43 protein-coding genes (2 of these 43 cut by a window edge) are annotated in these 57,671 nt (G+C 73.3%); 16 read left to right on the top strand and 27 right to left on the bottom strand.

What is annotated here, in order from left to right; translation table 11 throughout:
* The 6 genes from ACFC1X_RS28215 to ACFC1X_RS28190 form a co-directional block, all read left to right on the top strand.
* Positions 1-531, top strand: partial view of an SCO5717 family growth-regulating ATPase gene (locus tag ACFC1X_RS28215; RefSeq protein ID WP_376358463.1) — the 3' portion only. It extends 2,733 nt beyond the left edge of the window; only the last 531 of its 3,264 coding nucleotides appear in the window; its start codon lies off the left edge, out of view; it ends in the stop codon at positions 529-531.
* Between the two features lie 305 nt (positions 532-836).
* Positions 837-2,696: an ABC transporter substrate-binding protein gene (locus ACFC1X_RS28210; protein ID WP_376358458.1), complete on the top strand. Its 1,860-nt coding sequence runs from the start codon at positions 837-839 to the stop codon at positions 2,694-2,696.
* Entirely contained in the window at positions 2,689-3,762 is a 1,074-nt protein-coding gene (locus ACFC1X_RS28205) for an ABC transporter permease (RefSeq protein ID WP_376358455.1), read from the top strand. The genes ACFC1X_RS28210 and ACFC1X_RS28205 overlap by 8 nt, the downstream gene beginning before the upstream one ends.
* A complete protein-coding gene (locus ACFC1X_RS28200) occupies positions 3,759-4,703 on the top strand; it encodes an ABC transporter permease (RefSeq protein WP_376358452.1) in 945 nt (314 codons plus the stop codon). Before ACFC1X_RS28205 ends, ACFC1X_RS28200 begins: the two co-directional genes overlap by 4 nt.
* Positions 4,700-5,740, top strand: coding sequence for an ABC transporter ATP-binding protein (locus ACFC1X_RS28195; protein WP_376358449.1), 1,041 nt, complete (start codon positions 4,700-4,702; stop codon positions 5,738-5,740). The genes ACFC1X_RS28200 and ACFC1X_RS28195 overlap by 4 nt, the downstream gene beginning before the upstream one ends.
* Positions 5,737-6,771, top strand: coding sequence for an ABC transporter ATP-binding protein (locus ACFC1X_RS28190; protein ID WP_376358447.1), 1,035 nt, complete (start codon positions 5,737-5,739; stop codon positions 6,769-6,771). The genes ACFC1X_RS28195 and ACFC1X_RS28190 overlap by 4 nt, the downstream gene beginning before the upstream one ends.
* Before the next feature lie 3 nt (positions 6,772-6,774).
* On the opposite strand, the gene ACFC1X_RS28185 is transcribed toward ACFC1X_RS28190, so the two are convergent.
* The 9 genes from ACFC1X_RS28185 to rimP all read right to left on the bottom strand — a co-directional run bounded on the left by ACFC1X_RS28185 (position 6,775) and on the right by rimP (position 19,481).
* On the bottom strand, positions 6,775-7,734 hold the full coding sequence (locus tag ACFC1X_RS28185; RefSeq protein ID WP_376358444.1) for a bifunctional riboflavin kinase/FAD synthetase: 960 nt from the start codon (positions 7,732-7,734) through the stop codon (positions 6,775-6,777).
* Positions 7,735-7,825: 91 nt separating this feature from the next.
* Positions 7,826-12,091: a trypsin-like peptidase domain-containing protein gene (locus ACFC1X_RS28180; RefSeq protein ID WP_376358441.1), complete on the bottom strand. Its 4,266-nt coding sequence runs from the start codon at positions 12,089-12,091 to the stop codon at positions 7,826-7,828.
* Positions 12,092-12,346: 255 nt separating this feature from the next.
* Positions 12,347-13,252, bottom strand: coding sequence for a tRNA pseudouridine(55) synthase TruB (gene truB / locus ACFC1X_RS28175; protein ID WP_376358438.1), 906 nt, complete (start codon positions 13,250-13,252; stop codon positions 12,347-12,349).
* Positions 13,249-13,716, bottom strand: coding sequence for a 30S ribosome-binding factor RbfA (gene rbfA / locus ACFC1X_RS28170; protein WP_376358435.1), 468 nt, complete (start codon positions 13,714-13,716; stop codon positions 13,249-13,251). The genes truB and rbfA overlap by 4 nt, the downstream gene beginning before the upstream one ends.
* Positions 13,717-13,785: 69 nt before the next feature.
* Complete coding sequence (locus ACFC1X_RS28165; RefSeq protein ID WP_064730112.1) at positions 13,786-14,079, bottom strand: DUF503 domain-containing protein; 294 nt, start codon at positions 14,077-14,079, stop codon at positions 13,786-13,788.
* Positions 14,080-14,233: 154 nt separating this feature from the next.
* Positions 14,234-17,347 (bottom strand): translation initiation factor IF-2, encoded by a 3,114-nt coding sequence (infB, locus tag ACFC1X_RS28160; protein WP_376358432.1) that lies wholly within the window; start codon positions 17,345-17,347, stop codon positions 14,234-14,236.
* 176 nt (positions 17,348-17,523) lie between these two features.
* The gene (locus ACFC1X_RS28155) at positions 17,524-17,805 is read right to left on the bottom strand and encodes a YlxR family protein (RefSeq protein WP_376358429.1); all 282 of its coding nucleotides are present in this window, start codon (positions 17,803-17,805) and stop codon (positions 17,524-17,526) included.
* A 102-nt stretch (positions 17,806-17,907) separates the two neighbouring features.
* Positions 17,908-18,930, bottom strand: a complete 1,023-nt coding sequence (gene nusA / locus ACFC1X_RS28150) for a transcription termination factor NusA (protein ID WP_365641960.1) — start codon at positions 18,928-18,930, stop codon at positions 17,908-17,910.
* A gap of 2 nt (positions 18,931-18,932) precedes the next feature.
* Positions 18,933-19,481, bottom strand: a complete 549-nt coding sequence (gene rimP / locus ACFC1X_RS28145; RefSeq protein ID WP_376358425.1) for a ribosome maturation factor RimP — start codon at positions 19,479-19,481, stop codon at positions 18,933-18,935.
* Between the two features lie 265 nt (positions 19,482-19,746).
* Between rimP and ACFC1X_RS28140 the strand changes: the two genes are divergently transcribed.
* From ACFC1X_RS28140 to ACFC1X_RS28130, 3 genes are read left to right on the top strand one after another with little or no spacing between them, the layout of a single operon-like run.
* A complete protein-coding gene (locus ACFC1X_RS28140; RefSeq protein ID WP_376358423.1) occupies positions 19,747-20,325 on the top strand; it encodes a hypothetical protein in 579 nt (192 codons plus the stop codon).
* Positions 20,326-20,327: 2 nt separating this feature from the next.
* Positions 20,328-20,834 carry a ferritin-like domain-containing protein gene (locus tag ACFC1X_RS28135; protein WP_376358420.1) on the top strand — a complete coding sequence of 169 codons (507 nt, stop codon included), beginning with the start codon at positions 20,328-20,330 and terminating at the stop codon, positions 20,832-20,834.
* A gap of 39 nt (positions 20,835-20,873) precedes the next feature.
* Positions 20,874-21,785, top strand: coding sequence for an aminoglycoside phosphotransferase family protein (locus ACFC1X_RS28130; RefSeq protein ID WP_376358418.1), 912 nt, complete (start codon positions 20,874-20,876; stop codon positions 21,783-21,785).
* 369 nt (positions 21,786-22,154) lie between these two features.
* On the opposite strand, the gene ACFC1X_RS28125 is transcribed toward ACFC1X_RS28130, so the two are convergent.
* From ACFC1X_RS28125 to ACFC1X_RS28095, 7 genes are all read right to left on the bottom strand, one after another.
* Entirely contained in the window at positions 22,155-23,858 is a 1,704-nt protein-coding gene (locus tag ACFC1X_RS28125; protein WP_376358415.1) for a proline--tRNA ligase, read from the bottom strand.
* Between the two features lie 73 nt (positions 23,859-23,931).
* The gene (locus ACFC1X_RS28120) at positions 23,932-24,462 is read right to left on the bottom strand and encodes a GNAT family N-acetyltransferase (protein WP_376358412.1); all 531 of its coding nucleotides are present in this window, start codon (positions 24,460-24,462) and stop codon (positions 23,932-23,934) included.
* Between the two features lie 30 nt (positions 24,463-24,492).
* The gene (locus ACFC1X_RS28115; RefSeq protein WP_376358409.1) at positions 24,493-25,341 is read right to left on the bottom strand and encodes a GNAT family N-acetyltransferase; all 849 of its coding nucleotides are present in this window, start codon (positions 25,339-25,341) and stop codon (positions 24,493-24,495) included.
* A gap of 98 nt (positions 25,342-25,439) precedes the next feature.
* Positions 25,440-26,597, bottom strand: coding sequence for a flavodoxin-dependent (E)-4-hydroxy-3-methylbut-2-enyl-diphosphate synthase (gene ispG / locus ACFC1X_RS28110; protein WP_376358406.1), 1,158 nt, complete (start codon positions 26,595-26,597; stop codon positions 25,440-25,442).
* Positions 26,598-26,814: 217 nt separating this feature from the next.
* Complete coding sequence (locus ACFC1X_RS28105; RefSeq protein WP_376358517.1) at positions 26,815-28,107, bottom strand: RIP metalloprotease; 1,293 nt, start codon at positions 28,105-28,107, stop codon at positions 26,815-26,817.
* Between the two features lie 8 nt (positions 28,108-28,115).
* Complete coding sequence (gene dxr / locus ACFC1X_RS28100) at positions 28,116-29,372, bottom strand: 1-deoxy-D-xylulose-5-phosphate reductoisomerase (protein ID WP_376358403.1); 1,257 nt, start codon at positions 29,370-29,372, stop codon at positions 28,116-28,118.
* A 119-nt stretch (positions 29,373-29,491) separates the two neighbouring features.
* Positions 29,492-31,438 carry an acyl-CoA dehydrogenase family protein gene (locus ACFC1X_RS28095; RefSeq protein ID WP_376358400.1) on the bottom strand — a complete coding sequence of 649 codons (1,947 nt, stop codon included), beginning with the start codon at positions 31,436-31,438 and terminating at the stop codon, positions 29,492-29,494.
* Between the two features lie 320 nt (positions 31,439-31,758).
* Between ACFC1X_RS28095 and ACFC1X_RS28090 the strand changes: the two genes are divergently transcribed.
* Positions 31,759-32,772: a LacI family DNA-binding transcriptional regulator gene (locus tag ACFC1X_RS28090; RefSeq protein WP_376358397.1), complete on the top strand. Its 1,014-nt coding sequence runs from the start codon at positions 31,759-31,761 to the stop codon at positions 32,770-32,772.
* Between the two features lie 36 nt (positions 32,773-32,808).
* Here the strand turns inward: ACFC1X_RS28090 and ACFC1X_RS28085 are convergent, their stop codons facing one another.
* The 6 genes from ACFC1X_RS28085 to ACFC1X_RS28060 form a co-directional block, all read right to left on the bottom strand.
* Positions 32,809-33,522 (bottom strand): hypothetical protein, encoded by a 714-nt coding sequence (locus ACFC1X_RS28085; protein WP_376358394.1) that lies wholly within the window; start codon positions 33,520-33,522, stop codon positions 32,809-32,811.
* Between the two features lie 35 nt (positions 33,523-33,557).
* Complete coding sequence (locus ACFC1X_RS28080; protein ID WP_376358391.1) at positions 33,558-35,765, bottom strand: glycoside hydrolase N-terminal domain-containing protein; 2,208 nt, start codon at positions 35,763-35,765, stop codon at positions 33,558-33,560.
* Entirely contained in the window at positions 35,762-37,738 is a 1,977-nt protein-coding gene (locus ACFC1X_RS28075; RefSeq protein WP_376358388.1) for a beta-galactosidase, read from the bottom strand. The genes ACFC1X_RS28080 and ACFC1X_RS28075 overlap by 4 nt, the downstream gene beginning before the upstream one ends.
* On the bottom strand, positions 37,738-38,610 hold the full coding sequence (locus ACFC1X_RS28070) for a carbohydrate ABC transporter permease (protein ID WP_376358514.1): 873 nt from the start codon (positions 38,608-38,610) through the stop codon (positions 37,738-37,740). The genes ACFC1X_RS28075 and ACFC1X_RS28070 overlap by 1 nt, the downstream gene beginning before the upstream one ends.
* 113 nt (positions 38,611-38,723) lie before the next feature.
* The gene (locus tag ACFC1X_RS28065) at positions 38,724-39,764 is read right to left on the bottom strand and encodes an ABC transporter permease (RefSeq protein ID WP_376358385.1); all 1,041 of its coding nucleotides are present in this window, start codon (positions 39,762-39,764) and stop codon (positions 38,724-38,726) included.
* Positions 39,765-39,790: 26 nt separating this feature from the next.
* Complete coding sequence (locus ACFC1X_RS28060; RefSeq protein ID WP_376358383.1) at positions 39,791-41,476, bottom strand: extracellular solute-binding protein; 1,686 nt, start codon at positions 41,474-41,476, stop codon at positions 39,791-39,793.
* 239 nt (positions 41,477-41,715) lie between these two features.
* On the opposite strand from ACFC1X_RS28060, the gene ACFC1X_RS28055 reads away from it, so the two are divergent.
* Positions 41,716-44,574 carry a glycoside hydrolase family 3 C-terminal domain-containing protein gene (locus ACFC1X_RS28055; RefSeq protein WP_376358381.1) on the top strand — a complete coding sequence of 953 codons (2,859 nt, stop codon included), beginning with the start codon at positions 41,716-41,718 and terminating at the stop codon, positions 44,572-44,574.
* Here ACFC1X_RS28055 and ACFC1X_RS28050 read toward each other — a convergent pair.
* Positions 44,539-45,234, bottom strand: a complete 696-nt coding sequence (locus tag ACFC1X_RS28050; protein WP_376358378.1) for a response regulator — start codon at positions 45,232-45,234, stop codon at positions 44,539-44,541. The genes ACFC1X_RS28055 and ACFC1X_RS28050 overlap by 36 nt on opposite strands.
* A 44-nt stretch (positions 45,235-45,278) precedes the next feature.
* Complete coding sequence (locus ACFC1X_RS28045) at positions 45,279-46,475, bottom strand: sensor histidine kinase (protein WP_376358376.1); 1,197 nt, start codon at positions 46,473-46,475, stop codon at positions 45,279-45,281.
* A gap of 143 nt (positions 46,476-46,618) precedes the next feature.
* On the opposite strand from ACFC1X_RS28045, the gene ACFC1X_RS28040 reads away from it, so the two are divergent.
* The 3 genes from ACFC1X_RS28040 (at position 46,619) to ACFC1X_RS28030 (ending at position 49,439) form a co-directional block, all read left to right on the top strand.
* Positions 46,619-47,761 (top strand): hypothetical protein, encoded by a 1,143-nt coding sequence (locus ACFC1X_RS28040; RefSeq protein ID WP_376358373.1) that lies wholly within the window; start codon positions 46,619-46,621, stop codon positions 47,759-47,761.
* Positions 47,758-48,939: a glycosyltransferase family 4 protein gene (locus tag ACFC1X_RS28035; RefSeq protein ID WP_376358371.1), complete on the top strand. Its 1,182-nt coding sequence runs from the start codon at positions 47,758-47,760 to the stop codon at positions 48,937-48,939. Before ACFC1X_RS28040 ends, ACFC1X_RS28035 begins: the two co-directional genes overlap by 4 nt.
* A gap of 86 nt (positions 48,940-49,025) precedes the next feature.
* Positions 49,026-49,439, top strand: coding sequence for a cytidine deaminase (locus tag ACFC1X_RS28030; RefSeq protein ID WP_376358369.1), 414 nt, complete (start codon positions 49,026-49,028; stop codon positions 49,437-49,439).
* Positions 49,440-49,512: 73 nt separating this feature from the next.
* On the opposite strand, the gene ACFC1X_RS28025 is transcribed toward ACFC1X_RS28030, so the two are convergent.
* The 3 genes from ACFC1X_RS28025 to ACFC1X_RS28015 form a co-directional block, all read right to left on the bottom strand.
* Positions 49,513-50,958: an aldehyde dehydrogenase family protein gene (locus ACFC1X_RS28025; protein WP_376358366.1), complete on the bottom strand. Its 1,446-nt coding sequence runs from the start codon at positions 50,956-50,958 to the stop codon at positions 49,513-49,515.
* Between the two features lie 162 nt (positions 50,959-51,120).
* Positions 51,121-52,755 (bottom strand): PucR family transcriptional regulator, encoded by a 1,635-nt coding sequence (locus tag ACFC1X_RS28020; protein WP_376358363.1) that lies wholly within the window; start codon positions 52,753-52,755, stop codon positions 51,121-51,123.
* 125 nt (positions 52,756-52,880) lie between these two features.
* Positions 52,881-55,025 (bottom strand): ATP-binding protein, encoded by a 2,145-nt coding sequence (locus ACFC1X_RS28015; RefSeq protein WP_376358360.1) that lies wholly within the window; start codon positions 55,023-55,025, stop codon positions 52,881-52,883.
* A gap of 269 nt (positions 55,026-55,294) precedes the next feature.
* On the opposite strand from ACFC1X_RS28015, the gene gabT reads away from it, so the two are divergent.
* Both gabT and ACFC1X_RS28005 read left to right on the top strand, forming a co-directional pair.
* On the top strand, positions 55,295-56,629 hold the full coding sequence (gene gabT / locus ACFC1X_RS28010; RefSeq protein WP_122615130.1) for a 4-aminobutyrate--2-oxoglutarate transaminase: 1,335 nt from the start codon (positions 55,295-55,297) through the stop codon (positions 56,627-56,629).
* A gap of 430 nt (positions 56,630-57,059) precedes the next feature.
* On the top strand, positions 57,060-57,671 hold the 5' portion of the coding sequence (locus tag ACFC1X_RS28005) for a phosphatase PAP2 family protein (protein ID WP_376358511.1). Its footprint extends 54 nt past the window's final position; only the first 612 of its 666 coding nucleotides appear in the window; it begins with the start codon at positions 57,060-57,062; its stop codon lies off the right edge, out of view.

Genomic DNA, 57,671 nt, shown 5'->3' with positions numbered 1-57,671 from the left:
GGCAAGATGATCAAGGTCGACGACATCGTGGGGCACTTCCAGACCCGGTGCCGGGGCGTCGTCGTGGTCCCCTTCGACGAGCACCTGTCCGCCGGTGCGGAGGTCGACCTCGACATGATGCGGCCGAAGGTGCGGGAGTCGTACTTCAACCTCGCGGCGATGGTCGCCGAGGACTTCGTCCGCCACCAGCAGTCGCACGGCCTGTGGACGTCCGACGGCAACCCGCCGCCGGTCGCCGCCCCGCCGATGCCGGGCCAGCAGCAGCCGATGCCGGGTCAGCCCCAGCCGGGTCACCCCCAGACCGGCCAGGCCTATCCGCAGCAGCCCGGCCAGCCCTACCCCCAGCACCCCGGCCAGCCGTACCCGCAGCAGCCGGGGCAGGTGCCCCCGCAGCAGCCCGGGCAGCTCCCGCAGCAGCAGCCGGGGCAGCCCTACCCCCAGCCCGGGCAGCCCCATGCGCAGCCCCATGCCCAGCCCGGGTACGGATATCCGCAGCAGGGGCAGACGCCTCCTCCCCCGCCGCAGCAGTAGCCCGCCGGAGCTCCCGAAGGCCCGCGTCGTCCCGGACGGCGCGGGCCTTCGCGTGTGCGCGGGCGGAACCGGTGAAACGCGGGCGTCAGGCTCTCACCAGGGAGGCGCCAGAGGTCTGTGCCAATGAGAGTGACGGGTTGGTCAACTCGCCGTTTCCGCAGGCCACATGGGGTTTGACGGACCGTTGACGCGCGCAGACTGCCGCTGGTAGACACACACTTCATTCCGCGTTCACCACTGTTCAAGCCCGCCTCACGCGGGGACGCCCGGCGTTCCCGCGTGCGATGACGCGAGGTCAGGTAGTCATGAGCACACACGATCAGCACGGCAGTGGACGTACCGCCCCCCGCAGGTGGAGAGCCCGGCTCGTCGCCGCGGCGGGCGCCTGCGCGCTGCTCCTCACGTCGGGGGCGGTCGCCCCCGCGGCCACGGCCGGGGAGGGCGACGGGGGCGGCGACAAGACGCTCACCGTCGCCGTGGCGCAGAGCGTCGACTCGCTCAGCCCCTTCCTGGCGGTACGCCTGCTCAGCACGAGCATCCACAAGCTGACGTACGAGTACCTGACCAACTACGACGCCAAGGACAACCACGTCATACCGGGTCTGGCGACCGAGTGGAAGGCGTCGTCCGACAAGCTGACCTGGACGTACACGATCCGCTCCGACTCCAAGTGGTCGGACGGGCAGCAGGCCACCGCCGAGGACGCGGCGTGGACGTTCAACAAGATGATGACCGACCCGGCCGCCGCCACCGCCAACGGCAGCTTCGTCGGCAACTTCGAGAAGGTCACCGCGCCCAGCCCGACCCAGCTGGTGATCCGGCTGAAGAAGCCGCAGGCCACGATGACCGCGCTGGACGTACCGATCGTGCCCAAGCACGTCTGGGAGAAGGTCGGGGACTTCTCGAAGTTCAACAACGACAAGGACTTCCCGATCGTCGGCAACGGGCCGTTCATCCTCACGGACTACAAGCCGGACAGCTATGTGCGGCTGAAGGCCAACAAGGACTTCTGGCGGGGCGCCCCCAAGTTCGACAACCTGGTCTTCCGCTACTACAAGGACCAGGACGCCGCCGTCGCCGCCCTGCGCAAGGGCGAGGTGTCGTTCGTGGCCGGGTCGCCGTCCCTGACGCCCGCCCAGGCCGACTCCCTCAAGGGCGAGGAGAACATCCGCGTCAACGACGCCCCCGGCCGCCGCTTCTACGCCCTCGCCACCAACCCGGGCGCCCGGGCGAAGGACGGCACGAAGTTCGGTGACGGCCATCCCTCGCTCCTCGACCAGCGGGTGCGGAACGCGCTGTTCATGGCGGTGGACCGCAAGGCGATCGTCGACAAGGTGTTCCAGGGGCACGCGGTCGAGGGCGCGGGCTACATCCCGCCGCGCTTCTCGCAGTACTTCTACGAGCCGACGGCCGAGCAGGAGCTGGCGTACGACCCGGCCGAGGCGGCCCGGCTGCTGGACGAGGCGGGCTACAAGAAGAACGCCGACGGCAAGCGCGTCGGCAAGGACGGCAAGCCGCTGAACTACCGCGTCCTGTGCCACGCCACCGACCCGAACGACAAGGCGGTCGGCAAGTACCTCCAGGAGTGGTGGGGCGAACTCGGCATCTCGATCACCCTCAACTGCCTCGACAACGTGACCGACCCCTGGCTGGCCGGCAAGTACGACCTCGCCTTCGACGGCTGGTCCGTCAACCCCGACCCGGACTTCGTGCTCTCCATCCACACCTGCGCGGCGCTCCCGGCGACGCCCAAGGACACCGGCGCCACCGACAACTTCATCTGCGACAAGAAGTACGACGACCTGTACGCACGCCAGTTGGGCGAGTACGACGCCGGCAAGCGCGCGGACCTCGTCAAGCAGATGCAGTCCCGGCTCTACGACACCGGCTACATGAACGTCATGGCGTATCCGAACGCGGTCGAGGCGTACCGCACGGACCAGATCAAGTCGATCACCACCATGCCGTCCGACGCGGGCAACATCTACGGCCAGGACGGGTACTGGAGCTGGTGGTCGGCCGTCCCCGCGGACTCCGGTGACTCCTCGGGGAGTTCGTCGTCGACGGGCATGGTGATCGGGATCGTCGCGGGTGTCGTCGTCCTCGCCGGCCTCGGGGTGCTCTTCGCCGTCCGCCGCCGGGCGACGGCGGACGACCGTGAGTAGCGCGACGGACTCCGCGCCCCCCGACTCGCCCCTCGCCGCGACCGGCGCCGCGCTCGGCAAGCGGCCGTCCGGGCCGTCGCGGCGCGGGGGCAGTGGGTATCCGCGGTACGTGGCGGGGAAGCTGGGCGGGGCGGTCGTCTCCCTGTTCGCCGTCCTGGTCACCAGTTTCTTCCTGTTCCGGCTGATCCCCGGCGATCCGGTGAAGTTCATGACCGGCGGGCGCCCGGTCTCGGCCGAGCAGCTCGCCGTCTACCGGGAGGAGTTCGGGCTCGACCTGCCGATGTGGCAGCAGTTCACGGACTACTGCCTCAAGGCGCTGAGCGGGGACCTCGGCACGTCGTACCAGTTCCACGCGCCGGTCGTCGACAAGATCGTCGAGGCGCTGCCGAACACGCTGCTGCTCACCGGCACGGCCTTCGTGATCTACACCGCGCTGGGTGCCTTCCTCGGCACCCGGTCGGCGTGGCGGCACGGCGGGCTGGGCGACCGGCTCAACACCGGTCTCGCGCTGACGCTCTACTCCATCCCGTCCTTCTGGCTGGGGCTGCTGCTCATCATCGTCCTGTCGGTCGGCGTGGACCCGATCCCGGGCCTGTTCCCGACCGGCGGCATGGAGTCGGGCGGCGAGGAGGGCTTCGCCTACGTGCTCGACGTCGCCCACCATCTCGTCCTCCCCGTGGTGACGCTGGTCGCCGTGGAGTACGGGCAGACGCTGCTGGTCACCCGGTCGGCGCTGCTGGACGAGATGGGCGGCGACTATCTGACGACCGCGCGGGCCAAGGGGCTCAGGGACGACCTCGTGCGGCGCCGGCACGCCGTGCCCAACGCGTTGCTGCCGACGGTGACGCTGGTCTTCGTCAACCTGGGCAGGACCGTGGCGGGTGTCATCCTCGTCGAGACCGTCTTCTCCTGGCCGGGGCTCGGCGGGCTGTTCTACCAGGCGCTCAGCGTGCCCGATCTGCCGTTGGTGCAGGGGCTGTTCTTCGTCTTCGCCGCGGCGGTGATCCTGATGAACACGCTGGCCGACCTCCTGTATCCGCTGCTCGACCCGAGGGTGGGCCGATGACCGCCGAGACCACCGAGACCCCTGCGGAACCCTCCGGGAAGGCGGGCGCGCCCAGTCCGCGCGCGCTCGCCCGGCGGCGGCGCCGTGCCTCCGTCTCGCGCTTCTGGAAGGAGTACCGCAGACACCGGGCAGGCCTTTTCGGGCTGGCGGCGCTGTCGCTGTTCGTGCTGGTCGCGTTGACCGCGCCGCTGACGGTCGGGTCGGACGTGGACAGCGTGACCGACGCGCCGGGGCAGCCGCTGGAGAGTCCGAGCGGCCAGTTCCCGCTGGGCACGGACCAGTTCGGGCGGAACCTGCTCGGCCTGCTGATCTGGGGCTCGCGCGTCTCCCTGCTCGTCGGGCTGCTCGCGGCCGCGCTGTCGGTGGCGATCGGCGCGGTCATCGGGATCACGGCCGGGCACTTCCGCGGGTGGTACGCCACGGTGATGATGCGGATCACGGACTGGTTCCTGGTGATGCCGACGCTGGTGCTGGCGATCGTGCTGGCGACGGTCATGTCCCGTTCCCTCGCCACGATCGTGCTGGCGATCGGTGTGACCACGTGGCCGACCACGGCGCGGCTGGTGCGGGCGCAGACGCTGGCGGTGGAGTCACGGCCGTACATCGAACGCGCGAAGGCGCTCGGGGGCGGGCACTGGCACATCATGACCCGGCACGTGCTGCCCAACGTGATGCCGCTGGTCCTCGCGCAGACCACCCTGATCATCTCCTCCGCGATCCTGGCCGAGGCGACGCTGGCCTTCCTCGGGCTCGGTGACCCGACGGTGGTGTCCTGGGGCGGGCTGCTCCAGGACGCGCGGGAGGCGGGGTCGGTGAGTTCCGGCGACTGGTGGTACCTGGTGCCGCCGGGCGTCGGGATCGCGGTCGTGGCGCTGGCGTTCACGCTGTGCGGGCGTGCCGTGGAGGCCGTTCTCAATCCCAGGCTGGGGGTGTCCCGTTGAGTCTCCTGGAGGTCCGGGACCTGAAGGTGACGTACGCCGGTGGCGCGGCCGCCGTGCGCGGGGTCGACCTGCGCCTCGACGCGGGCGAGAAGCTCGGCATCGCGGGCGAGTCCGGCTGCGGCAAGTCCACGCTGGCACTGGCGCTGCTGCGGCTGCTGCCGCCCGGCGCCCGGACCGGCGGGGAGATCCTGCTGGACGGCGAGGACGTGCTGACCATGAAGTGGGGCCGGCTGCGGGCGGTGCGCTGGGCGGGGGCGTCGATCGTCTTCCAGGGCGCGATGCACTCCCTGAACGCCGTGCACCGCATCGGTGACCAGATCGCCGAGCCCGTCCTGCTGCACCGCGGGGCCACGGCGGCCGGCGCGCGCAAGAAGACGGGCGAGCTGCTGGAGCAGGTGGGGCTGCCCGCGTCCCGGGCGAGCGCCTACCCGCACGAGCTGTCCGGCGGGCAGCGGCAGCGCGTGATGATCGCGATGGCGCTCGCCTGCGACCCGCGTCTGATCGTCGCCGACGAGCCGACCACGGCGCTCGACGTGATGATCCAGGCGCAGATCCTGCGACTGATCGAGGGCCTGGTGGGCGAGCAGAACGTCGGCCTGATCATGATCAGCCACGACCTCGCCGTGCTGGCCGACACCTGCGACCGCCTCGCGGTGATGTACGCGGGCCGGGTGGTCGAGGAGGGCCCGGCCCGGCAGGTCTACGAGGACGCCCGGCATCCGTACGGCCGGGCGCTGTCCGCGGCCTTCCCGACGATCGGCGACCCGGCCTCGCGGTTCGCGCCCCGCGGCCTGCCCGGCGACCCGCCCGACCCGGCGGCGGTGCCCTCCGGCTGCGCGTTCCACCCGAGGTGCCCGGTCGCCCTGGACCTCTGCGCCACCGAGGACCAGGCACTGCGCGAGGCGGGAACGCGGCGCCGGGCGGCCTGCGTCCACGTGGGCGCGGGGGACGGCGGAGCGCCCGGCAGCACCGAGGCAGCCGCCAGTCCCTCCGGCGGCGCCGTGACGAACGACGGAGTGAGGAGCAGCAGCCCATGACGAGCACCACACCCCCGTTGCTGAGCGTCCAGGGGCTGCACGTCACGTTTCCCGGCCGGCGCGGGGCCGCCGACGCGCGGGCCGTGGACGGGGTCGACCTCGACATCCGACGGGGTGAGATCGTCGCGCTGGTCGGCGAGTCGGGCTGCGGCAAGACGACCCTCGCGCGTTCCCTGCTCGGCCTGGTCCCGCCGACCGGGGGCCGGGTCACCTTCGACGGCGCCCCGCTCGCCCGCTCGGGCCGCGCGCTGAAGGCGTACCGCAAGCGGGCCCAGCTGGTCCTCCAGGACCCGAGCGGCTCGCTCAACCCGCGGCACACGGTGTACGACATCGTCGCCGAGGGCCTGCGCATCCACGGTCACGCGGGGGACGAGCGGACGGCGGTCGCCGAGGCCCTGTCCCGGGCCGGACTGCGGCCACCCGAGCGGTTCTTCCTGCGCTACCCGCACGAGCTGTCCGGCGGCCAGCGGCAGCGGGTGGTCATCGCGGGCGCGCTGGTCCTGGAGCCGGAACTCCTCGTCGCGGACGAGCCGGTGGCCTCCCTCGACGCGTCGGTACGCGGCGAGATCCTCGCGCTGCTGCTGCGGCTGCGCACCGAACTGGGCCTGTCGGCGCTGGTCGTGACCCACGACCTGGGCCTGGCCTGGAACATCGCCGACCGGGTGGCGGTGATGTACCTCGGCCGGATCGTCGAGACGGGCCCGGTGGAACAGGTGCTGACGGCACCGCGGCATCCGTACACGCAGGCGCTGCTGTCGGTCCTGCCGGAGGCGCCGGGCACGCCGGTCGTGCTCACCGGCGAGCCCCCGGACCCGTCGTTCATCCCCTCCGGCTGCCGCTTCCACGTCCGCTGCCAGGTGCTGGCCGGCGGTGAGGCGGAGCGGGCCGGGGTGGCCGACGCGTGCCGGCACGGGGAGCTGGAGATCCTGTCCGGCGGCGACGAGGCCCAGGTCGCCTGCCACTGGGCGCGGTCACGAGCGGAGCGGCCGACGGCCGGAGCGGGCGACGAGGCGACCGTCCGGCCTGGCTGAACCTCAGGGGCGGTGGACGTCCGACGCCGCGATGATCTCGCGGCACCTCTGGACGTCCTGGCCCATCTGCTCAAGGAGCGCGTCCAGCGTCTCGAACTTCGCCTGGCCGCGTACGAAGGCGAGGAAGTCGACGGCCACGTGCAGGCCGTACAGGTCGAGGTCCACGCGGTCGATGGCGTACGCCTCCACCGTGCGCTCGGTGCCCTCGAACTGCGGGTTGGTGCCGACCGAGATCGCGGCCGGCATCGCCTCGCCCTGGGCGTGCAGCCAGCCGGCGTAGACCCCGTCGGCCGGGATCGCGGTGTGCGGGAGGGTCTCGACGTTGGCCGTCGGGAAGCCCATCTCGCGCCCTCGCTGGGCGCCGCGCACGACCACGCCCTCCACGCGGTGCGGGCGGCCCAGGATCTCCGCGGCGCCCCCGACGTCGCCCTCGGCGACCAGGCGGCGGGTCAGGGTGGAGGAGAACGGCTCGCCGCCGCCCGCGTCACCGGTCACGTACAGGTCGACGACCTCGACCTCGAAGTCGTAGACCTTGCCCTGCTCGGTGAGGAAGTCCACGTTGCCCGCGGCCTTGTGGCCGAAGCGGAAGTTGGGGCCCTCGACGACCGCCTTGGCGCGCAGCCGGTCGACCAGGACCTTCACCACGAAGTCCGCCGCGGAGAGCTTCGAGAACTCCGTCGTGAACGGCAGGATCAGCACCGCGTCCACGCCCAGGTCCGCCATCAGTTCGGCACGGCGGTGGTGCGCGGCGAGCAGGGGCGGGTGGCTGCCGGGGCGGACGACCTCGCTGGGGTGCGGGTCGAAGGTGACGACGACGGCGGGGACGCCCAGCTCGCGGGCGCGGTCCACGGCGTGCTTGATGATCAGCTGGTGCCCGCGGTGGACGCCGTCGTAGGAGCCGATGGTGACGACGCTGCGTCCCCAGTCCTCGGGGATGTCCTCCAAGCCACGCCAGCGCTGCACTGTGTCTGCTCCTTGGTGGTTTCCGTGATCTCGGTGGGTCCGGTGGTGACCCTTACGCAGGTCTAAGGGTGCCATGCCGTCCGGGCCGGGGTCAGGCGGGGACCCGGGCTCCCGCGAGGTTCTCGATCGTGCGGCGCGCGCTGGGGCCGACCAGCGCGGCCCAGTCCGGCGGCGCGTCGGCCAGCCAGCCGGTCAGCCGGGTGGCGAAGCCCGGGAGGTGACGGGCCAGGTCGACCAGCCCGCGGTCGAAACGGGTGGCTCCGTCGGGTGTACGGACGAGGAGGAGACCGGTGCGGTGGACGAGGGCGCGCTGGTCCTCACCGGTGCACCGGGCGGCCGCGTACAGCAGCGCTTCCAGCACGGCGGGGGCCTGCTCGTGGGCGAGGAGGTGCTCGCGCAGTTCCCGGCGGAGCGGGCCGGTCGCGGCGGTGCCGTCGGCGGGGAGGACACCGGCGAGGGCGGCCCGCGCGGGCTCGGGGCCGTCGTCGAGGAGAGGGGTGACGAAGGGGAGGAGTACGGCGCGGTCGGCGGGGTCCCGGTCCAGGCGCCGGTCGACGTAGGCGGCCAGGTGTCCGGCGGTCTCGGGGCGGTCCGCGACGGCTCGCGCCACGAGGGCGGCGACCCGGCGGGCCAGCGCGGGTGTGGTGGCGTCGGCGAGCACGCGCAGCGCCTCCCCCGCGTCGGGGCCGCGCAGCCGGGCCCGGAAGGCCTCGAGGACGGCTTCCGGATGGGTGGGCAGGGCGGTGGCCACCGCGCTCGGCGGGAGGTGGGGGTCGCCGGCCGCGAAGTGGTCCAGTGCCCTCGGGAGGTGGCGTTCGCGGCTGTCCGGGTCGTGCACGAGCAGGGCGAGCGCGCCGCCGTGCAGCGGGCTGTCGGCGGGTCCGGCGAGCAGGACGAGGGCGGCGTGCCGGAGCAGGGTGCGGTCGGCGGCGGTGCGGGAGTGCGGGGCGGTGCGCAGGCCGTGGGTGACGGCGGCGCTCCGCCGCTCGGGGCGCTCGTCGCGCGCCCACCGCTCGACGGCCCGGCACAGGGCCGAGGGTTCCTCCTCGGCCAGGACGGCGAGCAGCTCGTCGGCGCGCCGGTGGGTGCTGTCGACGAGGACCTCGGTGAGTCCGTCCAGGCCGCGGTGGCGGTGGGTGTGCAGCAGCGCCTGCGCGGCCGTCGCGACGGTGGCGTGCGGGGTGGCGGGCAGCGGCCGGTCGTCGTCGAACCAGCGGACGAGCAGCGGCTGTACGGCCCCGGGGGCGGCGGTGAGCAGGGCCGCGACGGTGTCGAGGTGGCGGGGGCCCGGTTCGCTCGGGGGGCCGTCGGCGAGGACCAGGCGGCGCAGCAGGTCCAGCCGGGTGGCCTCGGGCAGCCGCAGGCCCGTCCAGAACGCGGGTCCGAACTCCGCCGGCGCCGGCCGTCCCTCTCCGCGCCGTTCCGCGAGGCCGTCGGCGAGGAGCCGCAGCACCTCCGTGTACGGCGTCGCGTCGGGCACGCGCGCGAGGACGCGGGTGAGCAGCCGGGGGGCCCACCAGGAGTGAGGGTCGGCGTCGAGGGCGTTCACCAGCTCCTCGAGGGTCAGGGCGAGTTGGAGGACGCCGTGCTGCCGGGCGAGGAGCAGGACGGCCTCGACGACGGGGCCGATGCGGTGGTGGGGCACGGGGAGGGTGTGCGGGTCGTGTGTGGCGTGCGGGCTGCCGCGGCGGTGGACGAGGGCGCGCAGGGCCTCGTCCAGGTCGAGGTGGACGCCCTGGATCCAGTCGGCCAGCTCCTCGTGCGCGAAGCGGTAGCCGGGGCCCGCGGGGACGAGGAGGCCCTCGGCGAGCACGGCCGACGCCCAGCCGGTGCCGCCGCCGAGCCTCGCCGGGGCGGGCCCCCACGGGAACAGCGTCTCGAAGGACTCCCGGTCCAGCGCGCCCTGTCCGGGGCCGAGACTGCGCCGGGCGGCCTCGTGGACCTGCCCGGAGACCTTCGCCGCGAGACGGCGTACGGCGGTGCCACGCAGGCCGTTCTCCCCGGCCAGGCGGGTCGCGACGCGCAGGCACGTGAGGTCCAGGTACGCCTGGAAGACCTCGTCCCGGTCGACGGGCGACCCAGGCACGTCGAGGCCGACGTGGACCTCACCGAGCAGGCGCAGGGTGAGGGGGTGCCGGTCGTCGGGGGCGACGAGGGCGCCGTCCGTGACACCGTGGCGGGCGCGCGCCTCCCGGGCCTCTTCGTCACCCAGGTCACCGAGCGGAACGCAGGGCGGCAGCAACGGCCCGGGGGCGGCCGACCCCACGCCGCCGAACCCCGACCGGGGTACGCCGACCGCCGTCCCGGCCCCGCGGCCTCCCAGGGGCGGCATCGACGACCGGGGACCGGTGGATGCCGGACTCGGCGCCCAGGGCCCGGCTCCGGCCCCCACCGCCCCGGCCGACGGGCGCGCCCCGGCAACCGCCCAGGACGGCACGGGTACGGCGGCCCCGGCCTGGACGACCACCGCCCCGGCCCCGGGATCCCCCATGGGCGCCGCCGGCGACCAAGGCGCCGCGGACGCCGGGACCGGCGGACACGATCCAGGTCCGGCCCCCGCCGACGGCACGGCACCGGCCGACACGCGTCCCTCGGCAGCCGCCCAGGACGGCACGGGTACGGCAGTCCCGCCCTGGACGACCGCCGTCCCGGCCCCGGGATCCCCCACGGGCGCCGCCGACGACCAAGGTGCCGCGGACGTAGAGACCGGCGGACACGGCCCCGGTCCGGCCCCCGCCGCCCCGGACGATGGCACGGCACCGGCCGACCCGCGTCCCCCGTCAGCCGCCCAGGACGGCACGGGTGCGGCAGCCCCGCCCTGGGCGACCGCTGGCCTGGACCCCGCCGCCCAGTACGGCACCGGTACGGCAGCCCCGCCCTGGCGTGCCGCCCCCGGCGTCGCCCACAGCGGCCTCCCGGCGTCGTCCGCCGCAATCGGTGCGGCGGGACGGTCCTCGGGTGCCGGGCCGTACAGCAGGTCCCGGGGGAACTCCGCTCCCGCGTGCTCCCAGTACTCCGCGCGGCAGGCGATGACCAGGCGGATGCCCGTCTCCCCCAGCCAGGCCGCGGTGCCCTCGGTCCACTCGGGGAGGCGGTGGGCGAGGACGGGCGGCATCTCCTCGGGGCCGTCGAGCAGGAGGAGGAGGGGCCGTCCGGCGGTGCGGGCCAGGTGGGCGAGGCGTTCCGGGGCGATGTCTCCGAGGTCGTCGGGGCGGGCGCGGTCCGAGGCGGCCACGATGCGGGCGGCCCGGTCCAGCGTCCGGCGCACGGCGTCCGCCAGCGACATGTCCTCGTCGCACAGGTCGGCGCCGCGCAGCCACAGCGTGGGTGCCGGTGCGGGGCCCCGGGAGCGGCGGGCGGCGAGGGCCGCCAGCTCGGTCGTACGGCCGCTGCCCGGCGCGCCGACCAGGCCCAGTACGCCGGCGCGGCTCGCGGCGAAGGCGGTGAACGCGCGGGTCACCGCGGGCCGTTCGACCGGCTTCACCACCGGTTCCACCGAGGGTGCGCCGCCGGACGGCCCGGAGCCCTCCACCGCGCGGGCGTCCCCGCACTCCCCCGACGCGCCCCGCGGACCGTCCTGCCCGACCGAGGTCGCCGTGAGGGCGAGGACACCCGCGAGGTTGAGATCGGCCCCGTAGGCCGGGACCGTCGCGGCGTTCTCGGCGAGGAGGGCGGCGAGCGGGCCCGTGTCCGTGTGGCGCAGCGGCACGGCGAAGCCGACGTCGCTGTGCCCGGAGCTGAGCGCGGTGCCGAGGACACCCAGGACGGCGCCGGTCTCGATGTCGAGGACGGGACCGCCGGCCGCCCCGCCGCCCAGCCGCAGCGCGTCCCGCCCGGAGGTGCCGCAGGCCAGTTCCAGCGCGTCGCCGAGGAGGTGGAAGCGGTCGGTGGCCGTGTAGGTCACGTCGGTGGTGCCCAGGACGCGGGCCTCGCGCCAGCCGCCGGCGGCGATGCGCACGTAGGTGCCGGCCTCGACGCGGTCCCGCGGGGTGACGGGCAGCGGGCGGACGCCCAGTCCCTCGGTGCGGACCAGGGCCAGGCCGAGGGCGGGCAGCGGGGTCACGTCGGCGGCGGCGACCACGCGGCGCCGGTCCCCGGCGGTGCGCAGGACCAGCCGGGAGAGGCCGTCGACCGCTTCGTGGCTGGTGAGCACGGTGCCGTGGTGGTCGGCGACGAATCCCGTGCCGCGGGGGCGTCCGGCGAGGTCGTGCACCTGGACCAGGGCGTCGTCGGGCGCGTGCCGGGCCGGATCGGCCACCCGGGCCGGGGGCCCTCCGCGCGCGTCCCGGGCTCCGTCCCGCGAACCCGGTCCCGCCCTGCCGCCCGCCGCCTCCCGGGACCGGTTCCTCGACGCCATCGCCGAACCTCCCCGCCGTACACCCGTGCCGTGTGTTCGACGGTAGGCGCGTGATGATCAGCGGGACAGATCCCCTGGCGAACGCGCCCCCTTCCACTCCCCCGGTTCACTCCGAGCGCCTGCCCGGACGGGTGAACAGGAGGGGACGGTTGGATACACCCTAGGAGGCGGGGGAACCGAGGGGGGACCGTGGAGCGGCGACAGTGAAGTCCCCGTGATCGCCGCTCCACGGGCGGACGCCGACGGCGCGTCGGCTCAGCCGAAGACGGCCAGGCTCTTCGCCTTGCCCTTGTGCTCCTCGACGAGCGCGAGCAGTCCGCCCTCGGGTCCGTAGACGGCGACGGCACCGGCGCCCGCGTAGACCTCGGGCATGTCCAGCCGGACCCCGTTGGTGAGCAGCTTGGCCCGCCTGGTGTCGACGTCCCAGCGCGGGAAGGCGGCGCCGGCCGCGTCCGCGACGGGCATGACGGTCAGCTCCTGCTGGAGCTGGTCCAGCGTCCGGGCGGTGTCGAGCTTGTAGGGCCCGACCCGGGTGCGGCGCAGCGCGGTGAGGTGACCACCGACGCCGAGACCGGCGCCCAGGTCGCGCGCGAGCGCCCGGATGTAGGTACCGGAGGAGCAGACCACCGAGACCACCAGGTCCAGCACCGGGGTGCCGTCCTCGGCGACGGCGTCGCGGACGTCGTACACGGAGAACGAGGAGACGGTGACGGGGCGGGCGGGGATCTCGAACTCCTCGCCCTCGCGCGCCCGTTTGTAGGAGCGCACGCCGTTGATCTTGATGGCGCTGACCTTGGACGGCACCTGCATGATCTCGCCGGTCAGTTCGGCGATGCCGGCGTCGATCGCCTCCCGGGTGACCTTCGAGGCGTCCACGGACCTCGTGATCTCGCCCTCGGCGTCGTCGGTCAGGGTGGTCTGCCCGAGCCGGATGGTGCCCAGGTACTCCTTCTCGGTGAGGGCGAGGTGCCCGAGGAGCTTGGTCGCCCGCTCCACACCGAGGACCAGGACGCCCGTCGCCATCGGGTCGAGCGTGCCGGCGTGCCCGACGCGCCGCGTCCGGGCGATGCCCCGCATCTTGGCGACGACGTCGTGCGAGGTGAAACCCGACGGCTTGTCGACGATGACAAGGCCGTCGGGCGTGGTGTGCTTCTCGGTCATTTAGCGCTGTCGTCCGTCTCGTCGCCCTCGGCGGCCTCGTCCTCTTCCGGCTTGCGGTAGGGATCGGCCTCGCCGGCGTACGCGGCGCCCGCGGACGCCTCGCGCACCTTGGCGTCGGACTGGCGCGCCTTGTCGAGGAGGTCCTCGATGTTGCGGGCGGTGTCCGGGAGGGCGTCCATGACGAAGGCCAGGGTCGGCGTGAACTTCACGCCCGCCGCCTTGCCGACCTCGGAGCGCAGGATGCCCTTGGCGCTCTCCAGGCCCGCCGCGGCGGCGTTGCGCTCCTCGTCGTCCCCGTACACCGTGTAGAAGACGGTCGCCTCCCGCAGGTCACCCGTGACCCGGGTGTCCGTGATGGTGACGTGCGAGCCGAGCCGCGGGTCCTTGATCCCGCGCTGCAGCTTCTGGGCCACCACCTCTCGGATGAGGTCCGCCAGCCTTTTCGCCCGCGCGTTGTCGGCCACTGGTCCGTCTCCCGTTCTTTCTTCTCTTGCGTGATCTTGCGTGGTCTGGCGTGATCTGGCGTGGTCTGGTCAGTCGTCGTCGCCGTGGAGGCGCCGTCGCACCGACAGCAGTTCCACCTCGGGCCGGCCGGCCACCAGCCGCTCGCACCGGTCGAGTACGTCGCTGAGGTGGCCCGCGTCGCCGGACACCACGGCCAGGCCGACGACCGCCCGGCGGTGGAGGTTCATGTGCTCCACCTCGGCCGCGCTCACCGCGTACTTCCGCTGGAGTTCGGCGACGATCGGGCGGACCACGGAGCGCTTCTCCTTCAGCGAATGTACGTCGCCGAGGAGGAGGTCGAAGGACAGCGTCCCCACATACATGTATGCAACCGGTTCACCCGCCGGTTCGGGATCGATGGCCCCGCCGTTCACCGGCGGGGACATCAGAACCGTACAACGAACGGCCGGGGCCGATCGACGGATATTGTGCTCCGCCGACCGGCCCCGGGCCGCACCGTCTCGGAAGTCGCGGTGGTTACACCCGCGGCTTCTCGCGCATCTCGTACGTCGCGATGACGTCGTCGACCTTGATGTCGTTGAAGTTTCCGAGGTTGATACCGCCCTCGAAGCCTTCGCGGATCTCGGTGACGTCGTCCTTGAAGCGACGCAGGCCCACGATGTTGAGGCTCTCCGCGATGACCTTGCCATCGCGCAGCAGGCGCGCCTTGGTGTTGCGCTTGACCTCGCCGGAGCGGATGAGAACACCCGCGATGTTGCCCAGCTTGGACGAGCGGAAGACCTCGCGGATCTCCGCCGTGCCCAGCTCGACCTCTTCGTACTCCGGCTTGAGCATGCCCTTGAGGGCCGCCTCGATCTCCTCGATCGCCTGGTAGATGACCGAGTAGTACCGGACGTCCACACCCTCGCGCTCGGCCATCTGCGCGGCACGCCCGGCGGCGCGCACGTTGAAGCCGATCACGATGGCGTCGGAGCCCATCGCCAGGTCGATGTCGGACTCCGTGACCGCACCGACGCCGCGGTGCAGGACGCGGATGTCGACCTCTTCGCCGACGTCCAGCTGGAGCAGGGAGGACTCCAGTGCCTCGACCGATCCGGAAGCGTCACCCTTGATGATCAGGTTCAGCTGCTGGACCTCGCCGGCCTTGAGCACCTTGTCCAGGTCCTCCAGCGACACGCGGCGCGTGCGCTTGGCGAACGCGGCGTTCCGCTCGCGGGCGGCGCGCTTCTCCGCGATCTGGCGGGCCGTACGGTCCTCCTCGACCACGATGAAGTTGTCGCCGGCGCCCGGGACGTTGGTCAGACCCAGCACCTGGACCGGGGTCGACGGACCCGCCTCGGCGACGTTGTTGCCGTTGTCGTCGAGCATGGCGCGCACGCGGCCGTAGGCGTCGCCCACCACCATCGTGTCGCCGACCCGCAGGGTGCCTCGCTGCACGAGGACCGTCGCCACGGCACCGCGGCCGCGGTCGAGACGGGACTCGATCGAGATGCCCTGCGCGTCCTGGACCGGGTTGGCCCGCAGGTCGAGCGAGGCGTCCGCGGTGAGGACCACGGCCTCCAGCAGGGAGTCGATGTGCAGACCCTGCTTGGCGGAGATGTCGACGAACATGGTGTCGCCGCCGTACTCCTCGGCCACCAGGCCGTACTCGGTCAGCTGACCGCGCACCTTGCTCGGGTCGGCGCCCTCGACGTCGATCTTGTTGACCGCGACGACGATCGGGACCTCGGCCGCCTTGGCGTGGTTGAGCGCCTCGACCGTCTGCGGCATGACGCCGTCGTTGGCCGCGACGACCAGGATCGCGATGTCGGTCGACCGGGCACCACGGGCACGCATGGCGGTGAACGCCTCGTGACCCGGGGTGTCGATGAAGGTGATCTTGCGCTCTTCTTCGTTGACCTCGGTCGCGACCTGGTAGGCACCGATGTGCTGGGTGATGCCGCCGGCCTCGCCCGCGATGACGTTCGTCTTGCGGATGGCGTCGAGGAGCCGGGTCTTACCGTGGTCGACGTGGCCCATGACGGTCACGACCGGCGGACGGACGACCAGGTCCTCCTCGGAGCCCTCGTCCTCGCCGAACTCCAGGTCGAAGGACTCGAGCAGCTCGCGGTCCTCCTCCTCCGGGCTGACGATCTGAACCGTGTAGTTCATCTCGCCGGCGAGGAGCTGGAGCGTCTCGTCGGAGACGGACTGGGTCGCGGTGACCATCTCGCCGAGGTTCATCATGACCGCGACGAGCGACGCCGGGTTGGCGTTGATCTTCTCCGCGAAGTCGGTGAGCGACGCACCGCGCGACAGGCGAATGGCTTCGCCGTTGCCGCGAGGCAGCATCACGCCGCCGACCGACGGGGCCTGCATGGCCTCGTACTCCTGGCGCCTCTGCCGCTTCGACTTGCGACCGCGACGCGCGGGACCGCCGGGACGGCCGAAGGCGCCCTGCGTGCCACCACGGCCACCGGGACCACCGGGACGACCGCCGAAGCCGGGACGGCCACCGCCGCCACCGAAGCCACCGCCGCCGGGACGACCGGCGAAACCGCCGCCGCCACCGGGACGACCGCCGCCGCCACCGCCGCCGGGACGACCGGCGAAGCCGCCGCCGCCACCGGGACGACCGCCGCCGCCGGGACGACCGGCACCGCCGGGACCGCGACCGCCGCCGCCACCGGGGCCCGGACGCGGGCCGGCAGCGGGACGCTGCGGCATCATGCCGGGGTTCGGACGCGGACCGCCGCCGGGACGGGGACCGCCCTGGCCGCCGCCCTGCGGACGCGGCATCGAGCCGGGGCTCGGACGGTTGCCGCCCGGAGCCTGGGGACGGGGACCGCCGCCCTGGCCGCCGGGGGCCTGCGGACGCGGGCCGGCGCCGGGGGCACCGGGGCCGCCGGGGCGCGGACCGCCCTGCGGACGGGGCGCCTGCGGGCGCGCCATGCCGGCGTTGCCGCCGGAGGTGAAGGGGTTGTTGCCCGGACGCGGACCGCCGGGGCGGCCGCCGGGACGCTGCGCCGGGGCGCCGGGACGCTGGCCACCGGGACGGCCCTGGCCGCCCTGCTGACCACGGTCCTGACCCGGACCGGACGGACGACCGCCGCCGGGCTTGGGGGCACCGGGACGCGCACCGCCGGGCTTCGGGCCGGCCGGAGCGGGCGTCGAGGCGGCGGGGGCGGCCGGAGCGGCCGGGGCAGTCGGCGGAGCGGTGAACTCCGGCGCTGCCGGGGCCGGACGCGGCGCGGGCTTCGGGCCCGGCGTCGGACGCGGACCCTGGGAGGGCGCCGGAGCGGGGGCCGCCGGGGCCTCGGGCTGCTGGGCAGCCGCGGGCTTCGGGGCCGCCGGACGCGGCGCGGCCGGACGGTCCCCCGCTGCCTGAGCGGCGCGGGAGGGGCCCCCAGCCTGCGCCGGAGACGGCGCGGCGGGCCTGGGGGCGGCCTTCTTCGGGGCGGCGGGGCGACCGGCTGCCCGGCCGTTGCCACCACCCTGCTGGAAGGCGTCTGTCAGCTTGCGTACTACGGGCGCTTCGATGGTCGAAGACGCCGAACGGACGAATTCACCGAGCTCCTGGAGCTTGGCCATGACGACCTTGCTCTCGACGCCGAACTCCTTGGCGAGTTCGTAGACCCGGACCTTAGCCACTTCGCTCCTCTGAGGTCCGGGTTGCGTCCGGACCGTCGCTAGTTCATGGGCGTACTCATCGCGTACTCATCGAGTGCTCATCGCAATCTCGACCTGCTTTCGACTCGCGAGGTACCGGGCCGCGCGGTGGGTTCCGCACGGCTCGTCTTCCTTACCACGTTGCTTACATGCTGCTTTCAGCAACCTTGTGTCTGCTCGACGTAGTGGCGCAACGCCTTTACGTCGAGCGGACCCGGGACGCGGAGCGCCCGCGGGAACGCCTTGCGGCGCACCGCCTGGTCGACACAGACCGGTACGGGGTGTACGTACGCACCCCGGCCGGGCAGCGTACCGCGTGGATCAGGGGTGCATTGACCCTCGACCGCCACGGTGCGCAGCAGCTCGCTCTTGACCGCTCGCTCCCGGCACCCCACGCAGGTGCGCTCAGGGCATGCTCGGGTACGTGTCCGGCCAGACACTCCTAAGTCTACCTCCCCGGGCCGACCTCACCCCTTCGGGGCAAGAATCGAACACGTGCCGCACGCAAAGCTGACGTGATCTCAGCGCCGTACGGCTTGGATCTATTCCCCGTGCTCGCCCGAGGGCTGCTCGGAGGGCTGTCCGGACGGCTGCTCGGTGTCCGGGCGGATGTCGATGCGCCAGCCGGTCAGCCGGGCCGCGAGGCGGGCGTTCTGGCCCTCCTTGCCGATGGCCAGCGACAGCTGGTAGTCCGGCACGATCACCCGCGCGGAGCGGGCGGCCAGGTCCACGACCTCCACCTTGGAGACGCGGGCCGGGGAGAGCGCGTTCGCCACCATCTCGGCCGGGTCGTCCGACCAGTCGACGATGTCGATCTTCTCGCCGTTCAGCTCGCCCATGACATTGCGCACCCGGCCGCCCATGGGGCCGATGCAGGCGCCCTTGGCGTTCAGGCCCGAGCGGGTGGAGCGGACGGCGATCTTGGTGCGGTGGCCGGCCTCGCGGGCGATCGCGGAGATCTCGACGGACCCGTCGGCGATCTCCGGCACCTCCAGGGCGAAGAGCTTCTTCACCAGGTTGGGGTGGGTGCGGGACAGCGTCACGGAGGGACCGCGCACGCCCTTGGCCACCCGGACCACGTAGGACCGCAGCCGCATGCCGTGCGGGTAGGTCTCGCCGGGCACCTGCTCCTGCACCGGCAGGATGGCCTCCAGCTTGCCGATGTCGACCAGCACGTTCTTCGGGTCGCGGCCCTGCTGGACCACGCCGGTGACGATGTCGCCCTCGCGGCCGGCGTACTCGCCGAGCGTCGCGTCGTCCTCGGCGTCGCGCAGCCGCTGCAGGATGACCTGCTTGGCGGTGGTGGCGGCGATGCGGCCGAAGTCGGACGGGGTGTCGTCGAACTCGCGGGCCGCCTGGCCCTCTTCGAGGTCGTCCGGGTCCTCCTTCGCCCACACGGTCACGTGTCCGGTGTCCCGCTTGAGTTCCACGCGCGCGTGCCGGCGGCTTCCCTCGGTGCGGTGATAGGCGATGAGGAGGGCCGACTCGATCGCTTCGACCAGCAGGTCGAAGGAGATCTCCTTCTCCCGTACCAAGCCCCGCAGGGCGCTCATGTCGATGTCCACGGCTACGCCTCCTCTTCCGTCGTGTCGCTGTTCTGGGTGTGCTCGGTGTGCTCGGTGTGCTCGGTGTGCTTGGCGTCCTTGCGGTTGAACTCGACCTGGACGCGTGCCTTGTCGATGTCACCGAAGGCGAGTCTGCGGGTGGTGGCCTTGCGGCCCTTGACGCCGGGCACCTCGAGGTCGAGTCCGTCCTCGTCCACGGCGAGGACGCGGGCGACCAGCTCGCCGCCCTCGTGCAGCTGGAAGCGGACCAGGCGGTCCGTGGCGCGCACGTAGTGGCGGTGCTCGGTCAGGGAGCGCTCCGCGCCCGGGGTGCCCACTTCGAGGGTGTACTCCGCGTCGCCCATCGCGTCGGTCTCGTCCAGCTTCGCCGAGAGCACGCGGCTCACATCGGCGATCCGGTCCAGGTCGGCGCCGGTGTCGGAGTCGACGACCACTCTCAGCACACGCTTGCGGCCGACCGAGTCCACCGCGATCTCTTCGAGGTCCAGTCCCTGGGAGGCGACGAGCGGCTCAAGCAGCTCTCGCAGCCTCTCGCTCTGGGTGGTGCTCATCCGGGTGACTCCTCGGCCGCGTGTGCTGTTGTGGGATGGGTCGCGTGTCTGGTCAAAGGGTATCGGGTCGCGGGGGGTGTTGCCGTCCACCCCGGCTCGGCGGTGCCGATGACCGGTGCCCGGCCGGGGCCCGGGTACCGTGATCACGGGCCGGCCGCACCGTGGGTCGCCGCCGCGTCGCCGGTCGCTCTGCCCGTCGCTGTGTCCGTCGCTGTGTCCGTCGCTTTGCCGCCGCTTCCGTACGAGCTTGTCGAGGACGTCTGCCGTGTCGTTTTCCGCATCGCCGCGCCCGCCGGGGCCGCGCAGAAGGAGCCTGCTCGTGTCGGCCGCCGGGGCCGCCGGGGCCGTCCTGCTCGTCGGGTGCTCCGGCTCCTCGGAGTCCGAGGAACGGGCGGCCGAACAGTCCGCGGCCGACGCGGCACGCGCGCGTGCGGGCCGGGACAGCGAGGCGCTGGCCGCGCGGTACGCGGCGGTGATCGCCGCTCATCCGGGGCTGGCGGAGCGGTTGCGTCCGCTGCGGGAGGAGGTCGTGCGGCACGTGGGGGCGTTCGGTGCGGGGCGGGCGGCCTCGCCGGGGGCTTCGTCCGGGGCGTCGTCGGAGGCGTCGGCGTCGTCGGAGGCCTCGCCTTCGGGGTCCGCGCGGGCTGCCGGGCCCGGGGACGACGTCGGGCCGGTGCCGGCGGACGAGAAGGACGCGGTGGCCCTGCTGGCCGGCGCCGAGCGGAAGCTGGCCGACCGGCGGGCGGAGGCGCTGCTGGAGGTGCCGGGTGAGCTGGCGCGGCTGCTGGCGTCGGTGGCGGCGGCCGGGGCGGCGCACGTGTATCTGCTGACGGACGGAGGGTGACGGTGGGCGAGGCGGAGGACCGGGAGCTGGACGCCCTGCAGGCGGCGCTTTCGGCTGAGCACGCGGCCGTGTACGGCTACGGGGTCGTCGGCGGGCGGATCGGTGAGGAACGGCGCGGCGAGGCGCGGACCGCGTATGACGCGCACCGGGCACGGCGGGACGCGCTGGTGCGCGACGTGCGGGGGCTGGGCGGGCGGCCGGTGGCCGCGTCCGCCGGGTACGCGCTGCCCTTCTCCGTGCCGGACGCGGCCGCCGCGGTGCGGCTGGCGGGCGAGCTGGAGGAGCGGCTCGCCGGTGTCTACTCCGACCTGGTGCGGGCGGCCGAGGGTGAGCGGCGGGCGGCTGCGGCCGGGGCGCTGCGGGAGGCGGCGGTCCGTGCGGCGCGGTGGCGGGGCGGGAGCGTAGCCTTCCCTGGGCTCGCGGAGCGGACCGGCACGTCGTCGGCGCACACCTCGGCTCCGGATGCCTCGGCTCCGGATGCCTCGGCTTCGGCCACACCGACTGGGTAACGCGTACGGCTGCACGTACGGGAAGGGAACGGCTCGCGCATGGCTTTCGAAGCGCCGCGGCGGCTGGTCAGGGCGCTCGGCGAGACGGCACCTGGCGACGACGACTGGCTGGCGGGGCTGCCGGAGGCGGCGGAGCGGGCGGTGGCGCTGCGCGGGCTGAGCGCCGAGCGGGTGCAGGTGCCCGGTGGGCGGAGCAGCCTCGTGGTCCTCGTGCGGGGTGCCGACGGGACGCCGGCGGTGCTGAAGCTGGCCCCGCGGCGGGCGCGTCCGGAGAGTGAGCGGGCCGCGCTGGCGCACTGGGGTGGGCTGGGGGCGGTTCAGCTGCGCGAGGAGGCCGCTGTTGGGGAGGGCGGCGAGGGGGTGCTGTTGCTGGAGCGGTTGCATCCGGATGTGTCGGTGCGGTCGTTGCCCGAGGCGAAGGCGTTGCTGGAGGCGGCAGGGACGCTGCGGCGGCTGTGGGTCGAGCCGCCGGACGGTCACTCCTTCGAGACGGTGGGCGAGCGGACCGGGCGGCAGGCGGAGGCGATGCGGGCGGGTGCGGCGGGTGACCCCGAGGTGGCGCCGCTGGTCGACGCGGCGCTGGCGGCTCGGGAGGAGTTGCTGGCGGGGCCGGCCCCGGCTCGGCTGCTGCACGGGACGTTTCGGCAGAGCAAGGTGCTTGCCGGGGACCGGATGCCGTGGCTGGCGGTGGGGCCGGATCCGGTGGTCGGGGAGACTGCCTTCGACCTGGCGCGGCTGGTGCGGGATCGGGTCGAGGATCTGATCGCGCAGCCCTCGGGGGCCTCGACGACGCGGCGTCGCGTGAAGCGGCTCGCGGAGTCGCTGGAGGTCGATCAGGAACGGTTGCGGGGGTGGACGCTGTTCCGTGCGGTCGAGTCGGGGGTGCGGGCTCGGCGGGTGGGTCGGGAGAAGGACGCGGAGCTGTTGTTGGAGTTCGCGGGCTGGCTGTGAGGTGGGGTGCCTGCGGCGGCCTGCGCGGGTTGGGTGGGGGTGCGCGTAGCGCGTTTGGTCCGGTGGGTGGGTCGGGGCCGCGCCGGGGGGTGTCCGTCCTCGGAACGGCGCGGAATCGGTCGGCCACAGAAGTGAACTCCGTTGACGCGCCAACCGCTGCGGGCGGACACCCCCCGACACGACCCCTTCTCGCCGTACGCGGCTATCCCTCTTAGCTGCGGGCAGTCGTGCCGCTGGGGCGGCACGGGTGGGCGCAGCGGCACCCGGCAAGCGCCGGGCCGCGTCACCCACCCCCGGCCCGCACCCACGCCGGGTGCCACGTAGCGCCGGGTCAGGTCACCCACCCGGCGCACACGCCCCGGGTAGGGGTCAGTTGGTGAGGCGGGTGATGGCCTCTTCGAGGGGGAGTTCCTCTCGGGTGCCGGTGCGGCGGTCCTTGAGTTCCAGGACGCCCTCTGCCGAGCGGCGGCCGGCGACCAGGATCTGGGGGACGCCGATGAGTTCGGCGTCGGTGAACTTCACGCCCGGGGAGACGCCCGCGCGGTCGTCGACCAGGACGCGCACGCCGGCCGCGGCCAGCTTGTCGGAGACTTCGAGGGCCAGTTCGGTCTGGAGGGCCTTGCCGGCGGCGACGACGTGGACGTCGGCCGGGGCGACCTCCTTGGACCAGACGAGGCCCTTGTCGTCGGCGTGCTGCTCGGCGAGGGCCGCGACGGCGCGGGAGACGCCGATGCCGTAGGAGCCCATGGTGACGCGGGCCGGCTTGCCGTTCTGGCCGAGGACGTCGAGCTTGAGCGCGTCGGCGTACTTGCGGCCCAGCTGGAAGATGTGGCCGATCTCGATGGCGCGGTCCAGCTTGAGGCCGGTGCCGCAGTTCGGGCAGGGGTCGCCCTCCCGGACGACCACGACGTCGACGTAGGTGTCGACCTCGAAGTCGCGGCCCGCCACGACGTTCTTGGCGTGGGTGTCGGCCTTGTTGGCGCCCGTGATCCAGGCGGTGCCGGGCGCGACGCGGGGGTCGGCGATGTACTTCACCTTGTCACCCAGGCCCTGCGGGCCTACGTAGCCGCGGACCAGGTCGGGGCGGCCGACGAAGTCCTCCGCGGTGACCAGTTCGACCGCGGCGGGGGCGAAGTGGGCCTCCACCTTGTCCATGTCGACCTCGCGGTCGCCGGGGACGCCCACGGCCACGATCTCGCCGTCCACCTTGACCAGGAGGTTCTTCAGGGTGGCGGAGGCCTCGACGCCGAGGGAGGCGGCCAGGGTCTCGATGGTGGGGGTGTCGGGGGTGGGGATGTCCTCCGCCGCGGGTACGGAGGCCGCGTCCACCGGCTTGAGGGTGTACGTGATCGCTTCCGTGTTGGCGGCGAAGTCGCAGTTCGGGCAGTCGGCGAAGGTGTCCTCGCCGGCCTCCGCGGGGGCCAGGAACTCCTCGGACTTCGAGCCGCCCATCGCGCCTGCGGTGGCCGCGCAGATGCGGTAGTCGAGACCGAGGCGCTCGAAGATGCGCTGGTAGGCGGCGCGGTGCAGGGCGTAGGACTCGGCCAGGCCCTCGTCGGCGACGTCGAAGGAGTAGGAGTCCTTCATCAGGAACTCGCGGCCGCGCAGGATGCCGGCCCGGGGGCGGGCCTCGTCGCGGTACTTGTTCTGGATCTGGTAGAGGATGACCGGCAGGTCCTTGTAGGACGATGCCTGGTCCTTCACCAGGAGGGTGAAGATCTCCTCGTGGGTGGGGCCCAGGAGGTAGTCGCCGCCCTTGCGGTCCTGGAGCCGGAAGAGTTCGGGGCCGTACTCCTGCCAGCGGCCGGTGGCCTCGTACGGCTCGCGCGGCAGCAGGGCGGGGAGCTGGACCTCCTGGGCGCCGATGGCGTCCATCTCCTCGCGGACGATGCGCTCGATGTTGCCGAGGACCTTCTTGCCGAGCGGCAGCCAGCTCCAGAGGCCGGCGGCGGTGCGGCGCACGTAGCCGGCGCGGACCAGCAGCTTGTGGCTGAGGACCTCGGCGTCCGCCGGGTCGTCGCGCAGCGTCTTCGCCATCAACTTCGACATGCGCTGGACCGGTGCGTTGGCCATGGATCTCGTGTCTCCTGCTGCGTAAGGGTGGTGCTAGGAGGTTAGCCGGGTGGTCCTGCCCGGTGGAAATCGGTTATCGCCGGTGCAGCGGGAGCGGGGCGCCCATCACCGCGTACGGCTTGGGCGCGCTCGGGAAGAGGACCTGGCGGGCCAGGTCCTGGTAGCCGAGGGAGCGGTAGAGGCCGCGGGCGGGGCTCTCGGTGTCGATGGCCGAGAGGATCGAGCGGGGTTCCGTGGCGCTGTCGGTGATCGTGGTGATCAGGGCGCGGCCCGCGCCGCGGTTCTGGTGGGCCGGGTGGACGTGGAGCTCGGTGATGACGAAGGAGTCGTCGAGCCAGGCGTCCGTGCCCTGGGCGCGGAGGTACGGCTCGACCACGGTGGACCACCAGTGGGTGCGGTCGTTGGGCATGCCGTAGACGAAGCCGACGAGGTCGCCGCCGACGGTGGCCCCGAGGGCCCGGGCGCCCGGGTGGGTCATGTGGCGCAGGACGATCTGGCGGCGGACGGCGACCTCGTCGGGGCCGAGTCCGAACGCCGCGGCTTGGACGGCCAGGGCCTCGTCCACGTGCGCGGAGAGGTCCAGTGGGCCGATCACGAGGTCCATGGCGGGGAGCCTACCGCCCTGCCGCGGGGCTCAGAACAGCACGCTCATGAAGGCGCCGACCTCTTGGAATCCCACCCGGCGGTACGTCCGTCGTGCCGCCGTGTTGAAGTCGTTGACGTACAGGCTCGCCACCGGGGCCACGTCCGCGAGGGCGTAGCGCAGGACCGCCGCCATGCCCGGTGCCGCCAGGCCCTTGCCCCGGTACTCGGGGGCCACCCACACGCCCTGGATCTGGCAGGCGCGGTCGGTGGCGGCGCCGATCTCGGCCTTGAAGACGACCTTGCCGTCCGCGTCGAAACGGGCGAACGAGCGCCCGGAGCCTACGAGTTCGGCGACCCTGGCCTGGTAGAGCAGGCCGCCGTCGCCGGCCAGCGGGGAGATGCCGACCTCCTCGGTGAACATCGCCACGCAGGCCGGCATGACCCGGTCCAGCTCGTCCTTGCGCACGCGGCGGACGTAGGGGTCGGGGACGATGTCGCCGGGCATGCGGTCGGTGACCATGAGGGGCTGGCGGGTGCGGACCTCGCGGGCGGGGCCCCAGCCGGGTTCGAGCAGGCGCCACAGCTGGGCGGTCGGGTCGGCGGGGCCGACGATCGAGGAGCAGCGGCGGCCGGCCCGGCGGGCGCGGTCGGCGAAGGCGCGGACGGCGCGTTCGTTGGCGCAGATGGGGACGAGGTTGGCGCCCGCGTAGCACAGGGACGTCAGCATGCCGTGCTCGTACCAGCCCCACATCTCCCCGCCGAGGCGCCACGGGTCGAGTCCGGCGATGCTCACCCGGGCGGCCACGAAGGCGTTCGCGACCGGCTCGCTGTCGAGGATGGCGAGCGCGGCGTCCAGGTCGCTCGGTTCGAGCACGCGGGAGGTGGTCTGCGTCAACACGTGCGGGGGCCTCACCCTGAGATCTGCTGGTCCCCGCACTGTACCTGCCACGCATATGCCGCGCCGCCCTCCGGGCGACGCGGCCGGAGCGGGGAGGGTCAGCCCGCGATCGAGACGGAGGGCTCGCCGGACGTCACGCCGTCGGCCTCCATCTGCTCGGCGATCTTCATGGCCTCCTCGATGAGGGTCTCCACGATCTTCGACTCGGGGACGGTCTTGATGACCTCGCCCTTGACGAAGATCTGGCCCTTGCCGTTGCCGGAGGCGACGCCGAGGTCGGCCTCGCGGGCCTCGCCGGGGCCGTTGACGACGCAGCCCATGACGGCGACGCGGAGGGGGACCTCCATGCCGGTGAGGCCGGCGGTGACTTCTTCGGCGAGCTTGTAGACGTCGACCTGGGCGCGGCCGCAGGACGGGCAGGAGACGATCTCCAGGCCGCGCTGGCGCAGGTTGAGCGACTCCAGGATCTGGATGCCGACCTTGATCTCCTCGACCGGCGGGGCGGAGAGGGAGACGCGGATGGTGTCGCCGATGCCCTGGGAGAGCAGCGCGCCGAAGGCGACGGCCGACTTGATGGTGCCCTGGAAGGCGGGGCCGGCCTCGGTCACGCCGAGGTGCAGCGGGTAGTCGCACTGGGCGGCGAGCTGCCGGTAGGCCTCGACCATCACGACCGGGTCGTTGTGCTTCACCGAGATCTTGATGTCCCGGAAGTCGTGCTCCTCGAAGAGCGATGCTTCCCAGAGGGCGGACTCCGCCAGTGCTTCGGGGGTCGCCTTGCCGTACTTCTGGAGCAGGCGGCGGTCCAGGGAGCCCGCGTTCACGCCGATGCGGATCGGGGTGCCGTGGTCCTTCGCCGCCTTGGCGATCTCCTTGACCTTGTCGTCGAACTGCTTGATGTTGCCCGGGTTGACGCGGACCGCCGCGCAGCCCGCCTCGATCGCGGCGAAGACGTACTTGGGCTGGAAGTGGATGTCGGCGATCACCGGGATCTGCGACTTCCGCGCGATCACCGAGAGGGCGTCCGCGTCGTCCTGGGTGGGGCAGGCCACCCGGACGATCTGGCAGCCGGACGCGGTCAGCTCGGCGATCTGCTGGAGCGTCGCGCCGATGTCCGACGTACGGGTCGTGGTCATGGACTGCACCGACACGGGGGCGTCGCCGCCCACCGCCACGGCGCCGACCTGGATCTGCCGGCTCTTGCGGCGCTCCGCGAGCCTGGTCGGAACGTCCGGCATGCCGAGAGAAATCGCAGTCATCTGCTGTGCAACCCCAAGTCGTGGATCAAGGTCCGGCCCCGTTCTGCGGCGGGCTCCGGCATTCGAGATTACGGCACGCACATGAACGCCGGGGACACGGTGCGCGCGAGATGCACCCTTTGGCGTCCATCTGCCGGACGAACGGAGTGAAGCCCGACCCGGAGGGACAGGCTCTCCGGATCGGGCTTCTCATCGGATCGGTCGGATTGTTCCGATATCAGGAGATTCGTACGGGATTGACGACGTCCGCCACCAGTACCAGCAGCGTGAAGCAGACGAAGATGCCCGCCACCACGTAGGCCACCGGCATCAGCTTGGCGACGTCGAAGGGGCCCGGGTCGGGCCTGCGCAGCACCTTGGCCGCGGCTCGGCGCAGCGACTCCCACAGAGCGCCCGCGATATGGCCGCCGTCGAGCGGCAGCAGCGGGAGCATGTTGAAGAGGAACAGGGAGAGGTTGAAGCCGGCCACCAGCATGACGAACATGGCGAGCTGCTGGGTGGGCGGGATGTCCAGGGTGGCGATCTCACCGCCGACCCGGGCGGCACCCACCACGCCCATCGGGGAGTCGGCCTCGCGGGGTCCGTCCCCGAAGGCGGCGTCCCACAGGGCGGGGATCTTGGCGGGCAGGGCCGCGAGGGAGTCGACGGCGTCGCCGATCCGGTCGCCCATCCAGGTCACGGACTGGCCGAAGTCCTGCTTCACCACGCCGGTGGCCGCGCTGAAGCCGAGGAAGCCGGCGGTGACGTACTCGCCCTCGACGATCTGTCCGTTCGCGTCCTTCTTCGCGACCTGGTTGGTGGCGATGGTCGCGTTCAGGGTGATCTCCTCACCCTTGCGCTCGACGACGACCGGCACCTGCTCGCCCGGGTTGGCGCGGATCAGGTTGGACAGCTTGTCCCAGTCGTCGGTCCGTACGCCGTCGAAGGCGAGGATCTTGTCGCCCGCGCGCAGACCGGCCGCCGCGGCCGGGGAGGCCGGGTCGGACTTGGTGCAGTCGTCGCGGTTCTCCGTCTGTGAGATGACGCACTGGGAGACGGAGCTGACGGTGGTGGTCTGCTGCGAGATGCCGAAGCCCATGAGGACGGTGAGGAACAGCACCACCGCCAGGATGAGGTTCATGAACGGGCCCGCGAACATCACGATGACCCGTTTCCACGGCTTGCGCGTGTAGAACAGGCGCTTCTCGTCGCCGGGCTGGAGTTCCTCGAAGGCGGCCGAGCGGGCGTCCTCGATCATCCCGCGCCAGGGCGAGGTGGAGCGGGCCTCCATCCGTCCGTCGGGGCCGGGCGGGAACATGCCGATCATGCGGATGTAGCCGCCGAACGGGATGGCCTTGACGCCGTACTCGGTCTCGCCCTTCTTCCGTGAGAAGAGCGTCGGTCCGAAGCCGACCATGTACTGGGGCACCCGGATGCCGAAGAGCTTGGCCGTGGAGAGGTGGCCCAGTTCGTGCCAGGCGATGGAGAACAGCAGTCCGACGGCGAAGAGGACTATGCCGAGGATGAACATCAGGGTCGTCATGCACGGGCCTCCGCCGTCTGTGCCGCCAGTTGCCGGGCCCGGGCGCGTGCCCAGGTCTCCGCTTCGAGGACGTCCGCGACGGTGAGCGAGGTTCCCGTACGGGGGGTGCCGTGCTCCTCGACCACCCGCGTGACGGTCTCCATGATCCCGAGGAACGGCAGCGCGCCGGAGCGGAACGCCTCGACGCACTCCTCGTTGGCGGCATTGAACACCGCCGGGGCCGTGCCCGCGAGCTGTCCGACGTGCCGGGCCAGGTTCACCGAGGGGAAGGCCTCGTTGTCGAGCGGGAAGAACTCCCAGGTGGAGGCCTTGCTCCAGTCGAAGCTGGGGGCGGCGTCGGGGACGCGTTCGGGCCAGCCGAGGCCGATGGCGATGGGCCCGCCCATGTCGGGGGGCGTCGCCTGGGCCAGGGTCGATCCGTCCGTGAACTCAACCATCGAGTGGACATACGACTGCGGGTGCACGACCACCTCAATGCGGTCGAAGGGAATGTCGTAGAGGAGATGGGCCTCGATCACCTCCAGGCCCTTGTTGACCAGGGTCGCGGAGTTGATCGTGATCACCGGGCCCATCGCCCAGGTGGGGTGGGCGAGGGCGTCGCCGACGGTGACGCGGGCCAGCTGGTCCCTGGTCCGGCCGCGGAAGGGGCCGCCGGACGCGGTGACGACGAGCTTGCGTACGTCGGCGCGGGTGCCGGCGGCCAGGGCCTGGAAGAGGGCGGCGTGCTCGGAGTCGACCGGGATGATCTGCCCCGGCTTGGCGAGGGCCTTGACCAGCGGGCCGCCGACGATGAGCGATTCCTTGTTGGCCAGCGCGAGGGTGTGGCCGGCCTCCAGGGCGGCGAGGGTCGGAGCGAGTCCGATGGAGCCGGTGATGCCGTTGAGGACGGTGTGGCAGTCGGAGGCGGCCAGCCGGGTCGCCGCGTCCGGTCCCGCGAGGATCTCCGGGAGCGGCTCCCGGCCGTCGTACCGGGCGCCCAGTGCCTCGCGCAGCGCGGGGACGACGTCCTCTCGGGCGACGGCGACGGTCCGCGGCCTCAGCCGGTGCGCCTGCTCGGCGAGGAGGTCGACCCGGCCGCCGTTGGCGGACAGGCCGGTGACCCGGAAGCGGTCCGGGTTGCGCAGCACGAGGTCGATGGCCTGGGTCCCGATCGACCCGGTGGACCCGAGGATCACCACGTCCTTCGGGCCGTCGCCCGCCACCGGGTCGTAGACGAGGTGGGGGTCGGCGAGTGGGGCTGGACTGTCGCTCATCCCTCCATTGTGGCCGCAACGGCCCTCCGGGAGGACAGCGCGTCCCTCGCACGGGTGTCGCGGGGGGGGCGTGCCGGGCGGCGGTCCCGGCCGGAGGGCCGGGACCGCGGCTGCTTCGCTCAGCGGATGGGGCGGTGGACGTTCTCCCGCTGGGAGGCTCCTGGGGTCGCGTCCGCGATCCAGGGGCCGTCGCCCGACGGGTCGACGATGCCCTGTTCGAGCCACTCGTAGGCGCCGCCCAGCACGCCCTTGACGACCTTGTGGTCCAGGTCGTCGGTGTTGGTCCAGAGGCGGCCGAAGAGTTCCTCGACGCGGATCCGGGACTGGCGGCAGAAGGCGTCGGCGAGCTGGTAGGCCTCGCGGCCGTGGTCGTCGGTGGCGCGCAGGTGTTCGGCGCGGACGCAGGCGGCGCTCATCGCGAACAGCTCCGCGCCGATGTCGACGATCCGGCCCAGGAAGCCCTGTTTGGTCTCCATCCGGCCCTGCCAGCGGGACATGGCGTAGAAGGTGGAGCGGGCCAGCTTGCGGGCGGTGCGTTCGACGTAGCGCAGGTGGGCGGCGAGGTCGGGATGGCCGGAGGGGTGGAAGTCGGCGTAGGAGCGCGGGAGTTGGCCCGGTCCAGCGACGAGCTTGGGCAGCCACTTGGCGTAGAAGGCGCCGGCCTGCGCGCCCGCCTTCGCCTTGTCGGCCAGGGTCTTGTCGGGGTCGATCAGGTCGCCGGCGACCGAGAGGTGGGCGTCGACGGCCTCCCGCGCGATCAGCAGGTGCATGATCTCGGTGGAGCCCTCGAAGATGCGGTTGATGCGCAGGTCGCGCAGGATCTGCTCGGCGGGTACGGCCCGCTCGCCCCGCGCCTCCAGGGAGGCCGCGGTCTCGAAGCCGCGGCCGCCGCGGATCTGGACCAGTTCGTCGGCCATCAGACAGGCCATCTCGGAGCCGTAGAGCTTGGCGAGGGCGGCCTCGATGCGGATGTCGTTGCGGTCCTCGTCGGCCATCTGGGAGGAGAGGTCGAGGACCGCCTCCAGGGCGAAGGTGGTGGTCGCGATGAAGGAGATCTTCGAGCCGACCGCCTCGTGCAGCGCGACCGGCTTGCCCCACTGCTCACGCACCGCCGACCACTCGCGGGCGATCTTCAGGCACCACTTGCCGGCGCCGACGCACATGGCGGGCAGCGAGAGGCGGCCGGTGTTGAGGGTGGTGAGGGCGATCTTGAGGCCGGCGCCCTCGGGGCCGATGCGGTTGGCGGCGGGGACGCGCACCTGGTGGAAGCGGGTGACGCCGTTCTCCAGGCCGCGCAGGCCCATGAAGGCGTTGCGGTTCTCGACCGTGACGCCCTCGGAGGCGGCCTCCACGACGAAGGCGGTGATGCCGCCCTTGTGGCCCTCGGACTTCGGGACGCGGGCCATCACGACGAGCAGGTCGGCGACGACGCCGTTGGTCGTCCACAGCTTCACACCGTCGAGGACGTAGTCGTCGCCGTCCGGCACCGCGGTGGTGGCGAGCCGGGCCGGGTCGGAGCCGACGTCCGGCTCGGTCAGCAGGAACGCCGAGATGTCGGTGCGGGCGCAGCGCGGCAGGAACGTGTCCTTCTGCTCCTGGGTGCCGAACATCTTCAGCGGCTGGGGCACGCCGATCGACTGGTGGGCGGAGAGCAGCGCGCCGATCGCCGGGTTCGCGGATCCGACCAGGGCGAGGGCCTTGTTGTAGTAGACCTGGGTCAGGCCGAGACCGCCGTACTTGGTGTCGATCTTCATGCCGAAGGCGCCCAGCTCCTTCAGCCCCGTGATCACCTCGTCCGGGATGCGCGCGTCGCGCTCGATCACGGATCCGTCGATCTTCGTCTCGCAGAAGTCGCGCAGCTTGGCGAGGAACTCCTCGCCGCGCTGGACGTCGTCGTCGGCCGGCAACGGGTGGGGGTGGATGAGGTCGAGGCGGAAGCGGCCGAGGAACAGCTCCTTGGCGAAGCTGGGCTTGCGCCAGTCCTGTTCGCGGGCCGCCTCGGCGACCTGGCGGGCCTCACGCTCGGTGACCGTGGGCCGGGAGGAGGGGGTGGTTGCTGCGGACATGAGGCTCACCTCAACGATTCGTCCTGTGCGAACTTGCGGACGTACGTTACTAGTCGGTGCTACCCGATCGTATGTACCCGATCCCGGGCGACCCCACCACCCTTCGTGCGGCCGTTCGGCCGATGCCGCGGCGGGACGCCCGGAGCGATGAAGCGGAGGAGTACGCTGTCGAAGCGCTTCGACTGACTATGGACACCCGTCCACCCCGAAGCTACTGTCGAACCATTGTCGAACCACCCTCGTTCACCCCCGTCCGCCCCCGTCCGCCCCACATCAACCCCGCGCGCTGTCGAAGCGCTTCACAACGCTTGGAGAGCTGGATGGTCACCCTCGCCGAGGTCGCCCAGCACGCCGGAGTCTCCGCGAGCACGGTGAGCTATGTCCTCAGCGGCAAGCGGTCCATCTCCACCACCACCCGGCAGCGGGTCGAGGAGAGCATCCGCACGCTCGGCTACCACCCGAACGCCGGCGCCCGCGCCCTGGCCAGCAGCAGGTCGAACATCATCGCGCTCATGATCCCACTGCGCAGGGACATGTACGTGCCGGTGATGATGGAGATCGCCATCGCCGTCGCGACGACGGCGCGCACCTACGGGTACGACGTCCTGCTGCTCACCGGCGAGGAGGGCCCCGACGCGGTGCGCCGTGTCACGGGCAGCGGGCTGGCCGACGCGATGATCGTGATGGACGTCGAGCTGGACGACGAACGGCTGCCCCTGCTGCGGGGCGCCGACCGGCCGTCGGTGCTGATCGGGCTGCCGGCCGACACCGAGGGGCTGACCTGCGTCGACCTCGACTTCCGGGCGACCGGCGCGCTGTGCGTGGAGCATCTGGCGCGGCTGGGCCACCGCGACCTCGCCGTCATCGGCGAGGCTCCTGCGGTCTACGAACGGCACACCGGCTTCGCCGAACGCACCCTCGACGGGCTGCGCGGCGGGGCCCGGGAGCTGGGCCTGCGGCTGCTGCACCGGCCCTGCGAGGACGGGTACGACGCGATGGCCGCGACGCTCGCCCGGGTCTTCGACGAGCGTCCGGACACCACGGGCTTCGTCGTCCAGAACGAGTCGGCCGTCGAGCCGCTGCTCTCCCTGCTGCGCCGGCAGGGCCGGGCCGTGCCCGAGGACGTGTCGGTGGTCGCGGTCTGCCCGGAGCAGGTCGCCACCCATGCCTCGGTGCGGCTCACCTCGGTCGCCCTGCCCGCGCAGGAGATGGGCCGGCAGGCCGTGGAGCAGCTGATCGCCAAGCTCGACGGACGCGGGAGCGACGAGGTCGTGCTGCTGGCGCCGGAGCTGACCGTCCGGGCCAGCTCGGGACCGGCGCCCGCGCGGTCGTGAGCGCGGGGGCCGGCCCCCGGGCCGGGGCGCGGTGGGTCAGCCGCCGCTGACCGTCAGGTTGTTGGTGGTGAAGTCGAGGCCGCCGGCGGACGAGGTGATCTCGTAGCCGAACTGCACGTCACCGATGGTCTCGTCGCCCATCCAGCCCTTGGTGTCCTTGATCCACTTCAGGATCGGCAGGATGTCGACCGTGCCGGAGCTGGAGTCCGAGGTGCGCAGGAACGAGAAGACCTCGTTGGCGCCGTTGCTGCCCTTGTAGACGTTCCAGGAGTGGCCGCCGAGGGTGACGGAACCCTGTGGGCTGCCGAGCGGGCCGACGGCTCCGTGGTGGTTGACCCAGAGCATGATCTCGTAGTCGTAGTCCGTGTCCCAGATGTCGTACGACGTGTTGTAGGCGCCGGACGCCGGGACCGTGACGTCGTAGCTGCTGCGGAGCGAGCCGAGGGAGGTGATCGGCTTGTTGATCACCTTCTTGGCGTTCGGGTAGGACTTGATGCCGCCCGTGGCGGGGTGGTCGGCCCAGGCGCCCCAGTTGGTGCCGGAGTTGGCCCAGACGCACTGGGCGCCGGCGCCGGAGCCCCAGATGTTGTTGTAGAGGATGTAGCCGTCCAGGGTGGTGTTGCCCCACTGGTCGCACGAGTTCCAGACGGCGGCCTGGGCGGGGGCGGAGGCCGGGCCGAGGGTGGCGCCCAGGGCGAGGGCGGGGGCGAGGAGGGCGGTCAGGGTGCGGCTGCGGGTGCGTGGTGCCATGGGGTTCCTTCCATGGGTGGGGGGAGGTGCGGGGGCTACCGCGCCGGGACACCGGTGACGGTGAGGACGCGGTTCTCTCCGGCGACCAGGTCGAGCGGTTCGGCGCCGGAGGGGGTCCGGAGTTCGACGCGCAGCGTGCGGCCGGGGCGCAGGACGGCTCGCGCCCCGTCGGGGGTCCAGGTGAGGTCGAGTTCCGCGCCGAAGCGGGTGCGCACGCCCCGGAGTTCGCCCCGCGGGCAGGCGGCGGGCAGGGCGGGCAGCAGGACCAGCCGGCCGGGCGTGGACTGCACCAGCGCCTCGATGAGCACGGCGGGGAGGGCGTGTGCGGCGTCCGCGTTGTAGACGTCGCGGTGGGGGTAGTGGGCGCTCATCAGGGACGGGTGGAAGTAGTCCCCGTCGAGCACCCGGCCGAGGGCGTGGCCGACCCGGTCGCGGTCGCGGAGGCGGGCGGCGATCAGGGCGTGGTGCAGGTGGCCGTGGGCGGAGTCGTTCTCGGCGCCGCGCAGGACGAGGGCCCGGTGGGCGGCCTCGGCCAGGGCGGGGGTGTCGTAGGGGTTGATCTCGTGCAGCGGCCAGACGCCGTAGAGGTGGCTGAGGTGGCGGTGGTCGTAGCTGTCCGCGAGGCCGGGCCGGGCCCATTCGGCGAGGGCGCCGTCGGCGTTGGTCCGGTGCGGTGGGAGGCGGTCGGCGAGGGCGCGCCAGCGGTCGGCGTGCGCCGGGTGGTAGGCGGCCGCGGTCAGCAGGGCGTGCCGGGCGGCCGAGAGGTCCATGGCCGCGTCGAGGGTGCCCCAGCTCGCGTCCGCGGGGCGGTTCTCGGGCGAGTAGGAGGGGACGACGACCAGGTGGCCGTCGTCGTCGGTGTGGTGGAGGAAGTCCTCGTAGAACAGGGCGACTTCGGCGAGGGCGGCGGCGGTGCGGGGGTCGTGGGGGCCGCGGGTCTCGTCGTGGTCGACCAGGGGCGCCAGCAGCCAGTCGGCGCCGGCCGTCCACAGGTGCAGCGGGTACTCGCGGCTGAAGTGGCAGGTGTGCCCGGACTCGCCGTCGGTGTGCGCGGGTGCGACGACACCCCGGGTGCCGAAGATCGCGCGGGCGTTGTCCCGCCAGTCCGGGAGCTGGCGGTGGACCAGCGCGGCCTGGGCCTCGGTGACCTCGGGGAGGGCGGCGGCCACGGCGGAGGCGGTCTGGAGGTTGAGGTTGGCGTCGGTGGTGAACGCGCCGGACCAGGCGGTGTCCCAGTCGCCGGTCCACAGGCCGGTGAGCCGGGGCGGGAGCAGGCCGCTCGCCGACAGCAGATGGTAGCGGCCGGCGGCGAAGAGGCGTTCCAGGAGGGCGGTGCTCCGGGGGCGGGCGAGCAGTTCCGAGCCCGGCAGGGCGCGTTCGGCGGGGTCGGCGGCGAGGTCGAGGGTGACGCGTCGGTAGGCGGTGCGGTGCTGGGCGAGGTGCCGGGCGAGCAGGCCGTCGTACGACGCCGCGTCCGGCAGGTCCCGCAGGGCGCGGCTCTCGGCGACCACGTCCAGCTCGCCGGGGTGTCTGCGCACCCGGGTCAGCAACAGGACCTCGGTGGCGTCCTCGACGAGGACGCCAGGCGGCACGAGCTTCGTACGGCCGCCGGTGACGGTGGCCAGGGTGACGCCGGTGCAGGCCAGGTCGCTGCCGGGGTAACGGGCGCGCAGGGTGAGCAGGGCGCCCTCGGGGGTGAGGGCTGCGCCGTGCCCGACGGCCAGGTCGGCGGGGGCGCCGGGGAGGCGGTGGTCGAGGGAGAGGCCGAGGGTGAGGTGCGGGGCGGTGACGCGCTGGACGATCACGTCGTCGGCGCGGGAGACGAAGACGCGGCTGGTCCAGGCGGCGCGGGTGGCGGTGGTCTCGCCGGTGGTGAAGTCGACGCGGCGGCGATGGGGGGCGTCGGCGTCGTCGCCGGAGGGTCTGTCCAGGCGCAGTTGGAAGGCGGGGTGGAAGGGGCGGACCCAGTGCAGGGGGCGGCCGTCGGTGAAGGTCTCGGCGGCGGTGGTGTCGCCGGCCAGCAGGCGGGCCTGGAGCGCGGGGAGTTGGCCGGCGAGGCGGGGCGGGCGGCGGTGCTCGTCGCCGTTCGGGCGGACGAGGGTGTGGTGGGTGACGATGACCCGGTCGGCGTCCGGATCGCCGAACACGAGGGCGCCGTGGTGGCCGTTGCCGCTGAGGAAGGCGTCCTCCCAGCGGGCGGCGGGCTCGGGCTCCCAGGTGCCGTGCACGGGCGTGGCGCTCATGGGGCGGGCTCCGTGAGGACAGCCGCGCCGTGGCGGCCGAGGGTGACGCGGTCGGTGACGGTGGCGTCGGTCAGCAGGTCGCGGTGGGTGCCGGGGACGGCGACGGTGACGGGGTCGCGGCCGTGGTGGAGGAGGAAGAGCAGGTCGCCGCGGCGCACCGCCTCGACGTCGGCCGGGAGTCCGTCGAGCGCCGGGCGGACCCCGGCGTCGGCGGCGATCCGGGCGAGCAGGTCGCGCAGGGCGTCCGGTTCGGGGAGGGTCGAGAGGTACCAGGCGCCGCCCTTGCGCAGGACGGCCGGACATCCGTCCAGCTCGCCGCCCTGATACGGGATCACCTCGTCGGCGGTGGGGTCCGGTTCGATCTCCTCCGACCACAGGACGCCCCGGAAGCCGTCGCAGTCGGCGCGCTCGTCCTCCTCCAGGGGCCACCACTCGTGCAGGGTGCGGATGCCGAACAGCTCGCGCAGCCGGGCGTCCATGCCGCCGGGCCTGATCCGGTCGTCCTGGTCGGCGACGCCGGTGAGGAAACCGCAGACGAGTACGCCGCCGCCGCGGACGTGGGCGAGGAGGTGGTCGATCGCGGTGTCGGTGAGCGCGTACAGCTGGGGGACGAGGACCACCTTGTACGGGGTCAGGTCGTGGTCGGGGTGGGCGAAGTCGGCGGTGAGGTGGGCCCGCCACAGCGCGCGGTGCCAGGCGCGCAGGACGTCGGCGTGGTCGACGCGGGCGGAGGGGCGGGCCTCCTGGTCGGCGGCCCACCAGGAGTGCCAGTCGTGCAGGACGGCGATGTCGGCGGTGACGCGGGTGCCGGCGGCGTGCGGGCCGAGCTGCGCGAGGTCGGCGCCGAGCTGCACGACCTCCTCGTATGTGCGGCCCCGCGGGCCCGCGTGGGAGACCATCCCGGAGTGGAACTTCTCGGCGCCCTGCCTCGACTGGCGCCACTGGAAGTAGCAGACGGCGTCGGCGCCCCGGGCCACGGCCTGCAAGGACCACAGGCGGTTCAGACCGCGGGGCTTGGGGTGGTTCACACCACGCCAGTTGACGGGTCCGGCCGCCTGTTCCATGAGCATCCACGGGCCGCGTGCCTGGGAGCGGGTCAGGTCCTGGACGAGGGCGCCCTCCTGCGCGCCGTACGGGTCGCGCGGGTCGGGGTAGAGGTCGACGGAGACGACGTCCTCCTCCTCGGCCCAGCGCCAGGCGTCCTGGCCGGACCAGAGCGGCATGAAGTTGGTGGTGACCGGGAGGTGCGGGGTGTGGCGGCGGACGATGTCGCGCTCGGCGGCGAAGCACTCCAGGAGCATGTCGGAGGTGAACCGCCGGAAGTCCAGCACCTGCGCGGGGTTCCTCAGGTAGTGGGCGCGGCGGGGCGGCATGACCTCGGCCCAGTCGCCGTAGCCCTGGCTCCAGAAGGCGGTGCCCCAGGCGGTGTTGAGGGCGTCGAGGGTGGTGTACCGGTCCTGGAGCCAGCGGCGGAACCGGGTGGCGGCGCGGTCGCCGTGGTCGTAGGTGCAGTACTCGTTGTTGATGTGCCACATGGTGAGGGCGGGATGGCTCGCGTAGCGCGCGGCCAGGGCCTCGGTGATGGCGGCGGCGTGCCGTCGGTAGGTGGCGCTGGAGTGCGAGAAGTGCTGCCGGCCGCCCCACCACTCGGTGCGGCCGTCGGCGTCGCGGGGCAGGGTGTCGGGGTGCAGGTGGCCGAGCCAGGGCGGGGGTGAGGCGGTGGGGGTGGCGAGGACGACGCCGATGCCGCCCTCGTGCAGCAGGTCCATGACCCGGTCCAGCCAGGCGAAGTCGTGCACGCCGGGCCGGGGTTCGAGCCGCGCCCAGGAGAAGACGCCGACGGTGACGGTGTTGACGCCGGCGGCCCTCATCAGGCGGACGTCCTCGGGCCAGGTCTCCTCCGGCCACTGCTCGGGGTTGTAGTCGCCGCCGTAGAGGATGCGGTGCCGGGTCACGGCCGCGAGGTCCGGCATCAGCCCTTCACCGCCCCCGTGAGCATGCCCTTCCTGAAGTGGCGCTGGACGAACGGGGACAAGACGGCGACCGGCAGCAGGGCCATGACCATCACGGCCATCTGTACCGCGAGGCCGGAGAGTTCACCGGTCTTGATGGCCTGGCCGAGGCCGACCGGCGCCTCCTGCTTCTGGACCAGCTGGATCATGACGTTCTGGAGGGGCAGCATGTCCTGGTCGTTCAGGTACAGGGAGGCGTTGAACCAGGCGCTCCAGTAGCCGACCGCGTAGAACAGCGTGATCACCGCGACGACCGCGCGGGACAGCGGCAGCACGATCCGCCACAGGATGCGCAGGTCGCCCGCGCCGTCGATGCGGGCGCTGTCGATCAGCTCCGGGGAGATACCCATGAAGAAGCCGCGCAGCACCAGGATGTTGAAGACGCTGATCGCGCTGGGCAGGATCAGGGCGAGGTAGCTGTCCATCAGGCCGAGGGACTGCACCAGCAGGTAGGTGGGGATGAGGCCGGCGCTGAAGAACATCGTGGCCAGCAGCAGCATGAGGATCCAGCGGTGGCCGAGGGAGCCACTGCGGGAGAGTCCGTAGGCGCACAGCACGGACACCGCCATGGAGAACAGCGTGCCGACGAGCGTGACGCCGACGCTGACGATCGCCGCGCGGGTGACCTGGCCGCCGCTGAGCAGTTCCTGGTAGGCGACGAAGGTGACGTCCTTGGGGATCATCACCAGGCCGCCGGCCTCGTCGATGGTCCTGCGGGTGGACAGGCTGGTGACGACGACGATCCACAGCGGGAACAGGATCCCCAGGCAGGCCAGGAGCAGCACCAGCCCCTTGCCGGCGAGTCCGGCGCGGCTGGGCTCCTCCTCCCACACCGGGCGGGGCGGGGCCGCCCACCGGCCGGGCGGGCGCGCGGGCTCCGCGGCCTTCGCAGACCTCGCGGACTTCGGGGGCTTCGGGGACTTCGCGGACCTGTCGATGAAGGCGGTCACTTCTTGTACACCCCCTGCTCGCCCATCACATGGGCCACCTTGTTCGCGGCCAGGACCAGGCCGAGGCTGATGACGCCCTTGACGAGGCCGGCGGCGGCCGCGTAGCCGAAGTCCTGGTTGCGTACGCCGTTCCACCACACGAAGGTGTCCAGGACCTCGGCGGCGCCCGGCCCCACGGCGCCGCGCTGCAGGAGGATCTGTTCGAAGCCGACCGTCAGGGCGTCACCGACGCGGAGCACCAGCAGCAGGGCGATGACCGGCCGCAGGGCGGGCAGGGTGACGTGCCACATGCGGCGCCAGCGGCCCGCGCCGTCCATCGCCGCCGCCTCGTACAGGTCGGGACTGACCGAGGCGAGGGCGGCGAGGAAGACGATGATCCCCCAGCCGGCGTCCTTCCACACGCTCTGCGCGGTGATCAGGAACTTGAAGGTCTCCGGGTCGGTCATGATGTCGAGCCCGTCGTACCCGTGCGCCCGCAGCAGCTGGGAGAGGAGCCCCGCGCCGCCGAGCAGCTGCTGGAAGACGGCGACGACCAGCACCCACGAGAAGAAGTGCGGCAGGTAGAGGATGGCCTGCGAGATCGCGCGCACCCGGGGCCGGACCACGCTGTTGATGAGCAGCGCGAGCAGGATGGGGATCGGGAAGTAGAGCAGGAGCTGGAGGACGAAGAGGACGAGCGTGTTGCGCACCGCGTTCCAGAAGGCGGAGTCCTGGAAGATCCGCTGGAAGTTCTCCAGCCCCACCCACGGGCTGTGCAGGATGGAGACGACGCCGTTGTCGCTGAGGTAGGGGTCGTACTCCTGGAAGGCGACGACGTTGCCGAGGATCGGTACGTAGTTGAAGAGCAGCACCAGCAGGACGGCCGGCAGGGTCATCAGCAGCAGGACGCGGTCGCGGCGCAGCCTGAGCCGCAGGCCGGGCTTCCCGCCGGACGGTTTCCCCGGGGACCCGGGGCCGGCGCCGTGCGCCGCCGGGGGGTTCTCCTTCACTTCTGCTTCGGCCTCGGTGTCGGTCCGAGGCACCGTGCTGTGCGACACGGCGGTTCTCCTTGCCTCGGTACCTGTCAGCCGGCCGCGGAACCGTTCTCGTCGAGGATCTTCCGGTACCAGTCGCGGAGCTTGTCGCCGCCCTTGCTCTTCCAGTCGGCGACGGCCTGCTGCATGTCGCCGATCTTCTTGCGGCCGCGGACGACGTCGTCCTCCAACTGCTCGAAGTCGTTGGCGAGGTTGGTGTAGCGGGCGGGTTCGGTGATCTGCATGCCGTAGAACGCGGGCTTCGTCGTGACGGCGCCCATCCGCTGCTGCCACTCGACCTGCCCCCGGGCGACCTCGGGGAAGTCGGGGTGGGCGATGGTCGCGGCGGGGCTCGCCACCATCACGAAGGCGTTCATCACGTCGATGTTGCCCTGGTCGGTCTTGGTGGGCAAGCCGTCCTTCACGGTGTAGTGGGTGCCCTCCACGCCGTAGTTGGTCGCCATGTACTCCTTGGTGCCGTACGGCGCCGCGGTGACGTTGGCGACGGCCAGCACGTCGCGGATCACGGACTCGGGGGCCTTCTTGCTGACGAAGGCGAAGATGCTCGCCGGGTTCTGCGCCCACAGCGTGGGGGCGCCGCCGTCGTGCCCGAAGATGTCCATGCCCCAGATCTCGAACTCCGGGTTCTGCGTGGCCTGTTCGGCGGTGCGGCTCCACCACTGCGAGGAGTCCTGGTTGTAGACCAGGAACTCGCCGGCGGCGAACTTGGGGCCGGGGTCGGCGGCGTTGCTCTTGCCCAGCCTGGCGTCGGGGTGCACGACACCGGCGGCGAAGAGCTTGCGGGTCCACTCCAGCGCTTCGAGGTACTCGTCGGTCTCGATGCGGTACACGAGCTTGCCGTCGACCTCGTTCCAGCCGAGGGACTTCTCGTTGCCGGAGAGCACCCCGAAGGCGTTGAAGGCGGTCCACTTCATGTCCAGGCAGGCCCAGCGCTTGGCCTTCGCGCTGGTGGCGTCCTTGGCCAGCGCCATGAACTCGTCGCAGGAGCGCGGGACTTCGTAGCCCTGCTTCTCGAAGATGTCCCGCCGGTACAGCGGCACGATGCCGGTCACGTAGGAGGAGGGCATCGGCAGGCCGCGGAGCTTGTCGCCGAAGATGGAGCGCCGCCAGGCGTCGGTCGGGATCGCGGCGAGGTTCGGGTACTCCTTGACCGCGTCGCCGGAGAGGTGGGGGCCGAGGTCGGCGAACTTGCCGATGATGGCGCTGGGTATCCTGCCGGTCATGTTCCAGCCGGGCACGACCACCACGTCGGGCACCTCGCTGGAGGCGAGGACCGCGCCGAGCTTCTGGTCGTAGGTGTTGCCGTCCTGGTTCTGCCAGGCCACGTCGACGCCGATGAGGTCGTTCATCGCCCGGTAGTAGGCGTTGCCCTCCTTGGGCGGTGACCCCCAGAACGGGGACATGACGGTGACCCGGCCGCCCTTGCCGAGCTTCTCGGGCACCGAGGTCTTCAGGTCCGCGAGATCGAGCTTGCCGGTGAAGCCGACCGCGGAGCCGTTCTTGCTGGGGATGTCGGGGGTGACCACACCGGCCGCCACGTACGCCGGCAGCAGCTTCTCGGCGTCCTTGCCCGACGTGGTGCCGTCGCGCGAGCCTCCGTCGGATCCGCCGCAGGCGGAGAGCAGCGGCATTCCTCCGGCCACCGCCGCGGTGGCGACCGCGGTGGAGGCGAGGAAACTTCTCCGGCTGGGACCGGAGGCGGCGTTCGGCGTCATTTGCGTCAACCCTTCGTGGCGCACCGGGACACGCGGTGGTGGCCGTCGGCTGCGATGTGGGGAGGCTTAGTCGAAGCGCTTCGATGTTGCTGCGAGGTTAAGTGAACCCCTGGGGGTGCACAAGAGCCGATTCCAGATTGCACGCGGCGTGCTCAAGGACCTTGACACCCGCCTCTGCCGCGAACCAGCATCGAAGCGCTTCGAATGCGCTGGCCGATCCATCCCAAGGGGAACCCCACGTGACCGCATCCACGCCACCCGCGCCGTCCTTCCGTGATCCGCGCCTGCCGTTCGCGAAGCGCGTCGACGACCTGATGTCGCGGCTCACGCTCGACGAGAAGACCGGGTTCCTGCACCAGTTCGCGCCCGCCGTCGAACGGCTCGGCATCGCCGCCTTCCGCACCGGGCAGGAGGCGCTGCACGGCGTGGCCTGGATGGGCCCGGCGACCGTGTTCCCCCAGGCCGTGGGGCTCGGCGCGACCTGGAACGAGGACCTGGTGCGCCGGGTCGGCGAGGCGGTGTCCAAGGAGGCCCGGGCGATGCGCGCCCGCGACGACCGGGTCGGCCTCAACGTCTGGTCGCCGACCGTGAACCTGCTCCGCCACCCCCTGTGGGGCCGCAACGAGGAGGGCTACTCCGAGGACCCGGGGCTCACCTCCGCCCTCGCCACCGCCTACACCCGGGGCCTGCGCGGCGGACATCCGGTGTACTGGCGTACGGCGCCGGTCCTCAAGCACTGGCTCGCGCACAACAACGAGCGGGACCGGGACACCTCCTCGTCGTCCGTGCGCCCGCGCGTCCTGCACGAGTACGACCTGCGCGCCTTCCGCGCGACCGTCGAGGCAGGCGCGGTCGCCGGGGTGATGCCGGCCTACAACCTGGTCAACGGCCGCCCCAACCACGTCTCCCCCCACCTCGCCGGGCACCTGCGCACCTGGACCGAGGACGACCTGCTGGTCTGCTCGGACGCGGGCGCGCCCTCCAACCTGGTCGACTCCGAGCACTACTTCGCCACCCACGAGGAGGCGACGGCCGCCGCGCTCCGGGCCGGCGTGGACAGCTTCACCGACCACGGCACGGACTCCTCGACGACCCTCGCGCGCGTCCGGGGCGCCCTCGCCCGGGGCCTGCTGACCGAGGCCGACGTGGACGCGGCCGTGCGCCGCCAGCTGTCGGTCCGCTTCCGGCTCGGCGAGTTCGACCCCGAGCACGACCCGTACGCCGTCACGGCGGACACCGACGCGGACTTCGACACGCCCGAGCACCGGGCGCTGGCGCTGGAGGCGGCCGAGCAGGCGGTGGTCCTGCTGCGGAACGACGGCGTCCTGCCGCTGGCCCCCGACACCCGTGTCGCCGTCGTCGGGCTGCTCGCCGACGAGTGCAAGCTCGACTGGTACAGCGGCACGCTCATCCACCGCTCCACTCCGCTGGAGGGCCTGTACGAGCGGTTCGGCGCCGACCGGGTGAGCTTCGCGGAGGGCGTGGACCGGGTCCGGCTGCGCACCGCCGACGGGGCCCACCTGCACGTACTCCCTGCCGACGGCTCCGCCGACGAGGCGCACGGCGGCGAGGGCGCCCTCGACCCGGCCCTGCTGGCCGGCCGCACCGACCTGCCGCCGCTCACCACGGACGCCGTCGGCACCGAGTTCGCGCTGACCGACTGGGGCGAGGGGGTCATCACCCTGCGCGCCCCCGACGGCCGCTACCTGTCGGTCGCCGGGGACGGCCGCCTCCGTGCCTCCGCCGACCAGCCCGGCGGCTGGGTCGTGCAGGAGACGTTCCGTCTCGAACCGCATGGGAACGGTCACCTCCTGAGGCACCTGGGCACGGGTCGTCACGTCCGGGTCGCCGCCGACGGCGTGAAGGTTGCCGCCCCGGACGAGGACGCCGCCGAGGTCTTCGGCCTGGTCGTCACCGAGCGCGGCGAGGACGCGGTGGCGCGGGCGGCGGCCGAGGCGGACGTGGTCGTGGTGGTCGCGGGCAACGACCCGCACATCAACGGCCGGGAGACCGAGGACCGTACGACGCTGCGGCTGCCCGCCCACCAGGAGCGGCTGCTGCGCGCGGCCCGCACCGCCGGTCCGGCCACCGTGCTGACGCTGGTGTCCGCCTACCCGTACGCGGTGGACACGGAAGGGCTCGGGGCGGCGCTGTGGACCGCTCACGGCGGCCAGGCGGCCGGCACCGCGCTGGCCAGGGTCCTCGCCGGGGACGTCTCACCGGCCGGCCGGCTCCCGCAGACCTGGTACGCGGACGACGCCGACCTGCCCGATCCGCTCGACTACGACGTGATCGGCGGCCGTCAGACCTACCTCTACTTCGAGGGGACACCGCTGTTCCCGTTCGGGCACGGCCTGTCCTACGCGTCCTTCGGCTACGGCGACCCGGCGGCGCGGGTGGCGGACGGGCAGGTGTCGGTGTCCTTCTCCGTCACCAACACCGGGGACGTCACCGCCGACGAGGTGGCCCAGCTCTACGTCCGGGCCGGGTGCGGGTCGGTCCCGCGTCCGCGCCGGGAGCTGCTGGCACACCGACGGCTGGGCCTCGCTCCAGGCGAGACGGCCCGGGTGTCCTTCGACGTACCGCTGTCCGCCTTCGCGTTCTGGGACGTCGCGCACGGCCGGTGGCGGCTGGAGCCGGGGCCGTACGCGCTGCTGGTGGGCGCCTCCAGCGAGGACGTGCGCCTGGAGACGGCCGTCGTCCTGGACGGAGAGCCCGCCACGCCCCGCCCGGTGCGCGAACGCGGCCTGGCGGCGGCCGACTTCGACGAGCAGAGCGGCACGGAGATCGTCGACCGGACGAGGGTGGCGGGCGACGCGGTGACGCCGGTGGCGGACCGGACGGGTGAACTGCTCTACCGCGACTGCGACTTCGGGTCCGGCGTCACCGGGGTGACGGTGTCGGTGGCGGGCGGGGGCACAGTCGAGATCGCCCTCGACGGGGGGCCGCCGGTGGCGGTGCTGTCGCCGGAAGCGCCCACGCCGGGGCCGTACGCCTACGTGGACCTCGACGGCGCGTTCACCGCCGGGGGCGTCCACGACGTCCGTGTCAGGCTGCGCGGCTCACTGCGGCTCGCGCGCGTCGGCTTCTCCGGCTGAGGGTCCGCCGCCGGCCCGGACCAGGCCCAGTTCGTAGGCCACGATCACGGCCTGGGCCCGGTCCCGCAGTTCCAGCTTCGCGAACACCCGGTTGATGTGGGTCTTCACGGTGTGGTCGGTGATGGTGAGGCGGACGGCGATCTCCGCGTTGGACAGGCCCCGCGCGATCAGGGTCAGCACCTCCGTCTCCCGGACGGTGAGGTCGCCGGCCGCATGGACCGGCAGCCTGGACCCGCGCGCGTGGACGAACTCGGCGATCAGCCGCTTGGTGATGCCGGGCGAGAGCAGGGCGTCGCCGGCCGCCACCACCCGGACCGCGTGCAGCAGTTCGGGGAAGGTGGCGTCCTTGAGCAGGAAGCCGCCCGCCCCGGCGGCGAGGGCGTCGTACACGTACTCGTCGAGACCGAAGGTCGTCAGCATCAGGACCTTCGTCGTGCCGCCGGAGGCGGCCAGGATCTCGCGGGCCGCCTCGATGCCGTTGCGGTGCGGCATGCGGATGTCGAGGAGGGCGAGGTCGGGCCGGGTCTCGGCGGCCACCCGGACCGCCTGCACCCCGTCCGCCGCCTCGCCGACGACCTCGATGTCGTCCTGGGTGCCCAGGAGGTTCACGAAGCCGGTGCGGACGACCGCCTGGTCGTCGGCGACCAGTGCCCTGATCACACCCGTACCCCTCTCTGCCGCCGACGGCTCTCCCGCCACCGGGTTCACCCGCTCCCCCACGGAAGCTCCGCCTCCACCAGGAACCCGCCGTCCGGACCCGCCCCGGCGCTGAGCCGCCCGCCGACCAGGGCCGCCCGCTCCCGCATCCCGGTCAGGCCGTGCCCCGCGCCGGGACCGGAGCCGGCGCCGCGGCCGGGGCCGTCGTCGCGGACGCGGAGGGTGAGGAGCCGGTCGGCGCCGTAGTCGACCTCGACCACGGTACGGGCACCGGGCGCGTGCTTGCGCGCGTTGGTCAGCGCCTCCTGGGTGATCCGGTAGGCGGACAGCTCCCACGCGGCGGGCAGCGTCACCCGCTCCCCCGTGATCCGCAGCTCGGCCACGCCGCCCACCGCCCGGTGCTGCTCGACCAGTTCGGCGAGGTGGTCGAGGGTCGGCTGCGGTGCGGTGAGGGCCGCGTCGCCCTGGGGGGTGCGCAACACGCCGAGCAGGCGGCGCAGTTCGGCCATCGAGGAGCGGGCGGTGGCCGCGATGTGCTGGAAGCCGTCGCGGGCCTCGGGGGTGAGTCCGGGGGTGGTGTAGGTGGCGCTCTCGGCCTGGACGGCGATCATCGACACCGAGTGCGAGACGATGTCGTGCAGTTCACGGGCGATGGCGGCCCGTTCGGCCTCGGCGGCCTGCTGCCGCTCCATCGCGATCATGCGGGCCTGGGCCAGGTGCCGTTCGGTGCGGGTCTCCTCGCGGGAGCGCACCGCGTCACCCATCATGACGGCGCCGAAGACGACCACGGTCAGCAGGAACGACTCGGCGAACAGGCTGAGCGAGCCCTTCTCCCACAGCGCGGGCACCGGCAGCTCCATCCGCGACCAGGTGTTGATGTGCACCAGGTTCACGCAGAGGGCGCCGAGCGCGCCGCCCGCGACGGTCAGCGCCGGGTGCAGCACCCGGCGCCGGCCGAGGCAGTAGCAGCCGGTCAGCCCGCTCACCATGATCGAGACGTACAGGTTGATGTCGCCGGCGAAGCCGAGGAGTCCCGCGGCGACGGTGAGCACGGCGATCGGCGGGAAGGAGCGCCGCCACATCAGCGAGGCGGCCGAGACGAGCACCCCGATCGTGGTCGTCACGCCCGCGGGGATGACGATCAGCTCGACGGCCGCTCCGGCGGTCACGGCGCCACCGGTGACCCAGGGGTAGGCGGGTGCGGCGATCCAGTCGCGGACCCGCCGCTGCAGCGGCGAACTCATGCGACCCATGATCCCGGCCGGGGCGGGGCCGCGCGTCACCGCTCGGGTGGAGTCCGGCGGCGGATGTCGTACCACGGGTTGAGTCCCGGGTGCGGAGCCTCGGTTGACGCCGTGCGACCTGCGCGTTCGTAGCGTCGACGGACATGGGGAAGAGACTTGGACAGCGGGCGGCGGCGTACTCGCCGGCGCGACTGGAGCACGGGCTCTGGGCCGGGTGCGCGGTGGCCGCGCCGGGCTTCGCGCTCGCCTCGGACGTGGGAACGCACCGGGTGTGGGGGTGGACGGCGGGGGCCGGGTACGCGCTCGCGGCGCTGCTGTCGTCCGGTTCCCGGCCGCGCCGCACGGCCCGTGCCGTGGCCGTGCTGGGGGCCGTCCTGGTGCCGCTCGCCGGTCTGGTGGCGGCGGGGCTCGCGCAGTCGGAGGTCACCGTCGTCGAACGGTCGGGGCGGCTGCTGCTGACCACCGGGAGCCCGTACGTCTCCGCCCCCGTGGCCGTCGGCGACTTCAACCCCTATCTGCCGGGGATGGCGCTCTTCGGTGTGCTGCCCGGCGACCCCCGCTGGTGGCTGGGCGGCGCGTTCGTCGCCTGCCTCGCCGCCGTCGGCCTGGGCCGCGCCCGGCTGCTGGCCTGCCCGTTGGTGGCGCTGCCCTGCGCGGTGGGCGGTGTCGACCTGCCGGTGGCCGGGCTGATGTGCCTCGGTGTCGCGCTGGCCGGGCGGGGGCGGGCGGGCCGGGCCGGTCTGGCGCTGGGGGCCGCCGCCGCGCTCAAGTGGACGGCCTGGCCCGCGCTGCCGGTGGCGCTCGCGCTCGTCGCCGTGAGCCGGGGCGGACGGTCCGCGCTGCGGTGCGCTGCCGTGGGCCTGGGCACCGCGACGGCGGCGGTACTGCCCTTCGCGCTCGCCGACCCCGCCGGCTTCCACCGCAACGTCGTCGCCTTCCCGCTCGGCCTCACCGCCGTCGCCTCGCCCGCGGAGAGCCCGCTGCCCGGACACCTGCTCGCGTCGTACGTCCCCGGCGGCACGGTGATCGCCCTCGCGTTCCTCGCGGCGGGGGCGCTGCTGATAGGCCTCTCGCTCGCGCTGCGGCCGCCGGGGACGGTGCGGGCGGCGGCCGCGCGGCTCGCGCTCGGTCTGGGCCTGGCGACGGCCCTGATGCCGGCGACCCGTTTCGGCTACCTGGTGTACCCGCTGGTCCTCGGGGCGCTGGCGCTGCGCACCCGGCACCCCGCCGCGCCGCCCGTCCCCGCCGGGGAGCCCGCCCGCGCCGGAGCGGAGGTCCTCGCATGACGAGCCGCGCGCCCCGCCCCCGCACGCTGATCGTCACCAACGACTTCCCGCCCCGGCAGGGCGGCATCGAGACCTTCGTCCGCGAACTGGCCGACCGCTTCCCGCCCGACGAGGTGGTCGTCCTCACCTCGGCGGCGGACCCGGCGCGGGACGGCGACCCCTTCCCGTACCCGGTGGTCCGCCACCCGGCCCGCACCCTGCTGCCCACGCCGCGCGCCACCGCGCACGCCGCGTCCGTGGCCCGGCACTACGGCTGCGACCGGGTGTGGTTCGGCGCGGCGGCGCCCCTCGGGCTGATGGCGGACCGGCTCAGGCGCACGGCGGGGATCCGTACCGCCGTCGCCACCACCCACGGCCACGAGGTGTGGTGGGCCCGCACTCCCGGCACCCGGGGCCTGCTGCGCCGCATCGGCACGCGGGTCGACACGGTGACCTGGCTGGGCGCGAGCACCCGCGGGCCCGTCGAGGCGGCCCTCGCGCCCGGGACCCGCACGGCCCGCCTGGCCCCCGGCGTGGACACCGCCGCCTTCCATCCGGCGGGGGACGGCGGCCCGGTCAGGACCCGGTACGGCCTGGGGCACCGTCCGGTGATCCTGTGCACGGCCAGGATGGTCCCGCGCAAGGGGCAGGACACGCTGATCAGGGCACTGCCCTGGGTCCGCAGGGCGGTCCCGGACGCCGTACTGCTCCTGGTGGGCGACGGCCCGTACGCGCCGGAACTGCGCCGACTGGCCCTGCGCGAGGGCGTGATGGACTCCGTCGTCCTGGCCGGCGGGCACCCCCACCACGCGCTCCCGCCGTTCTACGCCGCCGCCGACGTGTTCGCGATGCCGTGCCGTACCCGCAGGGGCGGCCTGGAGGTGGAGGGCCTGGGCATCGTGTACCTGGAGGCCGCCGCGTCCGGACTCCCGGTCGTGGCGGGCGACTCGGGCGGCGCGCCGGACGCCGTGCGCGAGGGCCGGACGGGGCATGTCGTCGACGGGCGCTCGGTGGCCGCGACGGCGGACCGGCTGGTCAGGCTGTTGCGCAACCCCGCCGAGGCCCGCGCGATGGGCGGCAGGGGCCGCGCGTGGGTGCGTGCCGAATGGACCTGGGACCACGCCCACGGGACGCTGCGCGGCCTGCTGGGACTAGACGCCGCCCCGGCCCTGCCGGGCGCGGGGCGGCGGCGGGGCTGACGCGGCCGCCGGGCGTCGGCATATCCGCTTGCGCCCGCGGCGGGGTCCGGGGCACCGTCGGCGGACACTCGAGGAGGGCGAAGAGGATGAGCGCGCAGACCCAGCCCGTCGACCACGAACTCGTGGCGGCCGCGGCGGAGGTGGCCCGCACCCGGTGCCGGGGCGACAACCACACGATGGCCGCGGCCGCCCGCGCCCGGGACGGGCGGATCGTCACCGCGGTCAACGCCTACCACTTCACCGGCGGCCCCTGCGCCGAGCTGGTCGTCGTCGGTGCTGCGGCGGCCCAGGGCGCCTACGAGCTGGACACGATCGTCGCCGTGGGCGACCGGGAGCGGGGCGTCGTCCCGCCGTGCGGGCGGTGCCGCCAGGTGCTGCTCGACTACTTCCCCGCGCTCAGGGTGATCGTCGGCGGCGGCGACCGTCTGCGGGCCGTCCCCGTCGCCGAGTTGCTGCCCGAGACCTACGTGTGGGCCGACCACCAGCTCGACGCCGGATAGGCCGGGGCCCACACGCACCGGCGGCCCGAACCCCCGCACAGTGGGTTCGGGCCGCCGGTCTTCCCGGGGTGCCTCAGAGAGCGAGGTCCGTCAGGACCAGCACGCGCTCGTAGGTGTAGTCGTCCATCGCGAACCGGACGCCCTCGCGGCCCACGCCGGACTGCTTGGCGCCGCCGTACGGCATCTGGTCGGCCCGGTAGGAGGGGACGTCGCCGATGACGACGCCGCCGACCTCCAGGGCGCGGTGGGCGCGGAAGGCGGTCTGCAGGTCGTGGGTGAACACGCCCGCCTGGAGGCCGTACTTGGAGTCGTTGACCGCGGCGAACGCCTCGGCCTCGCCGTCGACCTTCTGCACGCTGAGCACCGGGCCGAAGACCTCCTCGCGGGCGAGGGTGACGTCGGCCGGCAGGCCGGTGAGCACGGTCGGCGCGTACGTGGCGCCGTCCCGCTTGCCGCCGGTGTGCAACGTGGCGCCGGCGTCGACGGCCTCCCGCACCCAGGCCTCGACGCGCTCGGCGGCGGCCTCGCTGACCAGCGGGCCGACGTCCGTCGCGTCGTCGTTCGGGTCGCCGGTCACCTGGGCCTCGACGGCGGCGACGACGCGCGGCAGCAGGCGGTCGTAGACGGCGGCGTCGGCGATCACACGCTGCACCGAGATGCAGGACTGGCCGCCCTGGTAGTTGGAGAAGGTCGCGATGCGCTGCGCGGCCCGGTCCAGGTCGGCGTCGCGCGCCCAGTCGGCGAGGACCACGGCCGCGCCGTTGCCGCCCAGCTCCAGGGTGCAGTGCTTGCGCGGCACCGAGTCCATGATCGCGTAGCCGACGGTCTCGGAGCCGGTGAAGGAGATGACCGGCAGCCGCTCGTCCTGGACGAGGGCGGGCATCTTGTCGTTGGGCACCGGGAGGATGCTCCAGGAACCGGCCGGCAGCTCGGTCTCGGCCAGCAGCTCACCGAGGATCAGGCCGGAGAGGGGGGTGGCCGGGGCGGGCTTCAGGATGATCGGCGCGCCGGCCGCGATCGCGGGGGCGATCTTGTGGGCGCACAGGTTCAGCGGGAAGTTGAACGGCGCGATGCCCAGGACGACGCCCTTCGGGAAGCGGCGGGTCAGCGCGAGCCGCCCCTGACCGCCCGCGTCGGTGTCGAGGCGCTGGGCCTCGCCGCCGTTGAAGCGGCGGGCCTCCTCGGCCGCGAAGCGGAAGACGGAGACCGCGCGGCCGACCTCGCCGCGGGCCCACTTGACCGGCTTGCCGTTCTCGGCGGAGATCAGGCGGGCGATCTCCTCGGTGCGCTCGGCCAGCCGTCGGCTGACGTGGTCCAGCGCGGCGGCGCGGACGTGGGCGGGGGTGGCGGCGAACTCGTCCCGTACGGCGTACGCGGCGGCCACGGCCTCCTCGACCTGGGCATCGGTCGGCAGGCTCACCGCGCCGACCAGGCTGCCGTCCCAGGGGGACGTGACGTCGAAGGCGGCCTCGCCGGTGGCCTGGCGGCCGGCGAGCCAGAAGGCGTGGGTGGAAGTCATGTGGCGTCCGGGCCCTTCCGCGTTGGGGGTGTGTACGGGGTGTACGGGGGTGCGGGGTCCACGGTAGGGCGGGGGGCGGTGGGCGGCGTTTGTCCGGAGTGTAGTGGTGGGGGTGAGTGGTTCGACGTGGCGGCCAGGTGGGGCCTCGAACGCCGGACGGGCTTACTCGGCCGACGTCGTCTTCAGGGCCAGCCACAGCTCCATCCGCACGTCCGGGTCGTCCAGGGACCGGCCGAGGATCTCCTCCACGCGCCGCATCCGGTAGCGCAGCGTGTGGCGGTGGACGCCGAGGTCGGCCGCGGCCGCGTCCCACTGGCCGTGGCGGGAGAGCCACGCGCGCAGGGACGCCACCAGGTCGCCCCGGCCGGTCGCGTCGTGGTCGCGCAGCGCGCGGAGCAGGCCGTCGGCGAAGGCGCGCACCGCGTCGTCCGCGAGCAGCGGCAGCACCGATCCGGCCGCCAGGTGTTCGTGCTCCACGCAGACGCGTCCGCGCCGCCGGGCCACCGACAGCGCCTGCTCGGCCTGCTTGTAGGCGGCGGACGCGGCGATGGGCCCGGACGGCGCCGACAGGCCGACGGTCAGGCCGTCCTCGTCGCCGCCCGCCGGGTCGGGCGCCGGGCGGCCGGTCTCCAGCGCCGACGCGTACTCGACGCAGGCGGCGACGGCCGCGCCCCCGTCCGTGGCGAGCACCACCAGCCGCTCGCCCTCGGGGACGGCCAGCACCGCCTCCCCGGCGCGGGCCGCCGCGGACTCCACGACCTCGGCGAGCGTGCCCAGCCGGTCGCCGCCGGTGGCCGCGGCGGGCCCGCGCCCGTGTGCCCGCGCGGCGGACGCCGGCGCCGACTCGGCGACGATGATCCGGAAGGGCGCGTCCAGCAGGCCGCCGTACAGGTCCCCGGCGACCGTCCGCGCGTGGTCGGGTTCGCCGGCCAGCAGCATGCGCAGCACGGCCTCGTCGATGCGCAGTCCGGCCTCGTACAGGGAGCGCGAGCGTTCCGTGGTGAGCGTCAGCAGGGCGACGGCCGAGTGCACGGCGTACCGCTCGGCGGTGCCGAGGGCGGCGGCGGTGCCGACGGCGAGGGCGGAGCGGGGCCTGCGGGAGGTGCCGAGGGAGTGCAGTTCGACCCGGTCGGCGTTCTCGGGGTGCTCGGGGTCCTCGGCCCCGCCGACCACGGCGGAGGCGGGCGCGGGCCGCTCGCGCAGCCGCCGTACGTCGGCGGTGAGCCGTCCTGCCCTGCGTCCGGCCCACTCCGGAGCCGTGGCGACGACGGCGCCCGACGCGTCGTACAGCGCCGCCCACCCGTCGACCTGGGAGGCGAGCGCGGCCAGCAGTCCCTCCGGGCCGTCGGTCAGCGCCCGCCTGGTCAGCTCCCGCTGGGCGGCGAAGCCCGCGGTGACCGCCCGGTACTGGTCGGCGGCGATCGCGGCGGACACGGCCTTGCTGATGGCGAGGAAGGGCGTGCGGCGGGGCACCTCCAGGAGCGGCAGGCCCTCCTGCCGGGCCGCGTCGACCAGTGCCCCGGGGATCTCGTCGTAGTTGACGCCGACGGCGAATCCGAGGCCGACCACTCCGGCGTCCGCCAGCCGCTTCACGTACCGGTGCATCACCGCGGGGTCCTCGGCGTCCAGCTTGAGGGCGGTGATCAGCAGCAGCTCCCCGCCCTCCATGTAGGGCACGGGGTCGGCGAGTTCGCTGACGTGGGCCCAGCGCACCGGGGTGTCCAGACGGTCCTCGCCCGCGCGCACGGTCAGTTTGAGCGCCGAGTGGTGGACGAGCGAGGCGAGCGTGGGGCGCATGGGGTCCTGGGCCTTCGGATCCGTGTCAGTGGTGTGAGGTGGCTGTGATCTTTTGGCCGTCGCGTATGAACGACCTGTGTCGATTCTGCCTCACTGTACGGTCCCCGGGCGCCCGGCCCGGACGGTCACCCGCGCAGATCCACCAGCAGCGGCGGCGCGTGCTCGCCCTTGACGGTGGTCAGCGACAGCACCGCGTGCCCGGCCGGCACGGCGTGCGCCAGCTCGGACGCCGACCAGCGCTCACGCTCGACCTGCCGGACGGTGACCGCCCGCGCGGTGGGCGCCTTCCCGGTGATCACCCGGCGCAGCATGTGCGCGGCCTTGCCCGCCGGGGTCTCGGCGATGATCTGCCGGTCGGTGACGTCGCGGGCCTCGGTCCACTCCTTGCCCCACACCTCGGCGAAGTCCTGCCCGTCCCAGGGGGTGAGCCCCGACAGTGCCATGCGGCAGCCGATGGCCCCGAGCAGCGGCCCGCGCAGCGGTCGCGGTACGTCGTCCAGGGTGCGCAGGGTGAGCACGGTCCCGGCGCCCGCCGAGCGCAGCCGCTGCACGCCCCGCACCGCCTCCGGCGTCACCACCCCGCTCGCGTCGTCCAGCACCAGGCAGGCGAAGAGCGACCGGTCCTCCCGTACCGAGACGCTGGCCGTGAACTGGGCGAGGACCAGCCGGGCCAGCATCCGGGAGGCGTCGGCGTGACCGCGTTCCGGCAGGTCGATGCGGACCCGCACCGGGTGGTCGAGGGACTTGAGGGAGAAGGGCCGGGACTGCCCCGAAGTGTCGAAGAAGGGCGCGAAGGCCGGCCGGTCGAGGAGCGCCACGCGGTCGGCCAGCACACCGCCGGCGTCCCCGGGGTGGCCCATCTGCCGCTCGCGCGCGTCCAGCTCGCGCAGCAGGGACTCCTGCCCGGCCGCCCGCAGGCCCTGCCGCAGTTCGGCCAGCGGTCCGGGTGTCCCGTCGAGCAGTTGCCGCAGCTCCGGTACGCCGGGGAAGCGGCCGTGCACCGCGCGGAAGGGGCCGAGCAGCTGGGCGAGGACGGTGGTGGAGCGGCGGGTGTCGCTGCCCGGATGCGGGTCGGCCAGGTCGCCGACCAGGGCTTCGGCGAGCACGACCGCAGCCTCGTCCGGGTCGGTGGTGCCGCCGTACAGGTCGAGGTCGTACACCGAGTCCGGGTGGCCGATCCGTACGACGACGTCGTAGGCGTCGGCGGGGCCGAGGTCCGCGCCCGCGGCGCCGACCACGACGACCGCGGCGCGCCCGGCGAGGGCGTGCAGGCACAGCGACTCGGTGAGCGGCCGGACCACGCTGCCGGTCTTGCCGGAGCCCGCCGGGCCGACGGCCAGCAGGGAGGTGCCGAGCAGGTCGGGGCCGAGGGCGAGGCCGGCGCCGCGGTAGGCGTAGGGGTTGCGGGCGTCGTCGGCGGCGGTGCCGATCCGCACCTGTCCGGTGACGAGGTCGTGCCGGGCCCGCCGGGCGGGCAGGTCGCGGTCGCCCGAGGGGTGCGGGCAGGCGCCGGCGCCCGCGCCGAGCACGGCGCCCGTGAAGGTGGCCAGGCTGTGCCGGCCGCGCTGCACGCCCTGCCAGGCCCGCGCGATGCGGGCGTGGTCGACGTCCCGCATCAGCCCCTGGCGCGCTTCGGTGGCGAGCCGCTCGGCGGCCTCGACGGCACCGGCGGCGCGGAGCGCGGGCCAGGCGGCGGGGTCCTCCTCGGGGGCGGGCGGGGGTCCGGCGGCCTGGGTGGCGGGGCGCCAGGCGGGCGGGCCGTAGCGCCGCCAGATCTCGTCCCAGCGGCCGAGCCGGCCGACGCCGACCATGATGATGCCGGCGATCAGGGCGTAGTAGGCGTAGACGGCCACGACCGAGCCGAAGCTGTGCGGCTCGGCCCAGGAGTCCGGGATCATCGCGTACAGGGGCAGCAGCCACCAGCCGCCCAGGTAGCCGTTCCACAGCAGGGACCAGATCAGCCAGCCCACCAGGAAGGCGATCACCGCCCCGCTCACCAGCTGCCGCCCCGGCACCCGCTCGGGCTCCTCCGCCGGGCGCGGCCGGTGTCCGAACCGCCACACGCCGGGCAGCGTCTCCGGTCGCGGGGTGCGCAGCCAGGACAGGAACGCGGACCCGTCGGGCAGTGGCGGCACGCCCGGCGTCCCGGGTGCCCGGGTGGGCCGCGGCGGCACTCCGGGCGCCTCCGCGGGTACCTGGGGAGGCGCCGCCGGACGCGGCACAGGATTCGCATGCGTACCCCGCGCGTCCCGGTTCCCGTCGCTGTCCATCGCCCTTGCCCCCTGACCAGCCGCTCCGTCCACCATCAGCGAGCCAATCTAACGCCCTCCCAACGGGAGTTCACCGCTTACGCGGCCGGGCCCGCCCCGACGTGTCCCGATGTCGCCGTACCCGTCAGGTGTCCGACACCTGTCCAGGACGGACAACCGACACCACGGACAACGCCCACATGGAGCATGCCCACCCCACCCCACCGGTCCTAGCCTGCGAGAAAAGAAGGCAAGAGTCCGCAAGATCCCGCAAGACCCCAGGAGCCCTCATGACCGCACTTCCGCAGGAGCGCCGCGTCGTCACCGCCATCCCCGGCCCGAAGTCGCAGGAGCTGCAGGCCCGGCGCACGGCCGTGGTCGCGCAGGGTGTGGGCTCCGTCCTGCCCGTCTTCACCGCGCGCGCCGGCGGCGGCATCATCGAGGACGTCGACGGCAACCGCCTGATCGACTTCGGTTCCGGCATCGCCGTGACCTCGGTCGGCGCCTCCGCCGAGGCCGTCGTACGCAAGGCGTCCGCGCAGCTCGCCGACTTCACCCACACCTGTTTCATGGTGACGCCCTACGAGGGCTACGTCGCCGTCGCCGAGGCGCTGGCCGAGCTGACGCCGGGCGACCACGCCAAGAAGTCGGCGCTGTTCAACAGCGGCGCCGAGGCCGTCGAGAACGCCGTCAAGATCGCCCGTGCGTACACGAAGCGGCAGGCGGTCGTCGTCTTCGACCACGGCTACCACGGCCGGACCAACCTGACGATGGCGCTGACCGCGAAGAACATGCCGTACAAGCACGGCTTCGGTCCCTTCGCGCCCGAGGTGTACCGCGTCCCGGTCGCCTACGGCTACCGCTGGCCGACCGGCCCGGAGAACGCCGGTCCGGAGGCCGCCGCCCAGGCGATCGACCAGATCAGCAAGCAGGTCGGCGCGGAGAACGTGGCCGCGATCATCATCGAGCCGGTGCTCGGCGAGGGCGGCTTCATCGAGCCGGCCAAGGGCTTCCTGCCCGCCGTCAGCCAGTTCGCCGAGGACAACGGCATCGTCTTCGTCGCCGACGAGATCCAGTCCGGCTTCTGCCGCACCGGCCAGTGGTTCGCCTGCGAGGACGAGGGCATCGTCCCGGACCTGATCACGACCGCGAAGGGCATCGCCGGCGGCCTGCCGCTGGCCGCGGTCACCGGCCGCGCCGAGATCATGGACGCCGCGCACTCCGGCGGCCTCGGCGGCACCTACGGCGGCAACCCGGTGGCCTGCGCCGGCGCGCTCGGTGCCATCGAGACGATGAAGGAGCTGGACCTCAACGCCAGGGCGAAGCACATCGAGGCGGTCATGAAGTCCCGCCTCACCGCCATGGCCGAGAAGTTCGACATCATCGGCGACGTCCGGGGCCGCGGCGCGATGATCGCCGTCGAGCTGGTCAAGGACCGCGCCACCAAGGAGCCGAACCCGGAGGCGACCGCCGCGCTCGCCAAGGCCTGCCACGCCGAGGGCCTGCTGGTCCTCACCTGTGGCACCTACGGCAACGTGCTGCGTTTCCTGCCGCCGCTGGTGATCGGCGAGGACCTGCTGAACGAGGGCCTCGACATCATCGAGCAGGGCTTCGCGGGCCTGTAGGACGGGCAGGTGCGCGAGCGCCCGAACGCGCATCTGAGCTGCGTTTCGCACGCCTGGCGTGGGGAGCGGCAGAGCGTGTGAAGAAGGTGTGCGGGGTGGATGGCAGGACGCCGATGCCCCTGTCCTGAGCGCACCCCCTGCCGTAGGTTCTACGCAGATGAGAGATACACCCCGCCCACAGGGGACTGTGGGCGGATCTCAGGCCGCGGCTTCCCCAGCTTCGACCTGGTCCGTGCCTCGCGCACACAACCGGAACCCGTGGGTTCCGGGTCTCCTCACCGATCGGACGGTCGCCCGCCCCAAACCCCCCGGGGCGCGCGGCGTTCCGGTCAGGACGGCCGCCTCGGCACCCGGGACGGCGGTTCACCGAAGGGCCGGCACACTCCCCCCCTTGTGCCGGCCCTTCGGTGTGTTTGCCAAGCTGTGCGCCATGCTGCTGCTCGGGCTCCCCGTCCTCCTCTTCGCGCTGATCACCTGGCAGGTCGTCGCCGACGGCCCGCTGGTCGGCGTGGACGAGCGGCTGAGCCGGGCGCTCGTCCACCCGGACCGCCTCTCCGAGCTGCTGGCCGACCTCGGCAACGTGCAGGTCGCCGTGCCCGTCCTCGCCGTCGCGCTGGCGTACGTCGCGTGGCACGGGCGGGCGCGGGGTGTGGACCGGTGGTGGCTGCCGCCGCTGGCGGGTGCCCTGGCGATGGTGCTGGTGCCGGCGCTGGTGGCCCCGCTGAAGGCGTGGACCGACCGCCCCGGCACCCCGGCGGTGCCGCCGGCCGTCGGCTACTACCCCTCCGGCCACACCGCCACGGCGGTCGTCGCGTACGGCGCGGCGGCGCTGCTGCTGTTCGGCGCGCTGCGTTCGCCGGCCGTACGCCGTGCACTGGTCGTGCTCTGCGCGCTCCTCGTCCTCGGCGCCTCCTACGGGCTGGTGCGCCGGGGCTACCACTGGCCGCTGGACGTGGTGGCCAGCTGGTGCCTGGGGGCGGTGCTGCTGGCCGGGGTGTGGCGGGTGGCCGGGGTGTGGCGGGTGGCCGGGGTGGGGCGGGTG

The sequence above is a fragment of the Streptomyces sp. NPDC056128 genome, assembly GCF_042263835.1.
Taxonomy (GTDB): Bacteria; Actinomycetota; Actinomycetes; order Streptomycetales; family Streptomycetaceae; genus Streptomyces.
The sequence above is the reverse complement of the archived record's forward strand: the minus strand, read 5'-3'. Positions and strand labels throughout refer to the sequence as shown.

Coding starts and splice junctions, on each gene's coding strand:
- ACFC1X_RS28210 (WP_376358458.1), top strand. CDS start 837: ATGAGCACACACGATCAGCACGGCAGTGGACGTACCGCCCCCCGCAGG.
- dxr (WP_376358403.1), bottom strand. CDS start 29,372: ATGAGCGACAGTCCAGCCCCACTCGCCGACCCCCACCTCGTCTACGAC.
- ACFC1X_RS28130 (WP_376358418.1), top strand. CDS start 20,874: ATGGCTTTCGAAGCGCCGCGGCGGCTGGTCAGGGCGCTCGGCGAGACG.
- ACFC1X_RS28125 (WP_376358415.1), bottom strand. CDS start 23,858: ATGGCCAACGCACCGGTCCAGCGCATGTCGAAGTTGATGGCGAAGACG.
- truB (WP_376358438.1), bottom strand. CDS start 13,252: ATGACCGAGAAGCACACCACGCCCGACGGCCTTGTCATCGTCGACAAG.
- gabT (WP_122615130.1), top strand. CDS start 55,295: ATGACCGCACTTCCGCAGGAGCGCCGCGTCGTCACCGCCATCCCCGGC.
- ACFC1X_RS28180 (WP_376358441.1), bottom strand. CDS start 12,091: ATGGCGTCGAGGAACCGGTCCCGGGAGGCGGCGGGCGGCAGGGCGGGA.
- ACFC1X_RS28085 (WP_376358394.1), bottom strand. CDS start 33,522: ATGGCACCACGCACCCGCAGCCGCACCCTGACCGCCCTCCTCGCCCCC.
- ACFC1X_RS28105 (WP_376358517.1), bottom strand. CDS start 28,107: ATGTTCATCCTCGGCATAGTCCTCTTCGCCGTCGGACTGCTGTTCTCC.
- ACFC1X_RS28165 (WP_064730112.1), bottom strand. CDS start 14,079: ATGTATGTGGGGACGCTGTCCTTCGACCTCCTCCTCGGCGACGTACAT.
- ACFC1X_RS28120 (WP_376358412.1), bottom strand. CDS start 24,462: ATGGACCTCGTGATCGGCCCACTGGACCTCTCCGCGCACGTGGACGAG.
- ACFC1X_RS28015 (WP_376358360.1), bottom strand. CDS start 55,025: ATGGACAGCGACGGGAACCGGGACGCGCGGGGTACGCATGCGAATCCT.
- ACFC1X_RS28035 (WP_376358371.1), top strand. CDS start 47,758: ATGACGAGCCGCGCGCCCCGCCCCCGCACGCTGATCGTCACCAACGAC.
- ACFC1X_RS28080 (WP_376358391.1), bottom strand. CDS start 35,765: ATGAGCGCCACGCCCGTGCACGGCACCTGGGAGCCCGAGCCCGCCGCC.
- ACFC1X_RS28090 (WP_376358397.1), top strand. CDS start 31,759: ATGGTCACCCTCGCCGAGGTCGCCCAGCACGCCGGAGTCTCCGCGAGC.
- ACFC1X_RS28025 (WP_376358366.1), bottom strand. CDS start 50,958: ATGACTTCCACCCACGCCTTCTGGCTCGCCGGCCGCCAGGCCACCGGC.
- rimP (WP_376358425.1), bottom strand. CDS start 19,481: ATGAGCACCACCCAGAGCGAGAGGCTGCGAGAGCTGCTTGAGCCGCTC.
- ACFC1X_RS28190 (WP_376358447.1), top strand. CDS start 5,737: ATGACGAGCACCACACCCCCGTTGCTGAGCGTCCAGGGGCTGCACGTC.
- ispG (WP_376358406.1), bottom strand. CDS start 26,597: ATGACTGCGATTTCTCTCGGCATGCCGGACGTTCCGACCAGGCTCGCG.
- ACFC1X_RS28200 (WP_376358452.1), top strand. CDS start 3,759: ATGACCGCCGAGACCACCGAGACCCCTGCGGAACCCTCCGGGAAGGCG.
- ACFC1X_RS28045 (WP_376358376.1), bottom strand. CDS start 46,475: ATGAGTTCGCCGCTGCAGCGGCGGGTCCGCGACTGGATCGCCGCACCC.
- ACFC1X_RS28060 (WP_376358383.1), bottom strand. CDS start 41,476: ATGACGCCGAACGCCGCCTCCGGTCCCAGCCGGAGAAGTTTCCTCGCC.
- ACFC1X_RS28040 (WP_376358373.1), top strand. CDS start 46,619: ATGGGGAAGAGACTTGGACAGCGGGCGGCGGCGTACTCGCCGGCGCGA.
- ACFC1X_RS28030 (WP_376358369.1), top strand. CDS start 49,026: ATGAGCGCGCAGACCCAGCCCGTCGACCACGAACTCGTGGCGGCCGCG.
- ACFC1X_RS28020 (WP_376358363.1), bottom strand. CDS start 52,755: ATGCGCCCCACGCTCGCCTCGCTCGTCCACCACTCGGCGCTCAAACTG.
- ACFC1X_RS28095 (WP_376358400.1), bottom strand. CDS start 31,438: ATGTCCGCAGCAACCACCCCCTCCTCCCGGCCCACGGTCACCGAGCGT.
- ACFC1X_RS28075 (WP_376358388.1), bottom strand. CDS start 37,738: ATGCCGGACCTCGCGGCCGTGACCCGGCACCGCATCCTCTACGGCGGC.